This window comes from Desulfonema magnum, from assembly GCF_017377395.1.
GTDB lineage: Bacteria > Desulfobacterota > Desulfobacteria > Desulfobacterales > 4be13 > Desulfonema_C > Desulfonema_C magnum.
In genome coordinates, this window is the sequence record NZ_CP061800.1 from 5,536,465 (window position 1) to 5,594,135 (window position 57,671).

Sequence of the window (57,671 nt, forward strand, 5' to 3'; positions counted from 1 at the left end):
GAGGCTGCGGATGTTCTAAAATTTCATCCAGGGCCTTTTCCGCGGGCAGCGACAGGATTTCTTTTCTTTTTATATGCAGTTCTTGAATGGCTCGTTCTACGGAGAACGGCTGACGGTATTGTATTTCTTCGTTCATATTGTGTTTCTCCCCCGGCAATGCGCTGCCAGGCTGTTCTCTCTCTCCCCGGCAATGAACTGCCGGGCTGTTTTCAGTCGTCCCCAGGGGACTAAAAAGGTACGGCCGGCAAGCACGCCCAAACCCGACGCCTGAAGTTTCTTATTTTTTCCATGTGACAAATATTGCTATTCCCATCAGAACAGCGGCAAAGATCAGCAGCCCGCCTGAAAGAAAATCCAGAAACATGAGATTTCCCACCCCGAAGCAGAAGCAATAGACCGTGGCTGCTCCCAAGACCCAGTGAATGCAGCACCGTTTTATATGAGGATTCCATTCGAGATCAGGATAATTCTCGTGTACAGGCCCCCAGAAGGTCGGAAACGGTTTCACTTTTGCGCAAAAATTTCTCAGGTGTTCTTCGGATGTGGGCTTTGTGAGAAAGCAGACAACAAGCCATGAAACCGTACACACGGCCATCACAATCAGGAACCGGTACTGCCACTCCAAATGAGGGATATCGTCCCAGTATCCCACTGCCTTTCCGAACTTGGGAGACAGCATGGTGCTGCCGATGCCGGACGCGGCAAGGGCGGCAATTTCAGCCCACGCGTTGACCCGCCACCAGAACCATCTCACCACGATCACAATCCCGTAACCCGCGGTAAGCATGGACATATAATACCACGCGTCACTGACAGAATCAAGATTATACGCAATAATTACCGCAAGTATCAGCATGAGAATCGTGCTGATCTGCGAGGCCCGGACATAATGCTTTTCAGAGGCTTCCTTCATAATAAACCGGCGGTAAATATCATTGACCATGTAAGACGCGCCAAAATTGATATGGGTGTCCACCGTTGACATGAACGCGGCCATGAGCGACGCGAGCATAAGTCCTAAAAAACCCGATGGCAGCAGTTTGACGATGAGCATGACATATCCGGCTTCGGGCATTTTTATGTCCGGATACAGCACCAGGGAAGCCAGTGAGACAAAAATCATGGGCCAGTAGTTGAACCCGAATGCGATCACCGCAAACATGATGGTGGAAAAAGACGCATGCCTTTCATCTTTTGCGGAGATAATCCGCTGGGTGATGGCCGGCGGCGGATTTCCCCACCATTTCAGACTGATAAACACAATGAAAGTCACGAAAAAAGGGCTTCCCGTACTCGGGAAAAAGGAGAGACGCTCCTCAGCCGATGCCGCGCCGTATCTCTCTGTAATCCCGGCAATCAGATTTTCCATTCCGCCGATGTGATTCCAGACAAACACAGCCAGAACAATTGATCCTGCCGAGCCAATGATGAACTGTAAAAAATCAGTCGCGGCAATCCCCCAAAGCCCTGACATGGCAGTATAAATCAGTGTGAAAAGAAGAATTGCAAACAAAAGCAGGTCCGGATCAAATCCGGGAACCACCACCTCGGAAACGGTCCAGACCGCCTTGATGATCCAGCCGAGGGTAATGGCATTTGCAAAAATACCAAAATAAACGCCTTTGAATCCCCTGAGAAAGGCAGCCGGTTTTCCGTCATAACGCAGTTCTATGAGTTCCGCGGTGGTGATAATCTGTGAGCGGCGCAAAAGCGGGGCGAATATGAACGCGCCCAGCGCACCGGCACCGCCAAGCACAAATGACCATGCATACCATACCCCGGGAATGCCGTCTTTTGCCACAAGTCCGGTGATTCCCAGAGGGGTGTCAATGGCAAAAGCGGATGCAACCATGGACATGCCCGCAAGCCACCACGGCAGAACCCGTCCTGAAACAAAATATTCGTCAACGCTTTTTAACGCTCGTTTTGAAAAATAGATGCCCACCGTGATACTGAAGATCAGGTAGGCGATAATGATAATCCAGTCTAATATTGGAAGTTCCATGAACTATTCGAATAAATTTTTTTCTGATTATAACGGATTTAGGGGAGGCCGGGAAAGCCCCGCGGGGGCGGCATGTTTGCATGCTACAAATATACCACCCCCTACGGGGCTTGGCGGGAGCTGCTACAAATATGCCGCCCCTACGGGGCTTGGCGGTGGGGCTGCAAACCTGTTGCTACAAATATGCCGCCCCTACGGGGCTTGGTCGGCCTCCCCTAAATCCGTTATAATCAGATTTTTTTTTAACTCGATGCTCAGGTTCTTTTTGTCATTCCTGCTTTCTCAGGCTTCAGCGTGAGTTCAGACTTCGACAAACTCAGTCGGGCCGTCGGACGGAATGACAGGCTGTCCGGCAGGATCGGATCAAAAAACCTGATTATCGGGTTTAAAATGGTTATTACTCCTCCTTCGGTTAATCAGAAGAGAGTTTTATTGATTTAATTTTCCTACGAATTCTGACTGAATAACATGATTGGATGAAAATTTCAACACCTGCCTTTAAAAAAAACTGATGATTTTGTTTTTCCGGCCAAGGTCAGATTTTCTCCTTGAATCGTTCCTTCAGGGCCGCGTCAAGCATCTCCGGACTCAGAACCCTGTTCATTCCTGCCAAAATACGCAGCGCAGCCAATGCCCGGTCTGTTTTTTTTATTCGCTTTCCCTTGAAATCAGCCTGAACAATTTTTGCCCGCGTAAAAGGGATTTCCACATCAGATGCCTGAATGACAAGTGTTTTATGATCAAGGTTCCCGAACAGATCTTCCCGGCGGGCCACACCTTCGGGGGCAAGCACGATGACGGCCGCAGGGCTGGTGATGCCGGTGTAGTCAATCTTTTCAGGTGAAAGAATGATTTCGCTGACCGAAGGCCCGGTTAACACAGTGACATTGTAGTCATTTTTCTGGGTGACATTCAGACCCGCGCTAAGTCCGGCTATGCCAAGAATCTCACCAGCTGTCAGGATCCGCTGACCCGCGGAACCAAGAAGGATCACTTCCTGACGCCCGGGCTGAGGGGGTCTGAACCGAGCTTCAATGCCTTCAGGTAAATTCACTGGCTCCTGAGAGGCCGCGTGTTCCCGGTAAACGCTGCTATATTCGGGACGGATGTTTTCCGGAACCGGCCCGTTTAAAGGGGACAATTGTTTCAGATTCTCATCAATCTGCTTTGGTGTAAGTTTGTTTTGTTTCAGATATCGTCCCGGGCATATTCCCTGGATATCAATAATGCTGAATCCTTTAAAACGTATGGCCTGTTCCATGAGCGCGGGGAGGTCTTTCTGATACGCTGACGCACGAGCCGCAAATGACGCGCCCGCAGCCACGGCAACTTTCCCCACGTCCACAGGCTTCTCCATCATGCCGAGAAAACCCGATCCCCCGGAGCTATGACACGGCGTGGTTGGCGAGAACTGGCCTCCGGTCATGCCAAAGTTAAAATTGTTAAGGATGAGGAGTGTCAGATTCAGATTTCTCCGACAGGCCGCAAGCAGATGCGCTCCGCCAATGCCCAGCCCTCCGTCACCCATTGTCACGACAATATTCAGCTCAGGCCGTGCCATCTTTAAACCCGCGGCATAGGTCAGCGCTCTTCCGTGAAGTCCGTGCAGCGCGTGGGTGTTAAAAAAGGTGTCAAAAAGCCCGGAGCATCCGATATCACTGACAATGGCAATCTGGTTGCCCTGAAGTCCCATATGTTCAAACGCTTTGTCCAGGGCATGGAGAATTCGCTCATGTGAGCATCCGGGACAGAACACCGGGGGACGATTTTTATTGAGCAAACTTGTCATTCAGCACCTCCTTTATCCGATCCGGCGTGATGAGCCGGCCATCCATCTGACCTAAGAATTCGATGTGCTTATGTTTCAGGATTCGTTCAATTTCTCTGACATACTGGCCCAGGTTCATCTCAGGCACAAGGATGTTCGTGACCTGTTCTGTTTTCTGACGAATGAAATTCTCAGGAACAGGCCAGAGGGTTTTTAAAATCAGGAGGGAAACAGGTTTTCCTTCGGCTTTCAGTGTGTTGCATACTGCCTTTGCTGCCCTTGCGGTAACACCGTAACAAAGAATCATGGTCTCGGCTTTTGGTTCGATAACAGCTTCTGCAAAGGTGAACTTGTCAACGTCAGCTTCGATTTTCTGCTTCATCCGTTCCAGCATGGCAGCAATTTCATTGGGATCAGTTGTGATATAACCCGGTGCTCCGTGGGTGGAGGAGGTTTGGCGGACAATATGGTTTCCGCCGATGGGCAGGAATCCGGGAACATTCTTTCCAGGTAAAGATTTGAAAGGAAGAAAGGGGTCATTGCCGGACGGAGGGGAACGGTCGATCCGCTTCGGCCATCTGAGTGTTTTTAAATCAATGCTTTCTCTGGTGAGTCCGATTTCTTTGTTGGATGCCAGAATGACCGGGCACCGATAGGCCTCAGCCAAATTAAAGGCCTCCGCCGTGAGCGTAAAGCAATCCGCAATATCCACCGGAGCGAGGACAATCAGAGGCATGCCCCCGGAATTTCCCCACCGCATGAACTGAATATCACCGTCCGCACCTCGGGTGGCAGAACCGGTGGAGGGGCCTAATCGCTGTACTTCGGCAATAACCAGCGGTATCTCGGAGCCGATGGCAAAGGAGATTTGTTCGGAACAGAGACTCAGCCCCGGCCCGGATGTGGCGGTCATGGCTTTCAACCCTCCCATGGAAGCGCCGATACAGCAGCCCAGGGCTGAAATCTCATCTTCGGCCTGCAACACGGTTCCGCCGCATGGCGGTAAAATCCTGAGCATTGTGTTAAATATTGTTGTGGCGGGGCTAATGGGATAACCTGCGAAAAAACGGCATCCCGCGTGATACGCCCCCCAGGCCATGGCCTCATTTCCTTCAAGAAGACTAAGTTTCATCTCATGCTCCTTTCGCTTGTTACTTCTGCTGCACAGGGGACAGCGCGCGACATCATCTGCTGTCACCCTGTTCTGATGGGGTGAGTTTCGCTACGCGCCATTCACTTTGTAAAACTCAGAAGGCTTTTATAGTGTAACGGTATAAGACAAATAGGTCAATAGGGCGGAAACAGTATTTTGAGCGGCATGGGCTGATAAGGCGGTTTGTCATAAGGAGTGCAAAAATAGAGCGAAGCGGTTTTTTGCATCCTGCCGGAATTCTTATACGGTGCAAAAAACCGCTTCGCTCTATTTTTGCACTCCGGATAAAAAATTTTCGATCTGCTGGGTATTTGTGCAGGATGATGATGCAAAAAACCGCTTCGCTCTGTTTTTGCACTCCGGATAAAATTTCGATCTGCTATAGGATAATGCAAAAAACCGCTTCGCTCTGTTTTTGCACTCCGGATAAAATTTCGATCTGCTATAGGATAATGCAAAAAACCGCTTCGCTCTGTTTTTGCACTCCGGATAAAATTTCGATCTGCTATAGGATAATGCAAAAAACCGCTTCGCTCTGTTTTTGCACTCCGGATAAAATTTTTGATCTGACTATAGTGAAAAGGGCTTTTTACGGGAATATGATGAGACAGCGACGCAGGGGGAAACGAAGCAATGACACAGGGGGAAACGAAGCAATGACACAGGGAAATTGGGAGAATCAGAGGCCAAGGCTGTCAGATAGCTCCTGTGAGCTGCCTGAATTGCAGATGATGCGGTGCGCTGATTTTCAGCATCCGTTCCGGACGATCATGGGTTCCGGTCAGCGGTGGGATGCGCGTTGTTTTTTTGTTGATACCAATGTTACGAATGCTCACAAAGCGATATTCATACGCCTCTGGTCTGAGGAATTCTGACTGTTGCCAAAACGCCTGTCCGATGGCACGACAATAAGCAATAAAACACTGGGTTCCCTTTAACTGACAGATGATTTCTTCTTCTGAGTCACCTTTGCCTTTTTTCATCTCAATGCAGATAATCCAATTTCTTTTATCGGTGTTGGTTACCTGTATCTTCATGCAGTCACCTCCATAATGGTCATGGTGTCATTGTCGAAAATATTTTACCTTCCTTAACTCTGCACGGGGGAATAATCAGCGTCTTCCCAACTTGTAACCGGCATAAGCCAGTCAGGATAATGGCGGACACATATTAACACCGGAGGCTCTGTGAAAATTGGTCAGAAATCAGATGAATTTTACGGAAACTGGCAAGAAGGGACCACTTTTTCAGATGGCGACTACGGGCACCCAACAAAAAAAGGGATAACAGATATATGATGCGCATCTGTTAATCCCTATTATTGATATTCAAAGTGCCGAGGGACAGAATCGAACTGCCGACACGGGGATTTTCAGTCCCCTGCTCTACCGACTGAGCTACCTCGGCGCAGTCAAAGTGTGAATAAGCTTTTGTCAGAACTTTACTCAGTTGTCAAGCTTTTTTTTTAACGCAATTTAAATTTTGGAAAAAATTAATGTCAGAACCCGCTCAGTAATGATTTAAAAAGATTTAATTTCAGAATATTACAATTTTATCAATTTTTTTTATGGTCAGGGTCAGAATGCTTTTTTTATCCCATGTCGCCAAAAAGATATTGTAACAGGGCTGATGCTGCAATGGTGGCTGTTTCGGCTCTCAAAATACGGGGGCCCAGAGCAGCGGTGACAAACCCGCTGGCGAGTGCGCTTTCGATTTCCCGGGAAGTGAAGCCGCCCTCAGGCCCCAGCATAACAAAAATGGTATGATATTGTTTGTCATGTAACTGCGGAAACGCAAAATTCATGGTTTCATTTTCCCAGAAAACAATTTTTAAATCATATGCCTTTCCAATATGTAACAGTTCTTCAAAGGATAACACAGTATCTATGTCAGGAATATGGCTTCGTTTGCATTGCTTGACAGCCTCTCTTGCAATTTTTTTCCATCGTTCCATACGGCTGGCAAGACGTTTTTTGTCCGGTCTGGAAACCGACCGTTCTGCAATAAAGGGAATCCATTCTGTTATTCCAAGTTCTGTCAGGTGTCTGACAAGATTATCCATTTTTTTGTCTTTTAAAAACGCCTGGGCAACGGTGATTCGGACAGGTGACTCTGTTGCTGACGAAAGAAAACGAATCAGGGATACTTCAACTTTATTGGGAAACAGAGCTGTTATTTTAGCTTCATACTCCCCCCCTCACCGTCAAAAAGCAATATCTCATTCCCCGGTTTCAGGCGTAACACGTTTTTGATATGTTTTGCATCAGAACCGGTTATAATTGGTGAAGGGTTGGCAAGTTCTGATTTATCAATAAAAAAATGCCTCATAATATCTTTCACATATAACTAAAAATATCATTTGTAAATCTTTAATTTATATGATGCAAAATTTTTAGCAGATCAGAAATTTTCGATCTGCTGTATATATTAAGGATGACAAACGGTTGAATTATCCCCCTCCCAAAAAAGCAAATCTTGACACATTGCACACCTTATGATAGTTTTTCCAAATTAAGGGGCTTTGTCTGATAACAAATTAATAATATTGTGATTTTGGTTTTTTCAGACAGACTTCCCGCTATAATATCGAATGATCAGAAAGTTACTTCTGATCAAAAAATTGCCCGGATGAATCAGAAAACTGTCTTTTTGCAGGCAAGACAATTTTCTATACCAGAAAAAATTTCAGATCAGCGTATCTGAGTACTAAATTATCATCAGCAAATCAAAAAAGACCGAACCGGCATTGCGACCTCATGTAGCCTCGTTCTTCTATCTTTGGCTTGGGAACGCGCTTGTGTGCAAAGTTCCGGCTCTGTATGCTTCAGGAATTTTGCGAACCCCGGATTTTATGAAGGAAGCTGAAGTGTTTCGGCTTCTGACCATGTTAAAAACAAATTGTTTTTTTGAATATTATGTAAAAAAATGGGGGATTTGATATGAGAAATAAAAATGAACCCAGTCAGATAACAAAAGAGATATCGCCTCTGACAGAGGATGAAGACAGAATCAGACTTACAGACACCGATGACAAGTCTCTCACGAGTGATGAAAAATCTGTTAATTTGAATACAGAAATAAGCGTGTCAGAAAACCTTGAGGAAATTATTTTGCTTGATAATATTATCGCTGAAGATCTTATGGATGATGAAAAGGTTGTTGATCTGGATGCTGAAAACATAGGCGTTCCCCCCCCAGTCCCTGAAGAGACTATTCTGCTTGATGATATTATCGCTGAAGACCTCATGGATGATGATGAGATCATTGATTTGGATGTCGAAGATATAAGTGCTTTGCCGAACCATGAAGAAGCTCTCTTACTTCAGGATGTTATTCCTAAGACAACAGAAGATGAGGATGCGGACGAGGATGAGGAAATTATTGATTTGGATGTGGGAGCTATCATCACTCGGCCTGGTGTCCAAGAACCAACTGCGTCTGAAGATATGGTCGCTAAGATCCTGCCTGAAAAAGAGGAATACCTCACTGAACCGGATACTGAAAGCATGAATGAGGAAATGATCTTGTTTCAGGATGTCCTAACTCAAATGCCCCCGGAAGATGAGGAAGCTGAGGAGATTGTTGATCTGGATGAGGAGACCGTCATTGCCCCTCCGGACATGGAAGAGATCATCATGCTTCAGGAGGCCCCGGAAGATGAGGAAGCTGAGAAGGTTATTGATCTGGATGAGGAGACCGTCATTGCCCCTCCGGACATGGAAGAGATCATCATGCTTCAGGAGGCCCCGGAAGATGAGGAAGCTGAGAAGGTTATTGATCTGGATGAGGAGACCGTCATTGCCCCGCCGGACATGGAAGAGACCGTCATGCTTCAGGATTCCCTGTCCGATATAGCTGAAGCGGGGGAAACTGCCGACTTTGACGAGGAAACCATCATGGCTCCGCCGGACATGGAGGAGACCGTCATGCTTCAGGAGGCCTCGTCTGACAGTTCAGACCCGGGCGGGTTTGCCGATTTTGACGAGGAGACCATCATGGCTCCGCCGGACATGGAGGAGACCGTCATGCTTCAGGAGGCCTCGTCTGACAGTTCAGACCCGGGCGGGTTTGCCGATTTTGACGAGGAAACCATCATGGCTCCGCCGGACATGGAGGAGACCGTCATGCTTCAGGAGGCCTCGTCTGACAGTTCAGACCCGGGCGGGTTTGCCGATTTTGACGAGGAAACCATCATGGCTCCGCCGGACATGGAGGAGACCGTCATGCTTCAGGAGGCCTCGTCTGACAGTTCAGACCCGGGCGGGTTTGCCGACTTTGACGAGGAAACCATCATGGCTCCGCCGGACATGGAGGAGACCGTCATGCTTCAGGGTTCCCTGTCCGACATAGCCGAACCGGGAGAAACTGCCGACTTTGACGAGGAAACCATCATGGCTCCGCCGGACATGGAGGAGACCGTCATGCTTCAGGGTTCCCTGTCCGACATAGCCGAACCGGGAGAAACTGCCGACTTTGACGAGGAAACCATCATGGCTCCGCCGGACATGGAGGAGACCGTCATGCTTCAGGAGGTCTCGTCTGACAGTTCAGACCCGGGCGGGTTTGCCGACTTTGACGAGGAGACCATCATGGCTCCGCCGGACATGGAGGAGACCGTCATGCTTCAGGAGGTCTCGTCTGACAGTTCAGACCCGGGCGGGTTTGCCGACTTTGACGAGGAGACCATCATGGCTCCGCCGGACATGGAGGAGACCGTCATGCTTCAGGGTTCCCTGTCCGACATGCCCGAATCGGAAGAATTTATTGATCTGGACGAGGAGACCATCATTGCCCCTTCCGATCTCAGAGAAGATGATGATATTATTGATCTTGTTGATGTTGTTGATAGCGATTCCATTTTAAAAGCTGAAGAAAGTCATAAGCCTGATATGGCTTCACTGAGAGACAATACTAAAACATATGGATTTGACGACACCAATGAAGCATTCCCTTTGTCAGAGAATAAAGAAACCTCTGATTTTGACGATGATGAGCCGTCAGCTTTACTGGCAGATGATGACATTGAGGACACTGACGATGATGCGCCGTCAGCTTTACTGACAGATGATGACATTGAGGACACTGACGATGATGCGCCGTCAGCTTTTCTGGCAGATGATGACATTGAAGACACTGACAAGGCTTCTCCTCCGGATATTGAAGGCATTTTTGATGATCTTTCCAATAAAACAAGATCAGCTTCATCAGAACATCATGCTGGTATAAAAGAATTTCCCTCTTTGGATATTGAAGACGTATTTGATTTGTCTTCCGATAAAACATTAACTTCACCAAATCACGACGCTGATATAAAAGAGCCTCCGTCTCTGGATATTGAAGATATCTTTGATTTGTCTTCTGATAATAAAACATCAGTTTCACCGGAAGAGGATAAAAAGGAAAAAGTTCCTGAAATTGTTGGTGACGAAGAACTCATGGAATTTACTGATTTTTTAGACGATGAATCAGATAGTTATGAGCAACCGGGAAAAGATTTGCTTGATCTCTCGGAGTCGGATGCGGATCAGAAAACAAACAGTTTGGAAAAATTATTTGGTCCCGATTCTCAGAAAGAAAAGCCTTTGAACAAATTTGATAATATTTTTTCGAAACCTGTTTCCGACAAAAATGGAAAACAAGGATTCGTCCCCTTGGAAGACGAATTATCCCAGATTCCTTCCGAACAGTTGGAGGCGGTTTTGGAGCATGTAATAAAAAAGGTGTTTTCAGAAAAAGTGTTTTCAGAAAAAATTGAAGCAAAACTTATTGATGTGATTGAAAAAGCAGTTGCAAAAGAAATTGAACAGTTAAAAGATGACTGGTTCATCGAAGATGTGGTGGATGACGAATAATTAATTTGAGGAGTGTAATATTATATGAGCAGTACCGATTTGCTTGACAAGGCTTATGAACCATACGACGTGGAAAAACGCTGGTATGATTTTTGGGAAAAAGAGGGCTTGTTTGCAGCAACTGAAAAAAGCGAACAAAAAGGCTATTCCATTGTAATCCCGCCGCCGAATGTGACAGGTGTTCTCCACATGGGGCACGCGCTGAACAACACGCTACAGGATATCCTCTGCCGTTACAGAAGACTGCGGGGGGATAATGTCCTTTGGATGCCAGGAACGGACCATGCGGGTATTGCCACTCAGAATGTTGTGGAAAAAAAGCTTGCAAGCGAGGGAAATGACCGTCATCAGCTGGGCAGAGAAAAGTTCATTGAAACGGTTTGGAAATGGCGCAAAGAATATGGCGGCCAGATTATCCATCAGCTCAAACGACTGGGGGCCTCATGCGACTGGAACCGGGAACGGTTTACCATGGATGAGGGATTGTCAAGAGCTGTGCGCAAGGTTTTTGTGCAACTCTACAATGAAGGGCTTATTTACCGGGGGAATTACATTATCAACTGGTGTCACCGCTGTCACACAGCCCTTGCCGACCTTGAGGTGGAACATGAGGAGATTGACGGAAATCTTTATCATATCCGATATCCTTTTGCGGACGGGTCAGGCGAAATTATTGTTGCAACAACCCGGCCCGAAACCATGCTGGGAGACACAGCCGTGGCAATCAACCCGGATGATGAGCGTTACAGCAACATCGGAGCCACGGAAGTCATTCTTCCCCTGATGAACAAAAAAATTCCCATTATCAAAGATAAATATGTGGATATGTCCTTCGGAACAGGCGGATTAAAAGTTACCCCTGCCCATGATCCCAATGACTTTGAAATCGGAACGCGTCATAACCTGCCTGCTGTGAAAGTGATAGGGGATGACGGCCTTATGACAGATGAAGCCGGGGAATTCAAAGGGCTTGACCGGTTCGAATGCCGGGAGATTGTGGTGGATAAACTCAGAAAAGAGGGGCTTCTTGAGAAAATTGAGCCACACAAGCACAATGTGGGACACTGCTACCGATGCAAAACCATTATTGAGCCGAACCTGTCAAAACAGTGGTTTGTAAGCGCGAAACCGCTTGCGGAAAAGGCCATGGACGCGGTCAGAAACAATGAGACCAAAATTATTCCGGAAACATGGAATAAAACATATTTTGAATGGATGAACAATATCAGGGACTGGTGTATTTCACGACAGATATGGTGGGGGCATCAGATTCCGGCATGGACGTGTGAAACGTGTCAGAAAGTGATTGTTGCCACAAATACGCCTGAAACCTGTCCGGATTGCGGCGGGAAAAATCTGATTCAGGAAACAGACGTGCTGGACACCTGGTTCAGCTCTGCCCTGTGGCCTTTTTCCACCATGGGATGGCCTGATGAGACACCGCTTTTAAAGACATTTTACCCCACATCCGTACTTATCACAGGCTTTGATATCCTGTTTTTCTGGGTGGCCCGCATGATGATGATGGGGATCCATTTCATGGGAGACATACCGTTTAAAGATGTTTATGTGCATGCGCTGGTCCGTGACGAACACGGTAAAAAGATGAGCAAATCAACGGGAAATGTGATTGACCCCCTTTCTGTGATAGAAGAATACGGAACAGACGCATTCCGTTTCACCCTGGCCGCTTTTGCTGCCCAGGGCAGGGATATCAAAATGTCTGAAAAACGGGTTGAAGGCTATCGCCATTTTGTAAACAAACTCTGGAATGCGGCCCGTTTTGCCCTGATGCACATTCCCAATTCGAATTTCGAATTTCAGGTTTCAAGTTTTAAGCCCCTCTCCCTTCCTGACAGGTGGATTCTCTCCAGACTCGGCAAGGCCACAGAGACCGTGGCAGAAAACCTTGACACTTACAAGTTCAACGATGCGGCCGGAGCTGTTTATCAGTTTGTATGGCATGAGTTCTGCGACTGGTACTTGGAGGCGATAAAACCTGTATTGTACGGTAATGAGGGCCAGGAGAAAAAGGACGCGACCACCCGTGTCTTATGGCGGGTTCTGCGGGACACGCTTGTTCTGCTTCATCCGTTTATGCCTTTTGTGACTGAGGAAATTTGGCATAAACTGCCTGGCACAGAAGGCTCTGTCATGAAAGCTGTATTTCCTTCGGATACCCCGGATGCCGCGGATGTCGCTTATAACGCGGAGGCTGAATCAGAGATGGAGCTTGTCATCGGAATCATCACCGGAATCCGAAATATAAGAGGTGAAATGAATATTTCACCATCTTTGGCCCTGGAAGTTTTGGTCCAGTCACAGGATAAAAAAATAAGGGAAACCATTCAGCAGCATCAGGATATCATAACTCACCTTGCCCGGCTCAGTTCTTTTTCTGTTGAACAGCCCGGAGAAAGACCAAAGGCATCGGCAACGGCCATTACAGAAGGAGCCACAATTTTTCTTCCGCTTGAGGGAATCATTGATTTTGCCAAAGAGACTGAACGTCTTGAAAAAGAAATTGACAAGGTCACAAAAGAACTTACCGGCGCTTCGAAAAAACTGAGTAACGAAGATTTTCTTGCCAAAGCTCCTGAATCAGTGGTGGAAAAGGTCAGGGAAAAACACGAAACTCTTGCTGAAAAGCGGCAAAAACTCCAATTAAATCTGGATAAAATAAAAGAAATTAAAAAGTGAAAAATGAGAAGTGAGAATTTCAGTTCGTAGTTCCGCCTTTAGGCGGTGTCACACCGCCTAAAGGCGGAACTACGAACTGGTATGTTCATTCTTGGAAATCGCCTAAATTCTCACTTCTCATTTCTCACTTCCTGAATTTTTATCATGTATTCCGTACAACACATCATTGAGACAGCTTTAAAAGAGGATATCGGTCCGGGAGATATTACCACAAACAATCTCATTGGTCCGGATGCCGAGGGCAGAGGGATAATTATTGCAAAAGATTCCCTTGTTCTCGCGGGGCTTGGTGTGGCAAAACAGGTGTTTGAGTATGTTGATTCGGAAATTTGTTTTGATCCCGGGCATAAGGACGGAGATATTTTAAAACATGGTGATATTGTAATGGAAATTGAGGGCCGACTCCGTTCTCTGCTTGCCGCGGAACGGACTGCCCTGAATTTTCTTCAGCATCTTTCAGGTATTGCCACGCATGTACGCTCATATGTGAATGTGCTTGAAGGTAAAAATGTGCGCCTTGTGGATACACGGAAGACAACACCCGGATGGCTCATTTTGGAGAAATACGCTGTCCGCATGGGCGGGGCACATAACCACCGTATGGGACTGTATGACGGAGTGGTGATAAAAAATAATCATATCACTGTGTGCGGAGGAATTAAGAAGGCCATAGAACGTATCCGAAAGAATACGTCCCATTTTGTGAAAACAGAGGTGGAAGTCTCAGATATGGAAGGTGTAAGGGAAGCCATGGAAGCAAAGGCTGATGTGGTCATGCTTACTCATATGGATATAGGCCAGATAAAGAAGGCTGTGTCGCTTATTTCCGGAAAAATTGTGGTTGAAGTCTCCGGGGAAATTACAAAACACGATCTTATTCCGTTGGCGGATACGGGCGTGGATATTATCTCGCTGGAGTCCCTTACCCAACTGGCCACGTGTGTGAATATAACAATGGAAATTAACGAAGTATTTTAGTGTTTATCATTTTTGAGATAATCTGTCTGTGAGATTACAGGAACTGGGTTTAACAGGGATTTTTAATCTTTATTAAATTAACTCCCTGTAATACATGACCGCAATGATTCTGACGGGTGAAAGACCTCCGAGGTTTTGAAAGACCTCCGAGGTCTTCACCTTTCAAAATTTATTTGGTCGTGTAGTAGTTTCACAGAGTTCAGTAAAAGGATATGAAAATTTATGGAAAGAACTTTGTCTATTATTAAACCCGACGGCGTCAGCCGGGGGCTTATGGGTGAAATTGTCAAACGGTTTGAAAACAATAACATCAGAATCATTGCCATGAAGCTGGTCCGCATGACAAAATCTCAGGCCGAAGGCTTTTACGCAGTGCATAAAGAACGGCCGTTTTTTGGCAGCCTGACCGATTTTATGTCATCAGGTCCGGCCCTTGTCATGGTCCTTGAAGGCGAAAATGTGATCGCCAAAAACCGTGAGTTAATGGGTGCCACAAATTACAAGGACGCGGCAGAGGGAACCATCCGAAGGGATTTTGCCAATGATATTGAAAAAAATGTGGTACATGGCTCGGACGCGCCGGAAACGGCAGCCGTTGAAATCAGTTACTTTTTTAATCAGTTTGAGATCGTGGGCTGATGCCTGACAGCGTTAATCTTGATAACATTTCCATTGTGCTGCATCAGCCCCGGTTTCCGGAAAATATCGGCGCGGCAGCCAGGGCCATGCGAAATATGGGAATCCGTGAGTTGGTGGTCGTTAATCCTGAAAATTTTGATGTTGTCAAAATTTTCAGGATGGCGACCCATTCCGCGGCAGATATTGTCAAGCGGATTGAGGTATATGAAACCCTCAGAGAAGCGACATCTTCTTATCATTATGTGGTGGGAACCACTGCCCGGCTGGGTGGACAGCGACAATTGATCAAAAGTCCTTCGACACTGGCTCAGAAACTTATTCCGATCTCCAAAGAAAACCGTATCGCCATTGTCTTCGGCCCCGAAGACCGGGGCCTTACCAATGAGGACCTTCACTACTGCCATGAACTCGTAAATATCCCCACGGCTGAATTTTCTTCCCTGAATCTTGCCCAGGCTGTTATGGTTATGTGTTATGAAATTTTTACTGTCAGCAGGGAATCCAAAAAAAAATTTGCCCCCCGTCTTGCAGCCCGCCACGAACTTGACGGCATGTATGACCAGCTAAAAGACATACTTGTCAGAATCAGCTACATCAACCCTGAAAATCCTGATTATTGGATGAATAACCTGCGCCGTTTTTTTACTCGCATGGAACTCCGGGCAAAGGAAGTAAGTATTATTCGGGGAATATGCAGACAAATTAACTGGTATGGAAAAAAACGCTATGAAGACGGGCTGCGGGAGAAAAAAGATCAGATGTGAGGAAGTTGGGTGTAATGCAGATACTTTTATTTCTGATCTCGAAAAGAGTTCCAAGGGTTTCTTGGTCTCAGATTTTACGGAAGTCATTGAGGATGGGGTTTTTGCAACAGATGAAGTTAAGAAAATTTTATCAATAATCAAAAGCGGTGAATATGTCACAGAAAACCGCTTTTGAAAAGATAACTAAATGGACCTTCTGTAAAATTTCTGGCAAATTCATTTATAATGACATATAACTCACTAAAGTTTCCATATCCGAAAACTTGTTTTTATAAGTATCCGACCAAAAGTTTTTTATACATTTTTTTTCTGTGAACAGCGGAGAAACTCGGCTTTTTTCTTCAGGGGCGGCGGATTATTCCGGGGAAAAACCCGGGTTTCTTTCCCGTACAAATATCAAAAACTTATGGTTAGGTACTTATATGGCAACTTGTTTCCATATATAGACACCTTGAAAGTTTCCATATTTGGAAACTTCGCATGGTCAGGGCAGAAAAAAGGAAAAGTTTCTAAATATGGACACTCCAAAAGTTTCCACATTTGGAAACAAGTTTCCATATACAGACACCCATACTACCGGACAAAAAATTATAACCTATTGAAATTATTAAATTGGGTATAAATGTTCGATTCGTTTAACTATCTGATTTTGAATAATTTAACAAAGATTACGAATTTTTCGTCCGGTAGTATGACAGACACCTTAAAGTTTCTAAATATAGACACTTTGTATGGTCAGGGCAGGAAAAAGGAAAAGGTTTCCAGATACAGACACCCCGAAAGTTTCTATATTCAGAAACTTGTTTCCATATATGGAAACCTGGTTTCTATATATGGAAACCTCGTTTTCCTGATAATCCAAGGTTAGGTGCTTACAACTTATGGAGGAGAAGGCAAAATGAAAAAGATATTTTTGGCATCCTTCATATTTGCCCAAAAGTACTTTACACTTTTGGTGATTTGAAAAAAAGTCCATTTTTTTTCAATCTACAAATTTTGTAGCTAAATAAAAGTAATATTTACAAATAGATATTGTAAAATCTACAAATTTTGTAGTTTTTTACACACTTCAAACATGATTAGCTAAAATTAACTACAAAATTTGTAGTTTTTTTGTAATAGGTTGTTTATATTATAAAAATAATCAAAATTATCATGAATTAAAAAAAACATAAAAAATTCATTTTAGCTGAAAGTGTAAACTACTAAATGAAGGATGCCATATTTTTTATCGGGTTAACGGCATTGTTGCTAATCGGTTGCAGTGAGGCTAAGATTGATACTTCTACTGATGAATCAATGAAAGCATCCATCGAAAAGGTAAGAAAATCCTTACCTGAAGATAAAAGAGGTACTTTTGATGGTAATGTTCTAAAAGTGGAGCTAAATTTTTTAACCCTCTGAATCAATTTGGCAAATATCGGAACAAGTCCAGTTTTAGAACACCACCCTTTTGATGAAGCATTGAAAATTCTTGCATTCAGTCAAATTAATCTGAAAGACATATTTGCTCAAGGGGCATCAGGTGTCGGCGATACTCAGGCAAAAGTGAAAGAATCATTAAACGGAAAAACCGGGGTTGAGGTAATAGCAGAAGCGGAAAGAGTTAAACAGGAGAGAAAAGAGGAAGAGAAGGTACAGGCTCTCAAAGAAATCAAAGAACTTGAAGAAAAGCGTATCAAATCAGAGAATGCCCGCAAAGAGTTATCCAAATTTCAAGTTCTCCGTTCACGTTTTTATAAAGAGAAACAGAAGTTTATGGGTGAACAGCCTATTATTGAAATTACTGTAAAAAATGGAACGGCACATCCTGTTTCCAGAACTTACTTTAAAGGAATACTCTCTAGTGCGGGCAGGTCTGTTCCTTGGCTACAGGAATCTTTCAATTATGAGATAAGCGGGGGATTGGAAGCAGGAGAAGAAGCGACCTGGAAATTAGCACCAAATATGTTTAGTGCATGGGGCAATGTCAAAGCACCAGAGGATGCAGTACTTACAGTCGAGGTCGAACAGTTGGACGGTGCCGATGGTAACCCATTATTTTCTGTAAAAAACTTCTCTCAAGAAGATGTTAAAAGATTAGAGAAGCTTAAACAAAAGTATGGGAAATAGATGTTATATTAGCACCTAACCCCCGTCATTGAAGCTTGACGGGCTACCAAACAAACGCCCTCCCGCTTAATTCACGTTAGGTGCTAAATATTATTCTGTGATAGCTTTTGAAAAAGTTTATTGTTATTGGGAACGATAGAATATGGAATACAATAGAGCATTTTTGGATACAAATGTATTGGTCAATATATTGGCAGAATCTTATCAAGGGCAATATCTATTCGAGTTATTAAAAAATAATAACTTTCAGATAGTAACATTCCGGAAATGTATATATGAAGTTTACTCAATTTTAAAAGGGACTACAAAGTCGGGTTTAGCTAATAAAAATAACCCGTTAAAGCATATTTTGCCTCCAGAAATAAATGATATTGCTCAAAAATTGTTCAAAAAAGTACCTGATATTGATAAAAAAGGGAACACATATTACTGGTATAATCTTTGTGAGGAATGGCAGGGCTGGAATTTTTTTGAAAATTCAGAAAAACATATTGAAGAATATGTTAAAGACACCGAAAAAAAAGAAGCCATAAAACTATTTGAAATACAAAAACAATTTGTAAAATGGAAGCAGTCTTTATTATCAGCTTTTTGTAAAATCGACGCAATAATTAAAAGTAAAAATATTTATATTTGTGAATATTTTCAAATATATACGTCTGAATGGTATAGAGACAAAGGATTCTTTTATGAACAGGAGCTAAGTAAGAATTCTCTGTTACCTAACGAAGATTTTGAAATAATAATGGCTGCGTTATTTTTAAAATCGAAAGTTTTTATAACTAACGAGACTAAAGACAGCGGTATTATATGGCGTGGTGGTCTTAGCTTTGGGCTGAATTCGCCTTCAATTTCCTTCTGCTGCCCTGAAAGGTTGGAGGATGCTATTCGAGAAAATTTTGCTTGCAGATTTTATAATAAGAAACGCACCTAACCCGGCGTTGCAGCGGACGGGCGGGGCGCATCGGTTATGAGGCGCATCGGCAAACCCCGCCCGCCGCTGAACTCTGCGTTAGTTTTTTTCAGCAAAAAGGAAAAGGAACATGATAAAAATTAAGTGGATGTGCCTTCTTCTGATTTTTACTTTATTTTCTTGCGGAACCAAAGATGTGCCCTTGGAAAAGGCTTTAAGTGAGATTGAAAGTGGCAATGTCCAGGAAATTCGTATAAGAAAGGACGAAATTGTTTTTGTTGATGCAAAGAAGGAAAGGTTTCGGGTGAGGATGAATTTGCCAAATTCCACAGAATCAGAACTTCAGGCGCTTCAGGCTATAAGCTCGTTAATGTATCAGGTTATGAATTCGGTAGAAATTGCAAGTAAAAAAGGTTTTAATATCAGAATATTGGGTGAAACCAACTGAGATAAAGGAACGGAAAATGATAGTTTTCGGAACCCGGGGAAGGACTATTGCCGGGCAAGAGATGATAGAAGGAGTGAAATGCCCGAATTGCGGCAACACCCAACATGCCACATTCGGCATTCTGAGATATTTTCATATCTTCTGGATTCCGACATTTCCGACATCAAGAGTCGCAGGCATTATGTGTCTGAATTGCAAGGGAACATTTACAGACGAAGAGATTCCCGGAGAATTGGGTCGGCAAATAAGATCGTCGGTTTTCAACAGGAAGAACACCCTCCCCATGTTCGCCGGACTGGCAATAATTGCCTGCCTTATGATATTCGCCATGATTACTTCTGTGATCGACGACAGAAGAGATATCGAGTATCTTGGGAAGCCCGAGAAAAACGATTTTTACATAGTGGATTTTACAAAAATATTCAAAGATGCCGATTCCGAATACAACTACGGCATAATGAGGGTAAAGTCCGTATCGGGAAACATGGTCGAACTGATGGTAAGCAAAATCGGATATATGCTGTCGACCGGTCCCGCCAGAGATATCGATAAAGGTAAGGCAAAGAAGAACAGTTACTATGCGGGAGAAACTATTCATATAGATATCTCCGGTCTCGGAAAGATGAAAGAGGACGGTGCGATATGCTCCGTAGAACGGCGATGAACAAATCCGGAGTAACTTACTGATTGAAAAAACTAACCCGGCGTTGCAGCGGACGGGCGGGGCGCATCGGTAAATGAAGCGCATCGCCAAACCCCGCCCGCCGCTGAACTCTGCGTTATTTCAAATAAGGAGATTATAATGAAATATATTGCGGTAATCATATTAACATCGTTATTGTCGTTTTATTCATATGCAGGGATGTTGGACGACAGAGCAAAATTTAGCGCAGAATTAATTGCTAACAGCTATAAAGCCGACGGTCCTGTTCGTAAGGTGAACAGGAAAGGAGTCAGAACAATAAAATATACTTCCGGAAATAATAAGTTATCAGCTTATCTTTATATTCCGCCGGAAACAGATAAAAAGAAATTGCCGGCGATTGTCTGGGCGCATGGCGGTTTCGGCGGAATCGGTCCGAGTCTGTTTGAGGAACAAAGTCCGTCAAACGATCAGTCAGTAATGCAATTTGTTGATGCAGGTATGGTTGTCATGACTCCTTCATGGCGTGGCGAAAATGACAACCCCGGCAAGTTTGAGCTTTTTTACGGGGAAGTGAATGATTTGCTGAGTGCCGCGGGATATCTGAAAACAATCGACATTGTTGATCAGTCACGTATCTACTTAGGCGGGCATAGCACAGGCGGGACATTAGCACTTCTTGTTGCTGTAGCTCCCAATAATCTGAGAGCAATATTCTCTTTCGGCGGAGCCCCGGATATCTTGTCTGTGGTCAGTAACGGAGAAGGATACGGGAATACTCCTTTCAACTATAAAAACAAGAAGGAATCATACTTAAGATCTGCGATTAATTATGTCTCCGATATCAAGACCAAAACTTTCTATTTTGAGGGACTGTCATCTTATGCAGGATATGCTCTTAAAATGAATGAACTTGCAAGTAATTATGGAGTTCCTTTCAAAGCTTACATCTTTCCAAACGGAGATCACTTTAATATTTTGTATCCTCTTAAACGGCTTATTGTAAAAAAGATAGAAGAAGATAAGGGGGAGAAGACAAACATCAGTTTTGATTTCAATAACTAAATGTTAGGTCAGACTTGGTGCCCTGCGGCATAATTTGCCACGGCTTTATCTCAGTTGGGCGGTTAAATGGAGCAAAGGGAGAGTGAGATAATCCGTTTTGTTAAAAAATAACCTAGCGTTGCAGCGGACGGGCGGGGCGCATCGGTAAATGAAACGCATCGGAAAACCCCGCCCGCCGCTGAACTCTGCGTTATATTTTCTACTAATAAAAGGAGCAGGAATTATGAAACAATTGATTTTATCTTTCATTTTAATTTTAACGTGTTGTATAGGAAAATATCCCTGCGCTTATGGAGAATCCATTGAATTAACGGCAGGTGCATTTAAAGGTGCTGAGCCTTTTTATACGAGTCAGGAACGTAATGGAAAGATAAAAATATCCGGTATGAATGTTGAAATAATAAATGCTTTTGTCCGAAAGGCCCCTGAATTTCAAATTAAGTTACAATCACAAATGTTGCCCGTACCAAGGCTTTTTAAATATTTGCAAGATAATACAGTTCAGGTTGTTTTCGGAGTGGCGAAAAATACCGAAAGAGAGAAAATATATCAATATTCCGATATTCCTCTTTATCCGGTGAAATTCAGTTTTATAGTACGGGCAGACGATAAAGAAGTCCATCATATCAGCACTTTTGAAGAAATGAAACGGTCAGGGGGTACTGTACTTGGTGTAAGGGGAAGCAATGCAATAAATCTGTTCGAAAAAAAGACAAATCATCTCAGTATTCCGACAGAAGTGGTTCCGACGATTGAGCAGAATTTCAAAAAAATGTTTGCTGGCAGGGGAAGGTACTTTGTTTTTAATAACTATTCACTGATTGACGGTGCAAAGCAATTCGGTTTTTATGACAGAATAATAATGATTCCCCTCGTACTCAAAGAGGGATATCACTGGCTTGTATTTTCGAAAGCGGTTCCCCAGGAAGTTGTGCAGAAAGCAAATGCGGTTTTGCACGAACTTCAGGAAAGCGGAGAACTTAGAAAAATTTATGAGAGATATGGAAATTTGCAATAAGGAAAGTGCAGAATTCTGTCAGGACAGGATTTACGCAGTTGCTTTTCAGGAATCTGATTTTTATTGTGCAGAGCGGTATTCTCACCGATAAAAAAAACAATTGTGAAATCCTTTAAAAAATGAAAAATATAACCCGGCGCTCAAGCGGATTTGCGGGGTTCCGGTCGCTGCGCTCCCTCCACCCCGCAAACCGCTTAGCTTGTCGTTATGCCCTTTTGTTTATGATAATTTTCTAAAAAAAGGAGAAATCAACGATGAAAAATTTAAAAGTGCGCAAAACAGCGGTTGTGGTTTTTTTTCTCTCATTTCTGATATCCGTGCCCTGTTTCCCGGAAGAGATGACACCGGAAAAATCAGAACATCCGGATGTAATCCGTATAGCTTTGGAAGAATACCCGCCTTTGCAGTCACCGACGCTTAAATATTTCGGTTCTGATTGCCGCATACTTACAGAATCTTTTGAATCGGTAGGAATAAAAGTCATATACGGCTGGTTCCCGTGGAAGCGTTGTCTGTACTATGTCAAGAACGGAGAATGGGATGCAGCGGCGAATGGATCGTCCACACCTGAGAGAGAGAAATTTTTCTGGTTTTCAGAACCGGTCAGCATTTCAAAAACTGTGTTTTTTCATCGTAAGGATTATTCATTTGACTGGAACGTGCTTGACGATCTGAAAGGACACCGCATAGGTGTAATACTGGGGCATGTCTATGGAGAGGCATTTGAAAATATCAGAGATGAACTGACAATCGATGTGGCGGGTATAGTTCCTCACAACAACTTAAAGAAATTATATGCAAAACGGATTGATATCACACCTGTTGATCTGACAACCTGTGTCTTTATGATGAAAACCGACAGCAAACTTCAGAAAATCGCAGACAGCATAACCTGGCATCCCAAACCGATTCAGAGTGCCGAGTGGTGCCTCATGTTTTCCAAAAAAGTAGAAAAGAACAAACATATGCTGAAACTGTTCAACAGGGGATTGAAGATATTGAAAGATGACGGCAGATGTGACCGGTATCATGAAGAAGCACTGAATGGTGAGTACGGAACAAAATAGGCTTTTTAATAAAAGGCATAACCAGTCGCTGCACCGGACGCAAGGGGCTACGGGTTCCTGAATGAAGTTGTTCAGTAAATCCGCCCCTTGCCGCCGGTGAGCTTTGTCGTTATATTTTTTACTAAGGAGGGTTAGCAATATGAAGAAACAGATTCTTCAACAAATGGTTTATGCTTTTACAGCTTTGTTTTTGGCAGCCTCTTTCGGCAACGCCTATGGAGAGGATTTCTATTCTTTAGTCAGCAAACTCAAACTGGGGGATAAACTTTTTGCAGTTGTTCCTCACAGAGTAGATGGCGGATATACTGTAATGACCGGTACTGTGGAAAGAAACAGAGACAGTGGACGTAAAATTGTCGTTTGGATAGGTTCTAAAATTAAACATCCCCGTCAGGGAGTTCCTGAACAATGGATCACTTCCCCTCACGATGTAGACTATGAATATGTCTATGCGTCTGAAGCAGAAGCATGGAAGGCAGCAGCTAAGTTTAACAACAAAGGGAAATAACATAGTCATACAGTCTATTGTTTGTCGATTTGTGAGATATTCAGAACAGAAAAATGAAGCAGACAGGCTGTATGAAAAATATAACCCAATGTTGAAGCGGACGGCGGGGGCTGGTTCTCGGTCGAAAGGGTCTGCCAAATCCCCCGCCGCCGCTGAACCTGAGCGTTATATTAAGCCTCACGGCAGGGAAGAAAGGGGTCAGGTTACAATGTCGGATCACAAAGTGATCGGTTTTTCGCATATTTCGGAGGAGGAGAGGTGATCTGCGACGGCGACGCGTGTATCATAGCGGGTTCTGAGGCGAAGATGAAAGATTACGTCTCCCGCATGAACCTGAAAGGCAGCCCGGCAATAAAGAGGACCCGCTTCGGAGAGATAAAAAAGGGTCTCGGACTCGGAGCGGCATACTGCTTCGACGAGGAGTCATACGGCCGTTTTTATCCGTCTGCGCAAAAGGCGGGGATAAAAGCCGGGCCGGAGGATTTTTCAGGGGAGACGCCGACGGGCCTTCATTTCGTGAGGGTCGGAAAAATGTCAGTGTCGGGGAACTGAAAGGGAGGAACGTGCGATGAGACTTCCCGAAGACCTTGAAAGAAAACATGTCATATCGGAACTGAGGAGGGAGGGAATTTTCCCGGGAGGGGACGGGCCGCTGCCGGTGCCGGCATCTCCGGCGGAAATCCGTCCGGACGTCGGCGAACTTTGTCCGCCGGGATTTTCGGCGCATCCCGTGTCTCCGTTTCCGGGACACGGCGTTTTGCATACGGACGGGAATGCGGCGGAACCGCCTCCGGAGCGTCCGGCATGGGAGGTTGCGGACATCTTCCGCCTTCACGGGGAGGAACACCGTGAGAGACACACCCTCACGCCGCGGCAGCGGAAGGTGATGTCCGACATTGAAAACTGCCGAACGGGCGAGTTCGGATTTCATGCGGAGGTGTGCGGGGAATGCGGCCACACGGAGATATCGTACAACTCCTGTCACAACCGTCACTGCCCGAAATGCCAGGGCATTGCGAAACGCAGATGGGTGAACGCCCGCGTCGGACAGCTTCTTCCCATACCTTATTATCACGTCGTGTTCACCCTTCCGAACATGATATTTCCGCTGTGCCATTATAATCAGGCGCTTATATACGATCTCCTTATCACCTGTGCGGCGGAGACGCTGAAAGCGTTCGGAAAGGATCCGAAATGGCTCGGAGCGGAGATCGGATTTTACGGAATACTTCACACATGGGGTCAGACCTTATGCACGCACCTTCACATTCACTTTGTCGTGACCGGCGGAGGCCTGAACGAACACGGAGAATGGGTGAGTCCGAAATGCGGAGGAAAATTCCTGTTCCCGGTGTGCGCCCTTTCGAAGGTGTTCCGGGAAAAGTTTGTCGGCGGACTGAAAAAGGCGTATTATGACGGAGAACTGACCGTGCCGGATGAGAGGGCGGAACTGAGGAAGCCGGAGGGATTTGAGAAATGGCTGAACAGCCTCGTCGCCCGGAGATGGGTCGTGTATGCGAAAGCGCCGTTCGCCGGGCCGGAGGAGGTGGTGAGATACATCGGAAGATACACGCACCGTGTTGCGATAAGCAGCCACCGTATCATATCCGTTGAAAACGGACAGGTCACGTTCTCATACAAAGATTACAAAGACGGAGGACGGAAAAGGGAGATGACCCTGACGGCGGACGAGTTCATCCGCCGCTTTCTTCTTCATGTGCTGCCGTCCGGGTTTCACCGGATCCGCCATTACGGAATCCTCGCCAACGGGAGGGCCGCAAAAAACACGGAGATGATCCGTGAGATGCTGAGATCGGAAGATGGCACCGGCGACGGGACACCCGCACCGGAGCCGGGAGATGAGTTCACGAAAACCTGCCCCGTCTGCGGCGGCGGGAAAATGATCTGCGTTCTCATCGTTCATCCGTATTACAGAATCAGCCGCACGCATCTTCTCCCGCCGCATCTCACAGGCGGGGAGGCGTATGAGGACACATCATAATACAAATGACGTAAGAATGTATAATATAGTATGTCACATCTTACCGAAATAAAATATCATGTTCCGTGTTCGGAAACGGAAGTCACGGGGCGGAGGTGTGTCCTGAGAACGGAACCGGCATAAAAAAAGGGGAGATCATGTCATCCGGAAGACATAATTTTCAGCAAAACCGAAATAAAAACAGAGACGGGGGAGGGGGAAAGAACATATCCGGAAGACGGAAAAAGGTGCTTTCACCCATAGCCGGTCATTAACACCGGCTTAATATAACCAGCCGTTGATGCGGCACAAATCGGACAAAAAAAATCGCAGGGCGATTTTTTTTGTCCGATTTGTGCCGCATAACTAAATGTTAGGCTAACATAAATTAGCAAAGAGGAAAGAGTCAATGTTTAATAAGGCATCAAAAGAAAATATTTTTTGGCCTGGAATTTATGATAAAGTTACAGCTCGCGAAGCGGCAAAACAGGGATGGACGGCTGCTCTTTTCAGCGGCGGGATAACTCTTCTTATGATAGTCTTCGGTGGTGCAGAGATAATGAATTTATTAGATGTAGCCTTAATTTGCCTTATTGGATATGGGTGTTTAAAAATGTCACGCACTGCTGCTATTGCAGGATTGGTATATACTATTTCTAATGGCATTTACAAGTACAGTGTGCATAAGACCTTGGGATTAATGCCGCTATTTGCAATCTTTTATATAAACTCTGTACGAGGCACTTTTTATTTTTCTAATGATGATGCAAAAAAAGACCGAAAATGTTCAACAGTTGCTCGAATGTGAAAATTGCAGATCGACCTATAATCCTAACGACTTTCGCGACGATGCTCCCGAATGGTTATGTTCAAATTGCGGGAAGACATTACCAAAATCTGGCAATTAATAGCCGAGCAAAGCTTTTGCAACGCAAAAGCCGCGTCTGCTGAAAAGCGACATCAGGCCGGCAAAGACAAATATGAAGAAAGGTGAAAAGAATGATTCTACAGGATGTTATAGATGATATCCATGCTCTTTACGAGGATCTGCGAGTCTATGAGCGGAAATACGGCATTCTATCGGAAACATTTTACGAATTGTATGAAGGCGGCACCGAACCTGAGAATGACGACTGGGTGCTGGACTGGTCGGACTGGGCGGGAGCCTACAAACTTCTGATACGCAGGCAGGAACAGTATCGTGAGACTGTTCGGGAACTGAAAAAACGCCCCTCGTCCCTTATCAGTCTGATCGCCGGAGGATCACGCCATGAACCCGTTCACATCGCTTCGTGAGTATGAGAGGTTTGTTTACACTGTCCGCCAGCTTTTTCCGTCTGTGAGAAGTTCCAGCCTCGTGGTCATTCAGAGAGGAAGGCGTACGGCGATCCTGCGGGGAGAGCTCGTTTTTGAGAGCGGCTGGCGTCTGACGGTTCGGGAGCGGCTGTCCTCCGACAATGACACCGTGGAAATCGAATCTTACGGATATGAGATATGGCGGGGATCGGACAAAACAGCGTGGTATGATTCCCAGCCCCATCGGAATGATCATGCATTACAGATTTCTCATCCTCATCACAAACATGTTCCGCCGGATATCAAACACAATCGGATCCCCGCCCCTCAGCCAGTGCTGAAGCATGAGTTTTTATTCAGCAGTTATTTGGGAGCAAAAAACAATAAAATTTGCTCGTGATAATAAATTCATATACTGAATTACTTTCAGAGATTTTTAATGATGACTATACAGCAAAAAAATGTTATATATGCACACACCTCTCCCTCAGATGTCACGTCTTTATATATTTTCGATGCAGGACTAAGCCAGACGAAGCTGAAAGTTTTTGTTCAGTCGCCTGAACACTGTTTCCTCATCCGGCCACGGGCCGGAAACTGTTTCACGAATAAATCTGATAAAACCTTTCAGGCCATGATTTTTAACTGTTTTTATAAGGCATTCGGAATACTGGGCAAGAATGGTGAACAGATGACCGGTTTTCATCAGATAATGATATCCTTTCATGGCACTCCAGTTGTAAGAAAAACAGTGTTCATAATTATACCCGTGACGTTTTTCAACAAGTATGCCGGTTTCAATACCCCATCGGTGACGTGCTCCCATATTACAGCGTTCGTGAACATTGCCGTAGTTAAGCGGTTCGCTGGAAATCCAGGCATGACGGGAGGTCATGATCTCAGTCTCCGCATTTTTATTAACCTTTTCCCATGTCTCCTCACATACGACAACATGGATCACAATTTTGCGCCTGTATTTCTCTCCGTACCGGTATTCCAGTCCGTTCACCCATTCAAAATGCTGTTTACGATTCCCCCATTTCCTGTTTGCCCTGTTGCCTTTCTCAAGTCCTCTGAGCGAGTTGAATTCCTCCCACACACTGCGCAGACAATTGTCTTTCAGGACAATCATGAACTGCCATTTGTTCTCTGCGCACAACTCCGCCACAGGGCCGTTGGCATAAAGACCGTCAAGCAGCAATATTACCGGAAGACGGGGAAATTTCTTTTTCAGACGCCTCATCAGTCTGTGAAAAGCCTTCAGCTCACAGTCCTGTTTGTTGTTATCCGTATCTCCTTCCGGATAACTCAGAAATTCACTCATAAGGGGAATTGTCATTCCGTTATGAAATGCAAGGCAGGCTTCCAGCACATAGACATAATACTGCCTCCGCTCACTTTTCCCGATCTTGCGTTCCAGACATTCCTCACTCCATATCTCACTTCTTACAAACTTCTGTGTCCCGTCAACAGCCACAGGATAACAATTGCCGATCAGATAACGACGGAACTTTTTATTCCTGACAAACCGGCGGACCAGTTCAATATAAGCTTCTTCAATCTCGGCAACTTCAATTGCGGAAAGAAGACGCATCAGTGTGTCATTATGCGGCAGATCAGCAAGTTCAGGAAAATACAGCCGAAGATTTTCCATAAACATCGGACGGGTCATCTCCCGATTTGCCTCACGCCGGGAACTCATCTGGAATACAAAGGTAAGTATTCCGTAAATCAGAATGACCGTCATCTTATGTTTGCACTTTTTCGGATTTCTCGGGTCCTGAATCTTCCTCAGGCGTTTCAGAAGGACCGGAAGATGAGCTTTTATAATTTTCATTTGCTCTGTAAGCGCCTCTTCACGTTCCGCTTTTTCTTCCGCCACTGTCTTACAGGCACATTTGCAGTTCGGAAGGGAGTCCCGGGATGCAGGTTTCAGACCTTCTGTTTTCTGATGCTCGCGCAGTTGCTTTTCAACCTTTTTTTTCTCCGCTCTCTGATTTGTCAGTTCAGCGGTGTCAGGACGGCCGGATGCTGTCTGTTTTTCAGGCATGATTTTTCCTTTCTGATGCAATATAAATATCTGATGCAATATACATGCCAATATAATACAAAAAATAAATTTTGTCTTCCCCAAAAAACAGCGCGACAAAAAAAATTAAGGTTTTAATTAAAGCTTTGTGTATCAACGAATTAAATTTCATGCTTCAGAACTGCCCCTCAGCTAAGTTTCACAGATCCGAATCTTCCTGTGCTTATTGAGGAAATGGAAAGTCTTGTCAGAAATGAGAAGCCAGCCTAACCCGGCGTTTGAGCGGACGGAAAAAACGCCCGCCGCTCAACTTGGTCGTTAGTGCGCCAAGCAAAGCTTGGTGCTTCTTGCGGGGTGAAAGTCCCCGTCAGGTAAGGTCTGGCCAGCCACCTGTACCGAGTGTTGCGTCCGGTCAGGACAGACATACCGTCGAACGACCCGGACGAAGCGTACACAGGGAATCATGCAGGCCACAGGGGGAACGGCGCTCCCCTGAAGCATGGTACAGCATCGTAAAGAGTAAAAATGCAGACGGCGACGTTTTTAACGCAACGGAAGCCGACACTATGGAATCGTCAGTTCCTTTGCGAAGCCTGCTTCAGCGTTGAACAGGTGAGATTCCGGAGGGTCTGCCGGTGTCATCAGGGCGTGGCATGTATGAAGAGAAGCACACAGGAACTTGGGAGACCCTGTCAGTTCCTGATGACAAGGGGTGAGGAGCCCCGTCTTGAACTGGAGAATAGGGAAAGGCATCAGGTAGGCGTGTCCGACACAGAAAACGGAGGCTCGCTGATGACTTGCAGGGAGTCATATCCGCTCATAGTACTCTGAGACGGTAACGCCGTTCACACGGGGAAGGGGCGGACAGGATTACGCAGTCCGCAAAGGAAACATTGCCGGACGATGTCGGGACGGAGGTAAGACAATGCCAACCTCACTGCGGGGTATGGCAGAAAAAGCTGCGCTGCGTAAGGAACACCGGTTTCAGAACCTGACAAACGAACTCACACCAAAATATCTGAAATGGTGCCGGCAGCGGCTGAATAAAAAGTCCGCACCGGGAGCTGACCCATAACAGTCAGAGAATACCGTAAAAATCCGGATGAAAATATAGCAAATTTGCGGGGTCCGCTTAAAAGGGGAGGCTACCGGGCAAAAAGTGATAAGACAGATTCAGTTTTTATTGTTCAACGCATTGCGGAGCGCCTGAGCAAGTAATTCTGAGGAACCTTGCGCGGTAATTCCGCACGCAGACGTCTGTGAGGGGGCGGTCGGGTAACTGGCTGTCCTACCTTGATTGTGCTAACCATATTAACATACTGATATTATTTATATAAAGTAATGTGATGCATAAAATTAACAGTTTTTCATTTAAAACAAAAATTTTTTCGCTTGTTATTACAATTATTTTTTGTATTATTGCAATCCAAATGTTATGTGAATACAAAGATATTTTAGCACACAAAAAGAAGCTGATTTCTCAGGCAGCACAAAGCAGTGAAAAACTTCTACATGAAATTGACAGACTCAGTCAGGAAAACCTTAATATTGCCCTGACCATAGCCAATATCAGGGATGTCAGACAGGCTTTATCAGAACAGAGCAGAGAAAATCTCTATAAACATGTCAGGGATATTCATGTACACCTTAATAAAAACAATCCTCATAAACTTTGTATTCATTTCAGCGTACCTCCCGCAAAGTCTTTTTTAAGAATATGGAATCCTGGAAAATTTGATGATGATCTTTCCGGATTCAGGCAAACCATAACGGATGTTTTTAAATATAAAAAACCTTTAAAAGGTCTGGAAGCAGGGCGTCTGGGACCTGTTGTAAGAGGCATTGCACCGATATTTGAAAACAGTTCGTCGCTGATTGCCTGTGTTGAAGTCTTTTGCAGTATCGGGGAACTCGCAAAAAATATATCAGAAGAATATGGCGATCAGAATGCCGTATACAGTATCGAGTCTGTCAAAGCCACACTCAGTAAAAAAAATTTCCGTAAGTTAGGCAGGTTTAATGAAATCATCCCTCCGCCTGATTCAATCCGTTCGGAAATCAGTCAGGAAATTTTGGAGCGGGCCTTTATAAAACCGCTTATATATGAAACAGGCAATACCCTGATAGCAAGCTCGTTTATCAGGGATTATAATCAGAATAAAATTGGTGTCTATCTTAATTTTATTGACATAACTTATTTGAAAAATATGATAAAAATTTCAATTAAGCGTATGCTCATTGAAGCCGGTATTTTTTTTATCTGTTCCGTAATTATAACGTTTTTGGTTCTCAGATCTGTTATAGAACCGATAAACCGCATTATTGACGGATTAAATGATACGGCAAGGCAGGTTTTGATATATGCCGAAAAGGTTGAAATTGCAAGTATAAACACTTCCCGGGTTGCTGTTAATCAGGCTGGATCTGTTGAAAATATGACAGTTTTTTTTTCAAAAACTGATCAGATAATCAGGCAGAATACAGAAAACGCACAACACGCAGGTCATATTATGGAAGAAACAGCAAAATCCATGTCAGATGCAGGTTGTTCTTTTGAAGATATTAACAGTTTTATGAACGAGATATATGAACTGAGCCGGGAAAGTTCGGGAGTAGTAAAAAATATTGACGAAATAGCCTTTCAGACAAATATACTTGCCTTGAATGCAGCAGTTGAGGCAGCAAGAGCCGGAGAGACAGGATCGGGATTTTCTGTTGTTGCCCGGGAAGTGCTTAATTTGTCTGTAAAAACAACCTCGGCAGCACAGAATACGGCGCAGCTTATTGAATCCACATTGCAAAAGGCTGAAAGCGGCAAAAAGCTGATTAAAACTGCCAGAGAATCTTTTTCAGCTGCCGAATCAAATAGTTATAAAATCGGAAATATCGTTGCAGAAATTATAAACACATCAAATGATCATGTTTCAGAAATTGAAAATATTATAAATATAGTAAGGAAAATAGACAGTATAACTCAGGAAAATGCTCATCACTCAAAAACACTTGCTTCCGCGTCAAAAGAAATGAATGTATCTGCTGGAAAAATGAAAAAATTTGCAACAGAACTTTATTTCTTGGTACAGAGCGGTAAGAATTTTATCGAAAAATAAGGAAAAACGAATGTACAGGTTGACAAGATGCACATAACCCGGCGCTGACCGTGCCAAGATAAATCCGGATCGTTGGGAGCGGGCGAAAGTCCGGATTTTGCTGTCCTGTCTGATTGCAAAAATCCACAAACCGGAAGTTGACATAAGGAAACCTTACACCGAAATCGGAGGTGATAACACATATTCCGGAAAATTTTATGATGAAAACTGCGTGGAAAGCTTTGTTGCAAAACACAAATTGCCATGCAATTCCACCACAGCTTTTCTCACTCCGGCTTTCCGTAATATTGACAGACTTCTGACCACTGATCTGGTAATGGTCGGAAAACCGCGCCAGATTTATGTCAATACTCTTGAATTGCTTGATAATGTCTTTCAAAAAGAAATATTGCCTGAAGATTTGGCAAAAGAGATTCTGAGATTCCTGTTTATTATCAAAAATGAAAATGAGGAAAGAATGAACAGGCTGATTGCCGATCATCTTCTAAGCTCATCAGTCGTAAGTTCTCTCAACATACTGAAATCATTCATAGCTGGAAAACAGGCGCAAAACATCAGTATTAAATTATTTCAGAGCGTTATGGAAATATCTTTCAGAATTTCCGGAGAACTTATGACTCACGAGTTCTAAGGATTGAATATACTTATGCTTGAATTTTTAAAGAAATTTGAACGATCTGTAATTATCACTCTTATTGTCATGATGGTTGTTGTTGTTGTTTTGTCGATTTTTGAACTTGGTTGGATTATTATTCATGATATCATCAGTCAGCCAATATTAATACTTGATATTAATGAATTATTAGAAATTTTCGGCTTTTTTCTGCTGGTTCTGATCGGTGTTGAGTTGTTGGAAACTATTAAAGCATATATGACTGAGGGGATTGTGCATGTGGAGCTTGTACTTGAGGTGGCATTGATTGCAATTGCAAGAAAGGTAATAATATTAAATATTGCAAAATATGACAGTAACAAACTTCTGAGCCTTGCGGCTTTAATTGCGGCGGTGTCTGCTGCCTTTTTTTTGGTAAAACGGTTTAGATGTGCAGTTCCAACTCCAAAGGAATAATAGGTAACATGCTATAAATATTGACCTCTATGGTGTGCAAAAGGAAAGAATGAGATTCAGTGTCCTGATAAATCGGAGGACCGAACGGGATTCATCACTAGCTTTGCAGGACTACCATTTTTTGAAAGCTGTCATATCATTATAACATTATTTTATCGATATTTTTTATTAATTTCAAATAGTAATATTTACTTCAAAAAGTGTACGGTAGTGAATATCAGAATAGAAATATATGGAATATCCAATTCAACAATTGTCCTTTGCTGATCCGGAACTTGCAGAAACGGTTGCAAAAGGCCTGAAGCAAAAAGTACCGCCTGTTTCTTTACAAGACACCACGATGCTGGTGGATGAGATCATATGGGGATTGTCGCAGGAAATCACTTTTGGCAATGCCATTGCCGCAGGCTATGTTGACCTTATCGGAGAGACAAGTTCATATCAGATTCAGGAATACCGCCGCCTGATACATGAGGCTGGACAGAACGGTCCCACGCTGGGGCGGATCATGGCAACCTATCTTGTGCCGGTGTTAAAACACGGGCATAACGGATTCCTTGAACACTTTCTGCATACATTGGATGTCATGCAGACAAAAGGCACTTATACGCTGACAAGTCCCCTGGAATCCCTGTCCTCATTATTAAATTCAGGGGACACTGAATCCGCGTCCGGTTATCTGAATCTTCTTTGCGATACGTTTTCTCAGGATATGTCTTATAACCAGAGTCTTCACCTTACGCAGACGCTGCCCAGAGCCATACTTTCTTTTTCTTCTTCAAAACGGAGCTGGCAGACTGGCCAGTTCAGGCGTGTGATAAAGACAGATTTTCGTCTGGCAGATCCGTTTATCGAGGGCATGAAAAAAGGACTGCATCTGCTTTCAGAACAAGGGCTGAGTCATTTTGTGTCACTGGGACTGGAAAAATTTTCACATCACAAGGATCTCGGCATAAAATTTCTTTCATTGGAATCAAAACTGGGTATTGACGCTTATACAGAGATGGTTGTCACTGTTTCTGTTTCCCAAGTCCGGCCACGGCTGAACCGTTATCTTCGTGCAAGAACAGGAATTCCGATTTCCATCTGCCCGCTTTCGGCTCTCAGGGGGCGGTTGTCGCTCGGAAAAAACAACGGACAGCAGACAGCGGACAGCAGCGTTTCTGTTTTCTCAGATGGAAAATTTATATATCTGCCCGATGAAATCAGCACCTTTCCGACAAAAGCGGAAAACATCGCTCTTTATAAATGTCTTACAAAACTCGAATCTGCTTATTATGAATTTGGCACATTTGACTTTGATCTGGAAAAACTGGAAACTGGAAACTGGAAACTGGAAACTGGAATTTCAAATCCCCAATTCCCAATCCCCAAATCACAGACTTCGCATCTGAATGACTTGGAATGTTTCTTCAGTTGTTTCCCCATAAAATCTCTGGCATCTGATTTGTTTACTGTTTTTGAACATGGCCGCCTCAGAATGATGCTGACTCATTTTTATCCGGGGATTGTAAGGCAATTTTTTCCTTTGCTTCAGGAGAAAGCATTACGGATTTACAAGGAAAATAAGCCTGTTGAATTGCTTTTTTTATTGTATGGCCGGATTGCCCTCGGGGTTTCAGCAGAACCGTTTTTTGATATCCGTAATATCTTATTAAAGACGCAGGTAAGCGCCATCACGGAGTTGTTTGAAAGGAAAATGGAAGAAGACATCTCGGTTGAAGCATGTGCGGCGCTGGTTTTCCAAACATATCATGACATGGAAAATCTTATCAGAAAAATGTCAGCCTGTGACGCCTGTGACGAATTTTACACGCCTTTAAAAACGCCTTTTGGCCGGAAAGTGAGACCCGATGTTTTTTTCTCAACTTACGGACATTTTGAGCGAATTGCCGAGGCCATAAAGGTCAGGCTTGAGAAAAGAGGGATAAAAACTTACAAATCAGATATCAGAAAGCATCTGATACAAAACAACGGAAATATTTCCAGGGATGATATCAGGGAGATTGTGCTTTATGCGCATAAAAACACCGAATCAGACACAGGGCCGTGTGAGGAGCCGCGCCCGGATTTGTCCTGGCTGAATTTGGCCGAACTTCTGGGTCATTCTGATATCGCTGTAACTCAGGATATTGACGCTTCGGGTCCTGTTTCATGGTATAGGGAATGGGACAGCAATCTGGGGGATTACCTTCATAACCATGTGCGGCTACTTGAACGGCCGGTAACGGCTTCAAAAACAGGGGATGAAAAAAAAGATGATTTTTATGTTTCAACATTAAAATGTTACCAGGGATTGGTAAAACAGATACGCCACGCTTTTGAACTGCTGAAACCGGATGGACTGACCATATTAAGACAATGGCCTGAAGGAGACGCGTTTGATTACCGTGCCCTTTTGGATTTTGCCGTGGATAAAAAAGCAGGCATAACACCTTCTGACCGTCTGTATATCAAGCGTCTGAAACAGCAAAGGGATGTTGCAGTCTTACTTCTTGTGGATCTGTCACGTTCAACCTCAAATCTGGTTTCTGGCTCACAGACAAGCGTTTTGGATGTTGAAAAAGAGGCTATTGTGCTTTTCTGTGAAGCCCTTGAAGTAGTGGGAGATACCTTTGGCATTGCCGGTTTTTCAGGCACGGGCCGTCTGGGAGCGGATTATTTCAGGATCAAAGATTTTGATGAGGACATGAATGATGAGGTGAAACAGCGCATCAGCCTCATGGCCCCTCAGCGAAGCACGCGTATGGGAGTCGCCATCCGTCATGCCGTGTGCCAAATTGAAAAGGTATCTGCAAAAGTCCGCCTGCTCATCATTCTGGGAGACGGCTTTCCCAATGATACGGATTACAAACGGGAATATGCCATTGCAGATACGCGCAGGGCAATATCTGAGGCACGTTCAAAAAGCATTCTCGCCAGGGCCATCACAGTGAATCTTGCCGGAGATTCCAAACTGGATGATCTTTACGGCAGCCTTCATCACAATGTCATATCGGATGTTCGTGAGCTTCCTGACAAGCTTTTGCGGATTTACAGCGCACTGACCAGATGATTGCCCTCTCTTTCAGCACAAAGGAGTGCGAAAATTTTATTTTCGCATGGCATAACACCGTCCTTGTCACAAAAAGCACAAAGGAGTGCGAAAATTTTATTTTCGCATGGCATAACACCGTCCTTGTCACAAAAAGCACAAAGGAGTGCGAAAATTTTATTTTCGCATGGCATAACACCGTCCTTGTCACAAAAAGCACAAAGGAGTGCGAAAATTTTATTTTCGCATGGCATAACACCGTCGCTTTTATTTTGAAAACAAAATTTCCGCACTCCTTATCACAAAATTTGCCATGTTATTAAATATCGTTGCTGGGAATCCGGGCTATCATCCTCTTCTTAATATAAACTCCCCGCTGTGCGCGACCAAATAATTTCCGACAGGTGAGTCGAATGTCAGACCTCCGAGGTTTTGAAACTCTCGGAGGTCTTCCGCAGACTGACCCGTCAGAATCATTGCAGTCAGATAGCCGCAAAGGCAAATTTTATAATTTCCCTATGTAAAAACAAAAAAAACTTGATCATCGAGTATCATATATGCCATTGTTTTCTGCTTCATTAGGCAATGGTAAGTACCTAACCATAAGTTTTTAATATCTTCCCGAAGAAGAAACCCGGCTTTTTTTTCCGGAATGATGCTTCTCCGACAAAGGAAAAAGCCGGGTTTCTCCGCCGCTCACAGAGAAAAAGGTGTATAAAAAATTTTTGATCAGGTACTTATCAAGATGAGCGGCGTGATGTTCAGGGCCGGATTCAAAATGAAATTTAACCCTATTAAATTAAAAACAGGAGTGACGTTCAATTGAAGTTAAGACAAAACAAGATTATTCTCGTTATTTTTTTGACTATGACCTTCTTTACGCTCTGCGGCGCTGCCGGGGCAGATGAACCGGCAAAATTGCTGATTCTCCCTTTCAATATCTATTCTGATAAAGATCTGACCTTTCTTAAAGAAGGAATTTTGAATATGCTGTCAACACGCCTTACCCTCGAAGGCGAAGCAATTCCTTTTAGCAGAGAAGAAACTCTGAAAATCATTAAAGGCGTGGCAGAACCCGGTAATGAGCGAACTGCTGTTTCACTGGGTCTCAAAGCCAATGCAGATTATGTTTTATATGGAAGTCTGACGGTTTTCGGTGACAGCATCAGCACGGATGCCAGGTTTTTTGATCTTCATGAAAAGAAAACAGTCGTCACTTTTTATGAAATTGGAAAAAATAACAGCGATGTAATTTCTCATATCAATCTTTTTGCCTCCAGGATCAATGAAAAAGTTTTTGGCCGCGAAAGCGATTTGCCTCAGCCTGCACAGAAGAAGCCGGCGGATGAAAGCCGGAGACATCCGGAAGCAGTATGGGCTGAGGGAAAAAGGATAAAAACAAATACGGAGCCCCCTTCTGCGGAAGTTCCGGTTCCTTCTGCGGAAACTCCGGCCCCTTCTGTCAAACTTTCTGTCCCTTTTACAAAAGATTCCCTGATATCTGCGGAACCAGGTCCCATATTTGCCGGCGGAATCTGGAAAAGCAAAAATTTTAACTCACAAATAAAAGCCATGAGTATTGGCGATGTAAACGGGGACGGTAAAAATGAAACGATTTTTATCGGAGAAAGAACGGTCTTCATATACCGATATACCAACAGCGGGTTGAAAAAAATCGGGGAAATAGGGGATGGTTCTTTTTACAGCTTTCTTGGTGTGGATGTTGCAGATATTAACAAAAATGGAAAAGCAGAAATCTTCGTTACAAGTATCCACAGTGATAACGGATATCTTCAGTCCTTTGTACTCGAATGGGACGGAACGAAATTTGCAAAGATCGTGGATAATGCAAGGTGGCACTACAGAGTTTTAAATATTCCTGATAAGGGCAAGATACTGATGGGACAAAAGCGCGGTGCCAGAGGTGTCTTTGCCTCGGCAATATATGAACTGAAATGGGCTGGCGACGAATATATTTCTGTAAATCGCCAGCTTCTTCCAAAAGGGATGAATGTCTATAATTTTACATATGGAGATGTGTTAAATAACGGCCAGGAAAAAGTGGTCGCTTTTTCAAAAAGAGACTATTTGCGAATACTCGACAGAAACGGGAATGAAGAATGGAAAAGCACCGAGCGTTTCGGAGGCGGATTAACTTATATTGAATTTCCATCGGAAGCCGCGTCCCGCATTGGCAGTTTGGAGGAAACAGATATCCTTTATCTGTCCCAGCGCATCCATATTGCTGATGTGGATAACGACGGAAAAAATGAGGTTATCGTAGGACAGAACAGAGATAAAGCCCGTCGAATTTTTTCTCGGCTCAGAATGTTTGAAAGCGGGCATATCGAATGCCTTGTCTGGAAAGACCTCGGACTTTATCCCAAGTGGAGGATCAGGGATATCTCCGGTCATATCAGCGACTACCTCATCGCAGACATAAATAACGACGGAAAAGATGAGCTTGTATTTTCTGTTGTCACAAAAACTGGCTCTTTTATCGGAAAACCAAAGAGTTTTATTGCGTTGCAAGAAATTCCGGGAAGCTATTAAGAATTGAGAATTGAGAATTGAGAATTAAAAATTGACTGATGATAACGGATTTAGGGGAAGGCCGACCAAGCCCTGTAAGGGCGGCATATTTGTAGCATATTTTTATTTCCCACAATCACAAAAATCCATTTTTTTCTTGACACGCAGTTACGCTAACTTGTAGTAATTTTATTATATAGGGCAAGAGTGAATTCGAGTTAAAGATGCTGGGGAAGCGACATTCAGAGGTTTTGGGTGATATATGATTTCCCGGGGTGTACACAAGACGGGCAATATATCACCCGGACACCTGTTGCGGATAACAGCTTGCTATCTCTTCAATACCCTCTGTTTCCACGGCACTGTTATGAATTCAGTATCCGCGGATGGACGTTCTCTCTCGGTTTTGCTTCCTCGAATCATTATATCTCGACAATCAAATTTTTTTTCTGTCATTCCTGCGGAAGCAGAAATCCGCCGCTCCCGGAAGCACTGCGCACAGTGCGGAAACTTTTCGATCTACTGAGTATATGGAAAAAAGTGCGAAAAATTACAGCTTACGGCGAAATCCCTTTAACAGACTCCGCTTACGGAAAAAACTGTGACGGTTTTCAGACCCCGGCGAGACAGCTTAACAGCAGGCCGTCTAAATCAACTATTTTTATTTGCCTATTTTCCGCCCTTTGACAGGCTCATGGGGTGTCTCCGGCTCAGGTTTCCGCTTTTTGTCCCCGCTCCCTTCGACAGGCTCAGGGAGCGGGGACAAAAAGCGGAAACACGGGAACAAAACCGGGTAAAAACAGTGGCAAAAAGTGACATTTTCAGACGGTTTAGCTTAACAGATTCCGCTATCATACAACTGATTGCAAAATCTGCTGATATCAGCTTCGTCAATGATTTTCGCTGGTCTTTCCTAAATCCGTTATCATCAGAAATTTAAAAAACCCGTGTTATTCTGCTGTCTCTGACGAGTACCGGTTTTCCGAACATGACGGCGGCAATGCACGGGCGAATGAAATATTGGAGAAGAACAAATGAATATTCGGACATCTGATATATTAGTTTGTGGAAAATCAATAAAAGAGTGTTTAGCTGACATAGAAGCATTTCACGGGTTTACAGCTCCCGGCCTTGTGCTGGGAACTTTCATGGTGGACTGGGCTCGGGAACTGGTCGGAAGCGATGTGGAGGCAGATGCGATTGTGGAAACACGTCATTGCCTTCCGGATGCCATACAGATTTTCACACCTTGCAGTTTCGGCAACGGCTGGATGAAAGTGCTGGACTGGGGCAAGTTTGCTTTAAGTCTGTATGATAAAAAAACGCTCGAAGGATATCGGGTCTGGCTTGACTTGGAAAAAGCACGTCAGTTTCCCAATATTTATAATTGGTATATGCATCTGGTTCCCAAAAAAGAACTCCCTTTGGAAGTTCTGACCGGAACCATGATTGAGGCAAAAAGAGAGGTTTTATCTTCTTGTGCAATTCGCGTGACACAGTTTTACGAATCTCCGAAAAAAGGAAAAATTGAGATATGTTCGGGATGCGGGGAAGCCTATCCCGCTGTACAAGGCTCTCAGTGTCTGACATGCCAGGGAAAAGGATATTATGAGAAGTGTCAGGTCTCGGGTGTAGGGTCTTAGCAAAAAATTATAAAAGTTCCGTCATTTGTTTTGACCGACAGACCATGACCGCTTATTAGCGGGCAATTATGAACGGTCGCACGAACAGATGCGGATGTCTGCGATGAGTTCGGGCGTTGTAAAATGTAATAAGTGTAAAGCGAAGCTGGAACTGGACTAGTTTTTTTCAGACAGCCCTCAGCCGGAGCGCCCTTGGTTTCCTAATATTTGAGACAGGCTATCATCATTTCCCTTGCACCGCATCGCCGGCAAACGGTCAGGGCCGCGTCCGCTGTCAGGTTTTGATTACCGGCACTTTTTTTAAGAGCGACATCCTCGCAAGTGCGTCGCTTATCCCAAGAAATTGACACCCACATCTGAAATATTACGGACGGGGTTGCAAGCCCATATGCATCAGGCTAAGATCGTAACTCATTGTTTTTATTAACCCGTGATCTGCCGGACGGGGTTTGCAACCCCGTCCGAAATATTTTCCGACCCCCGAAAACAAACGTTTCGGACGGGGTTGCAAACTCCGTCCGGCAGTCTTAGCCTGATGCATATGGGTTGCAAGCCCCGTCCGCAACCCCCAATGAGTCCCGCAACATTCGCTTCTTTGCGTTTTGCTCATCCTGTGACTGCTGCTGAAAAACCCCTTAGTATGTTCATTTCTGGAAATCGCCTCAGCCTGATGCATATGCGGCAAATCACATTTCCGACGGAATCTGTCCGCGGCAGGTCCGAAAATAGCATACTATCTATTTGATTTAATGTAAAATTTTTTCTCATCCAATGTTTTTCTCAAATGACCGCAAAAATCTATTTTTTTCTTGACAAATGGTTACAATGTGGCTAAATTATAGCTGTATGAAACAAGGCGGGAAATGCTGTTTTTGCGTTAACTGCCTGTAATCCATGAGTATTTTTTTTCTTGACAAATGGTTACAATATAGCTAAATCATAGTTGCTCGGAGCAGGGATAATGGTCGCTTTTTAATTCATCAGAAAGCAGGCCGCTTATCCAGGCATTCCGGAAGGGTAAAATTAGAAATTGATCTGACCCGCTTTTTTTCTCAGACTTTGTTAATGGCATATCCAATGATAAGGTACGTCCTAATTGCCGCACCATAAGCATTACACAATTAGAGTGAATCTGCCGTAAATTTCATCCGCTATTGATAAACCTCCAGAAGATAAGCAAAAGCTGGTGATAAACATGGCTGTGTCGCGTGAGGAGAAATATGTTGCCTCAGCACAGGTGTGTCATAATATTATCTTTGCGAAACAACAAATGATTATTTCAGAAACAACGATGAGTTAATGCCTGTTGCGAAAGAAAAGCCTAAAAAATCATGTTCGTTTCAACCATCGCCGCAGATCACCGCAATGAAAGTTTTCTGATAACCGAGGCCAGCCGCATACTTTAGTAAATCATCCCTGAATGAGTGATTTACCTCCTGACCGAACATCCGAAACCTTCGGCTGAAATTGCCATGAAGACGGCAGACATTATTCACAGCATGTACGTTTCGATTTCAAAGATATCCCTTCTCGCCAAACAGATGGAATGCGATGAGACAGTCATATTGATTCCATTCTGTCTGTCAGAAAGAATAAAGAACATCAAGGCAATAAAATTTTGAGAAGACCGACAGAACACGTTAAACAATTAAAAAAAATGTATTCCATTGAAGATGGAAGATTGCAGGGAGAATCCGGTTGGGAAAAACTCCAATACCGTTCGGCACGATTTTTGCATACATTTGTAACTAACTGAATTCATATATCCGGGAAACTGAAATCCCGAAATGTCCGCCGGGCGTTTTTCGGAAACAATTTCTCCAAAATGCGGAAATGCCGGGCATTTCCGTCCGGCTATGCAAAAATCATGCCGAACGATATTGGAAAAACTCCCTTTTTTCTGGTTCATCTTATTTCTGTCATACAAATGTGCAAGAAGAAGTTGTGAGTATTGTTATTCTTTTGATCAGGTCGGTGATGAGAATACAATGGAAATGGATGAAAATACATTTTCAAGATTATCAAAGTGGATTCCGGAAATCCGGAAAGTGAATAATGTCAAAGTGAACGTTGTCAACTTTCTCGGGGGGAGCCATTATTGAGAACGGACAGGATTAAGAAAATTACGGATTCTGTCTATAAAAATACCGATGGAATGCAGGGTATTGTTTATATGAAAGTGTTAAGTGTCAGGTGTTAAGTGTTAGGAAAATTTTAAAACTTTCATCGTTTGTTGTGGCCGACAGGTCATACCCGTTTATACGAATGGTGATTTGGCAGATTCTGTAAAATTTCCCGACGGAACGATTGGCCGTGTATCAGAAATTATTCATTAAAAACCGGAACAAGATTTGAGGCAAATCCTTTAAGCAAAATACAATGAGACATATTTTATGATAATATTGGAGAACCGGATATTCCCGATGAATGCAGGGCCTGTGAATTTAAAACGACCTGTCAGGAGGATGTCCGAATGATAAGTTGTTACTTATCAATACCAGAGCAGGAAAGTCCGTTGTATGTGATATACACAAAAAAATTATTCCAAGATTAAGATATCTGGATAAATTAAAAAACGACTCGGGTACGAGACAACTATAAAATAACTATGTGAAAACCATTTGATAGGCGTAGCCAAAGATATTTGGCTACGGAAATACCTTAGAGGTGTTAAAATGAGATACGCAGAGACAGGATATAATTTAGAAATTGATTTAGCGACAGGAAACATTGAACGGGTGGAAACAGACCCGAAATTAATGGAGCTTCATCTGGGCGGTCTCGGTACCAGCGTCAAGATGCACTGGGACAGGGTTCCTCCTGAAACTAAACCGTTTGATCCTGAGAATCTACTGATATTCAGCACCGGTCTTTTCAACGGCACACCCGCTTACAGCTCGAACCGTACCGTTGTCAGCTTCATTTCTCCTCAGACCGGATTACTGGCATATCCGATGATGGGGGGGTTTTGGTCCGCGGAACTGAAATATGCTGGTTATGATAAAGTGATTTTCCGCAACAAATCCCCTAAATGGGTTTATCTATGGGTACATAATGACACGGTAGAACTACGTGATGCCTCTCATCTGGAGGGCAGAGGTGCTGTTGAAACTCAGGACCTTATCCGCGAAGAGTTGGGAGAGCCGAAAGCCGAGGTGGCCGCTATCGGTCCGGCCGGTGAACACAAAGTCTTTGTGGCTTCCATTGAGCAGTCCAGGTCAAGTGCCAGCCGAGGCGGGGGCGGCGCTGTGATGGGAGACAAAAAGATCAAGGCAGTAGCTGTTCGCGGAACAAAAGATGTTTATCTTGCCCGCGGGGCCGAATTTATGGAGCATATGAAGGAAGTGACGGAGTATATAAACTTCCGAAATGAAAATCCGCTTCCCGGGGTGATGACCATTTTATCCGGGATCGGGTCCCCGCAGGAGATGAAGCATACGGATGAAAAGTGGCATACTGAAAGTTTTGCCTGGGGAAATGCCCGGGTTCGCAGAAAAGACTTTTGGACAAAGGAAGTGGAGGAGAAATGGACAAAAACTCATTTAGGTACGGTAAAACGCCTGATCAGCTGTTTTAACTGTCCGCAACAATGCGGGGGATTAGTTTCCTATGAGGGCGTTCCCAGATACATGATGAAATGTTTCTCGAAACTTACCTATCTGATGGCGGCTTATGTGGATGACTTGGATTTTGGTTTTAAAATTGCCCAGCGTGCTTTTGAGTATGGTGTGGATTCTTTTTCAACGCCACAAATCCTGGCCTTTGCTGTTGAGCTTTATGAAGCCGGCATTCTGACGGACAAAGATTTTGAAGGATGTCCGTCCGATAAGGAGGGGCGGTTTATGTGGCTGCTGGACAGACTTGCCCTGCGGGAAGGCATCGGGGATGTTCTGGCCGACGGCACTTATTGGGCTGCCCGAAAAATTGGCAACGGGGCAGAAGAATATGATCATAATACCATTAAAAAACATGAGCAGATGAACATCAAGCTGGGAATGCTGGACCCCCTCTATTACCTCATGTTTGCCACCAACGAGAAAATAAGTATTACTCAAATTGAAGGAAACTGGCCCCAGGCGGCTTTTCCTTCGAGAGAAGACAGAGAAGCCTTTGTAAAGGACTGGCCCCAGATTCCTGATGATAAGTTTAAGCAGTATTTTCTGGACTGGGAACCGCGCGGAGATAACTCAAATCCATACTACCCCACGCCTCAGATGAGTGCTGAGATTGTGGATTGGATGGAGATGCTGCACAATATTGACGACGCGCTGTGTTTGTGCGCGGGTATGGCATCATTTTGCCTGAAGCCTCCTTATCATATACACAATTATCCGAAATTAATCTCAGCAGCGACCGGGATGGATCTGGATGAAGAGGGGCTGAAGAAAATAGTCAACAGGAGCCGGAACTTACACAGAGCATATAACATCAGACTGGGCCTGACCAGAGCTGATGAGAAGCCGCCTGAGGATCATTGGAGAAAAAGATTTCCCGAACTCGAAGAAGAACTCCTGACGACGTATTACAAATATAAGGGATGGAATTATGACGGTGTCCCTACTAAAGAAAGATTACATGAATTAGATCTGGATTATGTTGCCGAAGATCTAGAAAAGAGAGGATTCTTAAAAGATGGCCAAGATTAAGAAGACGATCAAGACAATCAGGGTTGATGCTGATAAATGCAATGGCTGCCGAGGATGTGAGATCATCTGCTCCGCTTATCATGCCGAGCCGAAATACAGCAGCATTAATCCGGCAAAGTCCCGTATTCAGGTGCTTACCCACCGACTGCAAAATATATGGCTTCCGGTATTCGCGGGTGAATATACACCGGCCGAATGCATGGGCAGAGATAAATATGTGATTGACGGAAAGGAATATGAGGAGTGCGCCTTCTGCAGAGCAGCCTGTCCGTCCAGAGACTTATTTAAAGATCCCGATTCCGGTCTCCCTCTCAAATGCGATATGTGCGAAGGCAATGAAAGCGGGCCTTTGTGCGTTGAGTGGTGTCTCAATGATGTCCTGACTTACGAAGAAAGAGAAGAAGAAGTCGAAGAAGAAGTCGAAATGGAGGAAATGGAGATAGGACTGGGATCATTGATAGACAAATACGGACTCGATAAGATAGCCAGTACGGTTGCCCGGATGTCACAGAAGGACTAAAACATCAGGGTGAAAAAGAGGAGTGAGAAATCGTGGAAACAGCAGCCCCTTCAAAAAAGGATATGATAATATGAAAAAAGGAGTGACGGGTTACGAAGAAGCATTGAAAATGACCCTTGAAACGATTTCACCCCTCGGCAGAGACCAGGTTGACCTTCCCGAATGCACAGACAGAATCATTGCGGATGACCTTTATGCGCTGGTGAACTCGCCGTCCATTGATGCCTCGATGAAAGACGGCTATGCGGTCCGGTCGGATGAAATCGAACAGGCAACGCACGAGAATATGGTGCGGTTAAATGTAATCGGAATGGCGGCAGCCGGAGTGCCCACCGACAAAGCGGTAAGCAACGGAACCGCCATCCGAATTCTGACCGGCGCGAAAATCCCGGACGGGGCCAATGCGGTTCTCGCGGAGGAGTTTGTCGTGCGCGAAGGGGATGTTGTTTCGGCCTTTGAAAATGCGGAACCCGGCCGAAATATTCTGCCGAAAGGCGATGATGTCGAAGCCGGCAAGCGGATCGCCACCAAAGGAAGCCGCCTGTCGCCCGGTATGATTGGCATTCTTGCCGCGGCAGGGCATAGCAAGCTGCCGGTCTATCACAGACCCAGGCTTGCCATTGTAGCGACCGGTGATGAACTGATGGTTCCGGGACAGCCGTTTTCCGAGGGGAAACTCTACGCAAGTAATCTGTATATCTTAAATTCATGGTGCCTGCGTTACGGAATGACCCCCACCTTGTCGCTGGTAAGTGACAAGCCGGAGGTTATCACTGAGAAACTGGCTCAGGCCATTGCGACGCATGATGCGGTGATAACAATTGGCGGGGCATGGACCGGAGATCGGGATTTTGTTGCGAACACGCTGAAGGCTCTCGGGTGGAAACAGCTTTTTCACCGGATTCGAATGGGTCCCGGAAAAGGCGTAGGTTTCGGCGTACTGGATCAGAAACCGGTTTTTATGCTTCCCGGAGGACCGCCGTCCAGTCTTATGGCTTTTCTCCAGATCGCACTGCCGGGCCTTTTGAGGCTCGCGGGTCATAACAAGCCGTTCTTGCCCCGGATGATGGTGAAACTGAGTGAGAAACTCATCAGTCGTGACATGAAATGGACTCATTTTGTTTATGGGTCTTTCCGGGCGGAGAACGAGCATACGTTTTTTGATCCCGCGCCCCTCAGGCTGGTGGCCAACCGGTTAAAAGCCATAGCCCATGCCGAAGGTGTGATTGCGATTCCGGAAGGTGTGAAATCCCTGTCCGCGGGTGCTGTCATTCCGGCGCAACTTCTCGTGTAACAGAGGAGTTTGATTATTCCGGCTTCGTTTGGATTGAACGAGGCCATTTGGGTGATCAGACAAAAACCGCGTCACTGTTCGAGCGCGTCGGCCCGAGATTGGCTCGGCAGATGGCTGATGATAAAAAGCCTTTGACGATTTGAAGCGCGACAGGAAACTGTTGCACCGGCGCTTCGGCCATGTCAATGATTCTGAAATATTCTAGGACAGGGTTTCCTTTATTCGGGAACCCTGTAAAAAGTGGCCCGCTTTTTATCTTATTGACAAAAAGTGAGTTCCTATGACAGATGCCGTTGCCCGGATGGCACAGAAGAGCTAAAATACTAAGGCGAAAAAAGAGGATTGATAAAGACAGTGGAAACAGTAGCCCCCTTCAAAGAGGTAATTGATGAGATAAAAGCGGCCGGCGGAGAAATCTTCAGATTATGCTATCAATGCGGAAAATGTGATTCTGTTTGTCCGTGGAACAGGGTCAGAACGTTTAGCATGCGCAAGATAATCCGAGAGGCTACGTTCGGTCTGACTGAGATAGACGGTGAAGATATATGGCGTTGTACGACCTGTGGGAACTGCGTTCAGCATTGTCCCCGGGGAGTAAACCAGATAGAAATCGGGGTATCCTTACACAGAGTTGCTTCCGAATATGAGGTTTTTCCTGCTTCTGTCCGTTCCGCCCGCACCGCGAGAGCAAGTATCATTTCCGAAGGAAATCCCTTGCAGGGAGAACGAAAAAAGCGGGCTGAGTGGGCAGAGGGTCTGCCTGTGAAACAGTTCGCCGAGGGGATGGAAATTTTATATTTTGTCGGTTGCTACTTCAGCTATGACCCGAGAATGAAAAAAGTTGCTGTTGCCACAGCAAATATCCTTAACAAGGCAGGGATTGATTTCGGGATACTGGGATCCCTGGAAAATTGCTGTGGAGAAAGCATCCGAAAGACGGGCAGTGAGGAGTTATTCAAACGTCTGGCCAGGGAAAACATTAAAACGTTTATTGAAAACGGCGTTAAGAAAATCCTTGTGTCTTCCCCGCATTGCTACCACACCTTTAAAAATGAATATCCCGAATTTATGGTGGACTTTGAGGTGATTCATATTACCCAATACTTATCTGAGCTTATCAATGACGGAAGACTTGAGATCACCAAGGCGTATGAAAAGAAAGTGACATATCATGACCCGTGCTATCTGGGCAGACACAATGACATATATGAGGAACCCCGGAACGTTTTAAAGAAAATACCGGGTTTGGAACTGACTGAGATGGCTGATTCGCGCAGGGATGCTCTCTGTTGCGGCGGGGGAGGCGGCAGAATTTGGATGGACACGCCAATGGAAGAAAGATTCTCCGACATCAGATTAGTACAAGCCAATGAGGTCGGGGCACAAGTCCTGGCCACATCCTGCCCATATTGCATCACCAATTTTGAGGAAAGCAGGTTAAACCTGGAATATGATGAAGTCTTGGAGATTAAGGACATCACGGAAATTATTCAGGAAGTGATTTAGGGAACCCAAAAAAGCTGAAAAGGACAAAGAGAAGTGGAAAACGAACGAGTTGAAGGAAGTTTTTTTAACAGTCCCGCAGACCGTAATTTCGGAGATGTTATGGTTGTCGGCGGAGGGGTCAGCGGTATTCAGGCGTCTCTTGATCTTGCCACTGCCGGTTTCAAGGTTTACCTGGTTGAGAAAGCCCCGAGTATTGGCGGCCATATGGCCCAGCTTGACAAGACTTTTCCCACCAATGACTGCTCCATGTGAATACTCTCACCCAAACTGGTCGAGGTCGGCCGGCATCCGAATATAGAGGTATTGACCTACACTGAAGTTGACAGTGTGGAAGGAGAAGCAGGGGATTTCAAGGTAACCCTGACTAAAAAGCCCAGATATATTATTGAGGAGAAATGCACGGGGTGTACCACCTGTGTGGAATACTGCCCGGTTCAGTATCCTGATCAGTTTAATCAGGATATATCGCAGAACAAAGCGGTTCATATTTATTTTGCTCAGGCGATTCCCCTTGTCGCATATATTGATGAAAGCTGTCTTTATCTTAAAGAAAAAAAATGTCTTATTTGCGAAAGTGTATGTCAGGCTGATGCCATAGATTTGAATCAGACCGCGGAGAAGGTGGAAATAAATGTAGGGGCTGTGATTCTGTCTCTTGGCATTGAGCCGTTTGATCCCAGGGTAAGGGAGGAATATCGCTACGGAGAGTTTGAAAATGTGGTAACCAGTATGGACTATGAGCGCCTGTTATGCGCGACCGGGCCTTATGAGGGTGAGATACTGCGGGCTTCTGACAAAAAGCATCCCCATAAAATCGCCTGGATTCAGTGTGTGGGATCCAGACAGGTGATCCCGGGCGGTAACAGCTATTGTTCTGCCGTATGTTGCACATATGCTCAGAAACAGGTGATTCTGACAAAAGATCACGACGCGGACGCGGAGTGTACCATATTCCATAATGATATTCGTTCCTACGGCAAGGATTTTGAACGATATTTTCAAAGAACTGAAGAGCTTCCCGGGATGCGGTTTATCAGAAGCTACACATCCATCGCAAGAGAGAACCCGGAAACCAAGAATGTGGCAGTACGATATTCCACCCCCGACGATGGCGTCAAAGAGGAAGAATTCGATATGGTGGTATTATCCGTGGGACTGAATCCGCCTGCTGATTATGAGAAGCTGGCAGAGATATTCGGAATCGAACTCGAATCACACGGATTTTGTAAAATTAATTCTTCCAATCCTATGGAGACCACCAGGCCCGGTATTTTTGTAAGCGGAACGTTCCAGGGGCCTACGGATATTCCCGAGTCGGTCTTTACGGCCAGTGCCGCGGGAGCCCAATGTGGCGAACTCCTTGACTACAGACGGGGAAATCTGACCAAAGAAAGGATATATCCGCCGGAAAGGGATGTTTCTCAGGAGGAGCCGCGGATAGGGGTGTTTGTGTGTCATTGCGGGGCCAACATCGGGAGGATCGTAGATGTTCCTTCCGCGGTTGAATATGCCCTGACCCTGCCCAATGTTGTCTATGCTCAGGAACAGTTGTTTTCATGCGCGACGAATTCCGCCCAGGAAATAACAGACATGACAAAGGAAAAAGGGCTTAACCGGGTGGTTGTTGCTGCCTGCTCCCCCAGAACCCTTGAACCGTTATTCCGGGACACTGTTCGGGAGGCAGGAATAAATCAGTATTATTACGACATGGCGAACATCAGGGAGCATAACTCCTGGGTCCACTCCAAAGAAAAGGAAGATGCCACACAGAAGGCAAAGGATATCATCCGAATGTCAGTGGCACGAGCCTCCCTTTTGGAGCCGCTACAGGAATATGATCTGCCAGTAAACAAGGCAGCGTTGGTGGTCGGCGGAGGTATTGCAGGTATGACGTGCGCCCTCTCCATCGTCAGCCAGGGACATGAAGTTTACTTGGTGGAAAAAGATGCTGACTTGGGGGGAACAGCAAGGAGAATCCATTACACCCTGGACGGGATGGATGTTCAGGCCCATTTGCATGATCTTATAGAAAAGGTATATCAGCATCCCCTGGTGCATGTATATACCGATGCTAAAATAACGGATGCTGCCGGTTATGTTGGGAATTTTGTAACCAAAGTGGAGTCCGAAAGAGGGATCACAGAGATAGAACACGGGGCCGCGGTCATCGCTATCGGTGCGGATGTATATGAACCCACTGAATACCTTTACGGAGAAGATGACAGAGTTCTGACTCATCTTGAGTTAGAGGATCATATCGTCAGAGAAGAAGAAAAAGTAGTGAAGGCCGAGAGTCTGGTGATGATTCAATGCGTAGGTTGCAGAAACGAGGAGAGAAATTACTGTAGCCGGATATGCTGCGGTGTGTCAATAAAGAACGCATTGAAACTGAAAGAGATAAACCCCGATATGGATATATACATCCTCTTTCGGGATATGAGAACATACGGGTTCAGTGAGGATTATTATCGGGAAGCGGCAGATAAGGGTGTCAGATTCATTCGCTACGAACCCGAGGACGAACCTCAGGTGGAACCTGGTGAGTCAGAGGAGGGGCGGCCTGTTTTAAAGGTGACTGCGACAGATTATATTCTGGGTCAGAAGCTTGAAATAGATGCGGATATAATTGCGTTGGCTGCTGCTGTTATTCCCTCCGCAGGCACGAAGGAGGTCGCGGGCTTATTCAAGGTGACACTGAGTCCGGATGAGTTTTTCAAAGAGGCTCATGCCAAATTAAAACCCGTGGAGTTTGCTGCAGACGGGGTTTATCTTTGCGGAATGGCCCAGTATCCTAAACAGATACCGGAAACCATCAGCCAGGCTTACGGTGCTGCCGGCCGGGTCCTGACGCTTCTCTCCCACGACACGGTCGTCGCCTCGGGTTCTATTTGCGAGGTGGATGAGAAAAAGTGCATGGGGTGCGGGGCATGTCTCTCAGCCTGTACATATGGTGCCATAGAGTTTCGTGAGGTAAAAAAGGATAAAAAGGCTGTGGTCAATCCCGTTCTTTGTAAAGGAGACGGTCTCTGCAATGTAAAGTGTCCCACAGGCGCTATTTCGCTGAAGCACTTTACCGATGAAGAAATCCTGAGCCAGATTGATGCCGCGGCGGCTTAAATCTCAATGCAGATTTCTTTTATCAGCAGTTACGCCTGAAATTTGGCGGTGTCTGATATCACGCTCCGCAGAAGGTGGTATCAGACACCAAAATATTCGGTCAGTCCGTCCTTGCGCTGATGAGCTTTGGCGTTCGTTCATTAAGAGACAGGAGATGGAATATGAAGGCAGAATTTACAGCAATCATTGAAACAGCACCTGAAGGCGGGTATTGGGCCATTTGTCCGGAAATCCCTGGCGCCAACGGACAAGGCGAGACGATTGAGGAAACTAAGAATAATCTTCGGCAGGCTATCGAATTAATCTTGGAAGATCGCAGAGAGGACATCCTTCGCGGGTTGCCTGAGGATGTAATCCAAGATACGGTGATGGTTGGATGAAACGACGGGAACTGGAACAAAGGTTAAGAATTGCGGGTTGTTACCTGAAGCGTGAAGGAAACTCTCATTCACTTTGGATTAATCCGAAACATGGGATTACGGAAACAATTCCTCGGCACACTGAAATCAAAGAACCATTGGCAAAGAAGATTTTGAAGAATTTGAAGGCAGATTGACCGAACCAATCATTCCGACGGACGGGGGCTTCCGCTTCGCTCCGGCCCCTGCAATTCGTCGTTAGTTGCGTTTAATGGCGTTTAATCGAAATCAAGGCAGTATGTTGATATGAAATTTGAATGGGATTCCCATAAAGCCGCAACCAATTTCCGAAAGCATAAGATTTCTTTCAAAGAAGCCTCAGCAGCTTTGAGTTATCCGATGGCCGCAACCGGCATTAATCCTGACCATTTGTCGATATCATACAACAAATGGATGGTGGTTGAAGATAAGGTATATGTATGTATAGACTAACAAAGGAGATAAGAACGAATGAGTGCAGGACTTAAATTTAAACCGAGAATATTAGGTTTTGTATGCCATTGGTGAGCATACGGCGCTGCTGACATGGCTGGAGTTTCCAGACTGCAATATACAACTGAAACCAGGCTTATTCGCGTCATGTGTTCCGGCAGAGTTGACTTGGAATTTGTACTCAGGGCCTTCTTGAACGGAATGGATGGGGTGTTTATTGGCGGGTGTCATCTTGGCGAATGTAATTACATTACCCATGGAAATTACCATGCATTGAACATGGTGCTTCTGTGCAGAAAAATAATGGAACACATCGGACTGAACCCGGAAAGACTAAGGGTCGAATTTATGTCTGCCGGTGACGGAATCCTCTTTGCCGAAGTAATGGGTGATTTTGGCAAAAAGGTGAAGGCGCTGGGACCCCTTGGCAAAGGTGAGGACATAGATCAAGATGAATTAAAGGTTAAAATTAAAGAAGTTATAAAGCTGATTCCCTACATTAAGATCGTGGAAAGGGAGAAACTGGCGTCACATCTTGAGAACAAAGAAGATTATGATGAGCTTTTCACCAGTGATGAAATAGACAGGTTATTCAGCGAAGTCACTTCGTATTATATTGATCCGGAGAAATGCCGGGCCTGCGGCACGTGCCTCAGAAAATGCCCTGCGGATGCTATTATAGGTGCCAAGAAGCAGATTCATGTGATTGACCAGGAGAAGTGTATAAAATGCGGAACCTGCTTTGAAGCCTGCCCGCCTAAATTTGGTGCGGTGACCAAGTATTCCGGCGAGCCTGTTCCGCCGCCGATTCCTGAAGAAGAAAGAACCATAGTCAAAAAGACTAAAAATAACAAAGAATGAGAGAAAACATGCCTTTCCCTCACCTTCTTCCGACCGCGGCAGAGCGGCATTTAATGCCGGCGGAAAACGGCTCTGAGGTCGAAATTAACCGTATTTTTGATTGCATCAGCACGCCGTTGCGAAAACCAGAACAAACTGTCTGTCTGTAAGTTTTCGGACATAAGAACTCCGAGGTTTCCAAAACCTCGGAGTTCTCTGATAGCGGAACTTGCCGTCGAAACGGGGGCAGGCCCTGAGTGTGACCCTCGCCTTTTTCTTGCCAAGGAATCTGAATGAATAGTATTGTGGCGAAAACCGCATCAGGAGTAATAAAACTGTGACTGGATATCACAATTCGGCAATGTTGGTCATAACCAGAAAAGACCCAATAATCAGGAGGATATTTTGAAAATTCTCACAACAGTAAAAAAAGTGGTTGATGTAGAATTGAACATGCATGTGAAGGACGGCGCCATTGTTGAAGACGGGCTGCAGTATGTTATAAACGCCTGGGATGAAAATGCAGTGGAAGCATCTGTCCAGCTGAAAGAAAATAACAAAGCGGAAACGACCTTGGTGAGCGTGGGCGGCGGAGACAACACCGATATTATCCGCAAATGTTATGCCATGGGAATTGAAAACGGGATTCATATTGATGATCCGGCACTGGACAAGGCTGATTCATCCGTTTTTGCCAAAGTGTTGCAAAAGGTTTACGAAAACGGAGCGTATGATCTCGTCATCACCGGAAAACAGGCCCAGGATACAGACAGCGGCCAGACCGGAATCATGCTGGCAGAGTATCTGGGTGTGCCTTGTGTCAGTAATGTCATTGCCATTGAAGTTGCAGACGAACAGCACATTAAAGTTTCCCGGCTGGGGGATGCCGGAACCGAAATTGTTGAACTTGAATTACCTGCTGTGGTCACGGTGAGTGATAGTATCAACGAACCCCGGCTGCCCCAGATGCGCGGCATCATGATGGCCAAGAAAAAGAAAATCAAAAAAATGGATCTGGCAGCACTGGGCACTTCGTATGATGATCTCGGAGGCACTGGTCTGAAATCGGAAGTTATTGAATTTATGGCATCGAAAACACGCGAAGCCGGGCAAAAATTTGAAGGCGATCCGGCTGAAATCACAGCTCAGGTCGTGGGTCTTCTGGCCAATGAAGCAAAGGTGTTTTAAATAACTTCAAAATATTATTTACTATCATAACTGGACACTAACCGGATTCATACAAGGAAAACACATATTATGGCTAAAGTACTCATAGTCGCAGATATCAAACAAGGTGTACTCAAAGGCAGCACAGCCGAACTGTCATCAAAAGCCAAGGCCATTGGCGCGGAAACCGCAGTGGTGGCAATTGGCAGTAATATCGAATCGTTAATTCCAGACCTGGTAAACGCCGGTTCTGATACGCAGTATATCGCGGATGATCCCAGTCTTGAACTATTTTCTGCCGGTCCTTATGCATCGTGTGTCGTTGACGCAGCCAAACAATTTGGTGCCAATCTGATTTGGTTTGGTTTTTCTGAAAGCGGCAAAGCCGCGGCCCCGAGGGTCGCAGCTCAGTTGGATGCAGCATGCGCCACTGAAATTACTGATGTGACACTTGACGGTGATCAGATCGAAGTCGTAAGACCCGCCATTGCAAACAAAGTGATGCAACGCATCAAAGTCAATACCGACCAACTGGTGGCAGTTGTCAGAGCGGGCGCATTTGAGGCCACAGAAGGCATCACAGGAACCGAAAACGTTGTCAAGCTCTCTGCCCCGGAAACTGATCTGAAGGCCGTGATTAAGGAACTCATATCAGATGCAAGCGGTGAAATTGATCTTGCCGATGCTGACGTTGTCGTATCTGTGGGACGGGGTGCCAAAGATCAGGCCGGTGTTGATCTTGTAAAAGAACTGGCCAATGATCTGCAAGCAGGTTTTGGCGCTTCCCGGGCCATGATAGACGGCGGTTTCATGGCACATAACAAGCAGGTGGGGCAGACCGGTAAAATTGTAGCACCGACGCTTTATATGGCCATCGGTATCTCCGGAGCCATTCAGCACCTTGCAGGCATGAACGGCTCAAAAGTGATTCTGGCTGTCAACAAAGACCCCGAAGCTCCCATCTTTAACGTGGCCGACTATGGCATCGTCGGAGATCTCTTCGAAGTAGTTCCGATTCTTCGAGAAGAAATTAAAAAAGTCAGAGCTTAGAAGGAGTGTCACGGACTGGCATCCGGCGGCCCAGAGCATGGGGTGATGAAAATATTGCCAATGCGCTTAAAAGGCTGATCCCGTTTTTGTTCCCTGTATTTTATCATTATCCGATCTTCAATCAGAAAAAATATGTGGAATAAAAACGGGATCACAATTGGCAATCCTGTTTATAACATTTTCATCAGTTCAGGCAGGTGAGAGTTTCAGATATCCGGAACACTGTTTCGGACATGGCAACCGTTTATAATGCTTTCTTGCTCACTGAACATGCGGTATAACTTGTTAAAAAATGATATGCTTCCTAAAATTGGTGTGTTCTAAAACTGGACTTGTTCCAATATTTGCTAAATTGATTCAAATAGTTATAAAGTTTAGCTCCCCTTTTGGAACACTGCCAAACATTTCAGTTATTTGATAATCATATATTCACGGAACTAACAGGGAGGCAATGTGATGCAATTAGAGGATAACACGCTCACAAAACTGAAACAGTTTGAATATCTTTTTCAGCATGGGCATAAAAGTGATCTGATCAGGGAAACACTCAGCAAGCTGGCAGAGATTGAATTATTTGAATTTAAAAAGAATCTTTTGGAAATACAAAACAAAATCAGTCTGTTTGAAAAACAGTACAACATGACTTCGGAAACATTTTCAGAAAAATTTGATGCCGGGGAACTCGGTGATTCTGCTAATTTTATTGAGTGGTTTGCTTATACGGATATGCGGGATGAGCTTTTGAAAAAAATTGAAATTCTTGACAAATCAGATGCCTGACGGATGCCCGGACATATTTGGAAACAGTAAAACTGAAGCTGGTTGCTTTGCCCCAAAATTCGGTCAGCAGAGATAGTTGATGAGCGCACTGTTTTGCCGAATCACGGGTATTTCAGAGCCCGTCTGACCCTGATAAATGGCGATTTTCTTGAAATATCAGAATATTTCATATCTGACGGGAATCAGTGCAGACCTCAGAAGTATCGGTATCAGCGGATGGACAGCTCGCGTATCCGTCTCATAAAACGATGGGATAATGCAGGCCATTTTCCTTTGTTGCCCGGTTATCCGCATCATGTTCACATCGGAAGTGAAGATAATGCAAAACCCTCAGAGCCGCTTAGTATTATCAAACTTATTGGTATTATAGAACAAGAAATTGAATTATAGTAAACGGTCTTTTGCAGATTCCAAATATCAAATTTCAAATAAACTCCGAATTGCGATCTCCGAATCTCAAATAAATCCCGAAGTTCAATCTCCACATTTCAAATAAGTAAAATTGAGATTCGGGATTCGGGATTTGAGATTTGGGATTTGGGATTTGGGATTTGGGATTTGGGATTTGGGATTTATTTGATATTTGAACATTGAAATTTGGAATTTACACACGAGGTATTTATGAACCCCCTTTTTATGTCTGTATTGCTCATTGTGGGGCTGGCGGTTTTTGGCCGCACCATGTATTATAAAATCCTGTTGCTCATGTCGCTTGAACCTGCCGACAGGGTTAATCATATCATAGAACGAGTTAAGAACATAGTGATTCTGGCACTGGGTCAGAAACGTCTGGTGGGAAGAAAAAAAGAGCGGGCATCGGGTATTATGCACGCTCTGATCTTTTGGGGCTTCTGTGTTCTGATAATCCGCAGTCTGACTTTATACGGAGAAGGATTTTCAGAAGGATTTCAGCTGCCTTTTTTGGGCGATGATTTTATTTTGGGGTATCTCTATATCGCCGTAAAAGACATCATGGAAGGTGTTGTTCTGCTGATGGTGATTTATGCCATCTTTCGCCGGGCAGTTCTGAAACCGAAACGGTTGCACAATACATGGGAAGCCTATCTGGTTTTGGGACTGATCGGAATTCTGATGATTTCCGATCTTCTGTATGACGGTGCCCGGTACAACCTGATTGTGCTGCATAATAATCCGGATCATCTTCATTTTTTCAATAACCCGGAGTATGGTTCAGAATTTCTGTGGACACCTGTTTCCGTAGCAGCCGGGGCACTCATATCCGGGATAAGCCCGCAAAACATCATTGCGATAATGATTACCGGGTTCTGGATACATATCATCACCCAGCTGATATTTCTGAATCTTCTGCCTATGGGAAAACACTTCCATGTCATCACCTCACTTCCCAATGTGTTTTTAAAGAGCCTGGGATATCCCCATGAAAAAACCAAAGTTCTGGATCTGGAAGATGAGGCGGCCTGGGAAGATGAATCGCTGGGAATCAATCACATCCATCAGCTCAACTGGAAACAGGGACTGGATCTTTACACCTGTACCGAATGCGGCCGATGTAAAGATGTCTGTCCTGCTTATATCACTGACAAACCCCTGA

51 protein-coding genes, 1 tRNA gene and 2 pseudogenes (2 of these 54 only partly in view) are annotated in these 57,671 nt (G+C 44.8%); 43 read left to right on the forward strand and 11 right to left on the reverse strand.

Translation table 11 applies throughout. The features are described 5' to 3' along the window. From dnm_RS21125 to dnm_RS31675, 8 genes and pseudogenes are all read right to left on the reverse strand, one after another. A protein-coding gene (locus dnm_RS21125) for a DUF6178 family protein (protein ID WP_207678880.1) crosses the window boundary here: on the reverse strand, positions 1-136 show its 5' portion. Its footprint begins 1,661 nt before the window's first position; 136 of the gene's 1,797 nt are visible here — the first part of the coding sequence; the start codon lies at positions 134-136; its stop codon lies off the left edge, out of view. Between the two features lie 141 nt (positions 137-277). Beyond that, positions 278-2,005 (reverse strand): sodium:solute symporter family protein, encoded by a 1,728-nt coding sequence (locus dnm_RS21130; protein WP_207678881.1) that lies wholly within the window; start codon positions 2,003-2,005, stop codon positions 278-280. Between the two features lie 535 nt (positions 2,006-2,540). Next, the gene (locus dnm_RS21135) at positions 2,541-3,794 is read right to left on the reverse strand and encodes a thiamine pyrophosphate-dependent enzyme (protein WP_207678882.1); all 1,254 of its coding nucleotides are present in this window, start codon (positions 3,792-3,794) and stop codon (positions 2,541-2,543) included. Continuing rightward, positions 3,775-4,905 carry a pyruvate flavodoxin/ferredoxin oxidoreductase gene (locus dnm_RS21140; protein WP_207678883.1) on the reverse strand — a complete coding sequence of 377 codons (1,131 nt, stop codon included), beginning with the start codon at positions 4,903-4,905 and terminating at the stop codon, positions 3,775-3,777. The genes dnm_RS21135 and dnm_RS21140 overlap by 20 nt, the downstream gene beginning before the upstream one ends. A 716-nt stretch (positions 4,906-5,621) precedes the next feature. Next, a complete protein-coding gene (locus tag dnm_RS21145) occupies positions 5,622-5,963 on the reverse strand; it encodes a hypothetical protein (protein WP_207678884.1) in 342 nt (113 codons plus the stop codon). A gap of 297 nt (positions 5,964-6,260) precedes the next feature. Then, positions 6,261-6,333 (reverse strand) — tRNA-Phe (locus tag dnm_RS21150). A gap of 184 nt (positions 6,334-6,517) precedes the next feature. Continuing rightward, positions 6,518-7,108: pseudogene (locus dnm_RS21155) on the reverse strand (RsmE family RNA methyltransferase); the annotation flags it as partial. Beyond that, a complete protein-coding gene (locus dnm_RS31675) occupies positions 7,099-7,254 on the reverse strand; it encodes an RNA methyltransferase PUA domain-containing protein (RefSeq protein ID WP_353740327.1) in 156 nt (51 codons plus the stop codon). The gene dnm_RS31675 and the pseudogene dnm_RS21155, both read right to left, overlap by 10 nt. A 611-nt stretch (positions 7,255-7,865) precedes the next feature. Between dnm_RS31675 and dnm_RS21160 the strand changes: the two genes are divergently transcribed. The 20 genes from dnm_RS21160 to dnm_RS21250 all read left to right on the forward strand — a co-directional run bounded on the left by dnm_RS21160 (position 7,866) and on the right by dnm_RS21250 (position 27,310). Further along, complete coding sequence (locus dnm_RS21160) at positions 7,866-10,778, forward strand: hypothetical protein (RefSeq protein ID WP_207678885.1); 2,913 nt, start codon at positions 7,866-7,868, stop codon at positions 10,776-10,778. A gap of 24 nt (positions 10,779-10,802) precedes the next feature. Then, positions 10,803-13,478 carry a valine--tRNA ligase gene (locus tag dnm_RS21165; protein WP_207678886.1) on the forward strand — a complete coding sequence of 892 codons (2,676 nt, stop codon included), beginning with the start codon at positions 10,803-10,805 and terminating at the stop codon, positions 13,476-13,478. A 144-nt stretch (positions 13,479-13,622) separates the two neighbouring features. Continuing rightward, a complete protein-coding gene (nadC, locus tag dnm_RS21170; protein WP_207678887.1) occupies positions 13,623-14,456 on the forward strand; it encodes a carboxylating nicotinate-nucleotide diphosphorylase in 834 nt (277 codons plus the stop codon). A 222-nt stretch (positions 14,457-14,678) separates the two neighbouring features. Continuing rightward, complete coding sequence (gene ndk / locus dnm_RS21175; protein ID WP_207678888.1) at positions 14,679-15,095, forward strand: nucleoside-diphosphate kinase; 417 nt, start codon at positions 14,679-14,681, stop codon at positions 15,093-15,095. Then, on the forward strand, positions 15,095-15,859 hold the full coding sequence (locus dnm_RS21180) for an RNA methyltransferase (protein ID WP_207678889.1): 765 nt from the start codon (positions 15,095-15,097) through the stop codon (positions 15,857-15,859). Before ndk ends, dnm_RS21180 begins: the two co-directional genes overlap by 1 nt. Positions 15,860-17,068: 1,209 nt before the next feature. Further along, complete coding sequence (locus dnm_RS21185; protein WP_207678890.1) at positions 17,069-17,263, forward strand: DUF6694 family lipoprotein; 195 nt, start codon at positions 17,069-17,071, stop codon at positions 17,261-17,263. A 6-nt stretch (positions 17,264-17,269) separates the two neighbouring features. Beyond that, positions 17,270-17,971: a hypothetical protein gene (locus tag dnm_RS21190; RefSeq protein ID WP_207678891.1), complete on the forward strand. Its 702-nt coding sequence runs from the start codon at positions 17,270-17,272 to the stop codon at positions 17,969-17,971. 142 nt (positions 17,972-18,113) lie between these two features. Beyond that, on the forward strand, positions 18,114-18,905 hold the full coding sequence (locus dnm_RS21195; protein WP_207678892.1) for a hypothetical protein: 792 nt from the start codon (positions 18,114-18,116) through the stop codon (positions 18,903-18,905). A gap of 109 nt (positions 18,906-19,014) precedes the next feature. Then, positions 19,015-19,332: a hypothetical protein gene (locus tag dnm_RS21200; protein WP_207678893.1), complete on the forward strand. Its 318-nt coding sequence runs from the start codon at positions 19,015-19,017 to the stop codon at positions 19,330-19,332. A gap of 16 nt (positions 19,333-19,348) precedes the next feature. Beyond that, a complete protein-coding gene (locus tag dnm_RS21205; RefSeq protein ID WP_207678894.1) occupies positions 19,349-19,996 on the forward strand; it encodes a zinc ribbon domain-containing protein in 648 nt (215 codons plus the stop codon). A 138-nt stretch (positions 19,997-20,134) separates the two neighbouring features. Then, positions 20,135-21,040, forward strand: coding sequence for an alpha/beta hydrolase family protein (locus dnm_RS21210; protein ID WP_207678895.1), 906 nt, complete (start codon positions 20,135-20,137; stop codon positions 21,038-21,040). A gap of 223 nt (positions 21,041-21,263) precedes the next feature. Further along, positions 21,264-22,058 carry a substrate-binding periplasmic protein gene (locus tag dnm_RS21215; protein ID WP_207678896.1) on the forward strand — a complete coding sequence of 265 codons (795 nt, stop codon included), beginning with the start codon at positions 21,264-21,266 and terminating at the stop codon, positions 22,056-22,058. A gap of 254 nt (positions 22,059-22,312) precedes the next feature. After that, positions 22,313-23,125 carry a substrate-binding periplasmic protein gene (locus tag dnm_RS21220; RefSeq protein WP_207678897.1) on the forward strand — a complete coding sequence of 271 codons (813 nt, stop codon included), beginning with the start codon at positions 22,313-22,315 and terminating at the stop codon, positions 23,123-23,125. 139 nt (positions 23,126-23,264) lie between these two features. Further along, on the forward strand, positions 23,265-23,633 hold the full coding sequence (locus dnm_RS21225; RefSeq protein ID WP_207678898.1) for a hypothetical protein: 369 nt from the start codon (positions 23,265-23,267) through the stop codon (positions 23,631-23,633). Between the two features lie 306 nt (positions 23,634-23,939). Next, positions 23,940-24,185 (forward strand): hypothetical protein, encoded by a 246-nt coding sequence (locus tag dnm_RS21230; protein ID WP_207678899.1) that lies wholly within the window; start codon positions 23,940-23,942, stop codon positions 24,183-24,185. Between the two features lie 16 nt (positions 24,186-24,201). Then, on the forward strand, positions 24,202-25,635 hold the full coding sequence (locus tag dnm_RS21235; RefSeq protein ID WP_207678900.1) for an IS91 family transposase: 1,434 nt from the start codon (positions 24,202-24,204) through the stop codon (positions 25,633-25,635). A 388-nt stretch (positions 25,636-26,023) separates the two neighbouring features. Beyond that, a complete protein-coding gene (locus tag dnm_RS21240; protein ID WP_207678901.1) occupies positions 26,024-26,422 on the forward strand; it encodes a hypothetical protein in 399 nt (132 codons plus the stop codon). Between the two features lie 51 nt (positions 26,423-26,473). Then, a complete protein-coding gene (locus tag dnm_RS31365; RefSeq protein ID WP_276571817.1) occupies positions 26,474-26,608 on the forward strand; it encodes a hypothetical protein in 135 nt (44 codons plus the stop codon). A 5-nt stretch (positions 26,609-26,613) separates the two neighbouring features. After that, a complete protein-coding gene (locus dnm_RS21245; RefSeq protein ID WP_207678902.1) occupies positions 26,614-26,910 on the forward strand; it encodes a hypothetical protein in 297 nt (98 codons plus the stop codon). Beyond that, the gene (locus dnm_RS21250) at positions 26,885-27,310 is read left to right on the forward strand and encodes a toxin-antitoxin system TumE family protein (RefSeq protein WP_207678903.1); all 426 of its coding nucleotides are present in this window, start codon (positions 26,885-26,887) and stop codon (positions 27,308-27,310) included. The genes dnm_RS21245 and dnm_RS21250 overlap by 26 nt, the downstream gene beginning before the upstream one ends. Positions 27,311-27,433: 123 nt before the next feature. Here the strand turns inward: dnm_RS21250 and dnm_RS21255 are convergent, their stop codons facing one another. Both dnm_RS21255 and dnm_RS21260 read right to left on the reverse strand, forming a co-directional pair. Further along, complete coding sequence (locus dnm_RS21255; RefSeq protein ID WP_207678904.1) at positions 27,434-28,960, reverse strand: transposase family protein; 1,527 nt, start codon at positions 28,958-28,960, stop codon at positions 27,434-27,436. A 543-nt stretch (positions 28,961-29,503) separates the two neighbouring features. Beyond that, positions 29,504-29,692 (reverse strand): hypothetical protein, encoded by a 189-nt coding sequence (locus tag dnm_RS21260; protein ID WP_207678905.1) that lies wholly within the window; start codon positions 29,690-29,692, stop codon positions 29,504-29,506. 172 nt (positions 29,693-29,864) lie between these two features. Between dnm_RS21260 and dnm_RS21265 the strand changes: the two genes are divergently transcribed. The 5 genes from dnm_RS21265 to dnm_RS21285 all read left to right on the forward strand — a co-directional run bounded on the left by dnm_RS21265 (position 29,865) and on the right by dnm_RS21285 (position 36,173). Beyond that, positions 29,865-30,014, forward strand: a complete 150-nt coding sequence (locus dnm_RS21265; RefSeq protein WP_207678906.1) for a hypothetical protein — start codon at positions 29,865-29,867, stop codon at positions 30,012-30,014. Between the two features lie 355 nt (positions 30,015-30,369). Next, positions 30,370-32,049, forward strand: coding sequence for a methyl-accepting chemotaxis protein (locus dnm_RS21270; protein WP_207678907.1), 1,680 nt, complete (start codon positions 30,370-30,372; stop codon positions 32,047-32,049). A 97-nt stretch (positions 32,050-32,146) separates the two neighbouring features. Beyond that, entirely contained in the window at positions 32,147-32,680 is a 534-nt protein-coding gene (locus tag dnm_RS21275; RefSeq protein ID WP_207678908.1) for a hypothetical protein, read from the forward strand. A 15-nt stretch (positions 32,681-32,695) separates the two neighbouring features. Then, positions 32,696-33,118, forward strand: coding sequence for a phosphate-starvation-inducible PsiE family protein (locus dnm_RS21280; protein ID WP_207678909.1), 423 nt, complete (start codon positions 32,696-32,698; stop codon positions 33,116-33,118). Between the two features lie 232 nt (positions 33,119-33,350). Beyond that, complete coding sequence (locus dnm_RS21285; RefSeq protein WP_207678910.1) at positions 33,351-36,173, forward strand: nitric oxide reductase activation protein NorD; 2,823 nt, start codon at positions 33,351-33,353, stop codon at positions 36,171-36,173. Here dnm_RS21285 and dnm_RS21290 read toward each other — a convergent pair. Beyond that, positions 36,152-36,346, reverse strand: coding sequence for a hypothetical protein (locus tag dnm_RS21290; RefSeq protein WP_207678911.1), 195 nt, complete (start codon positions 36,344-36,346; stop codon positions 36,152-36,154). The genes dnm_RS21285 and dnm_RS21290 overlap by 22 nt on opposite strands. Before the next feature lie 628 nt (positions 36,347-36,974). On the opposite strand from dnm_RS21290, the gene dnm_RS21295 reads away from it, so the two are divergent. The 18 genes and pseudogenes from dnm_RS21295 to dnm_RS21370 all read left to right on the forward strand — a co-directional run. After that, the gene (locus dnm_RS21295; RefSeq protein ID WP_207678912.1) at positions 36,975-38,705 is read left to right on the forward strand and encodes an FG-GAP-like repeat-containing protein; all 1,731 of its coding nucleotides are present in this window, start codon (positions 36,975-36,977) and stop codon (positions 38,703-38,705) included. 1,013 nt (positions 38,706-39,718) lie between these two features. Then, positions 39,719-40,327, forward strand: a complete 609-nt coding sequence (locus dnm_RS21300; protein ID WP_207678913.1) for an FmdE family protein — start codon at positions 39,719-39,721, stop codon at positions 40,325-40,327. A 2,675-nt stretch (positions 40,328-43,002) separates the two neighbouring features. Further along, entirely contained in the window at positions 43,003-44,973 is a 1,971-nt protein-coding gene (locus dnm_RS21305; RefSeq protein WP_207678914.1) for an aldehyde ferredoxin oxidoreductase N-terminal domain-containing protein, read from the forward strand. Further along, a complete protein-coding gene (locus dnm_RS21310; RefSeq protein ID WP_207678915.1) occupies positions 44,960-45,493 on the forward strand; it encodes a 4Fe-4S dicluster domain-containing protein in 534 nt (177 codons plus the stop codon). Before dnm_RS21305 ends, dnm_RS21310 begins: the two co-directional genes overlap by 14 nt. Positions 45,494-45,563: 70 nt before the next feature. Then, the gene (locus dnm_RS21315; RefSeq protein ID WP_207678916.1) at positions 45,564-46,787 is read left to right on the forward strand and encodes a molybdopterin molybdotransferase MoeA; all 1,224 of its coding nucleotides are present in this window, start codon (positions 45,564-45,566) and stop codon (positions 46,785-46,787) included. Positions 46,788-47,141: 354 nt separating this feature from the next. Further along, positions 47,142-48,293 (forward strand): (Fe-S)-binding protein, encoded by a 1,152-nt coding sequence (locus tag dnm_RS21320; RefSeq protein ID WP_207678917.1) that lies wholly within the window; start codon positions 47,142-47,144, stop codon positions 48,291-48,293. Between the two features lie 33 nt (positions 48,294-48,326). After that, the gene (locus dnm_RS31860) at positions 48,327-48,545 is read left to right on the forward strand and encodes an FAD-dependent oxidoreductase (RefSeq protein WP_492207994.1); all 219 of its coding nucleotides are present in this window, start codon (positions 48,327-48,329) and stop codon (positions 48,543-48,545) included. A 51-nt stretch (positions 48,546-48,596) separates the two neighbouring features. Next, complete coding sequence (locus dnm_RS21325; protein WP_492207995.1) at positions 48,597-51,410, forward strand: FAD-dependent oxidoreductase; 2,814 nt, start codon at positions 48,597-48,599, stop codon at positions 51,408-51,410. Positions 51,411-51,571: 161 nt separating this feature from the next. Next, entirely contained in the window at positions 51,572-51,790 is a 219-nt protein-coding gene (locus dnm_RS21330) for a type II toxin-antitoxin system HicB family antitoxin (RefSeq protein WP_207678918.1), read from the forward strand. Further along, a complete protein-coding gene (locus dnm_RS21335; protein ID WP_207678919.1) occupies positions 51,787-51,966 on the forward strand; it encodes a type II toxin-antitoxin system HicA family toxin in 180 nt (59 codons plus the stop codon). Before dnm_RS21330 ends, dnm_RS21335 begins: the two co-directional genes overlap by 4 nt. Positions 51,967-52,075: 109 nt before the next feature. Continuing rightward, positions 52,076-52,261: a BrnT family toxin gene (locus dnm_RS21340; protein WP_207678920.1), complete on the forward strand. Its 186-nt coding sequence runs from the start codon at positions 52,076-52,078 to the stop codon at positions 52,259-52,261. Between the two features lie 87 nt (positions 52,262-52,348). Beyond that, positions 52,349-52,669, forward strand: a pseudogene (locus tag dnm_RS31865) (hydrogenase iron-sulfur subunit); the annotation flags it as partial. Then, a complete protein-coding gene (locus tag dnm_RS31870; protein WP_492208006.1) occupies positions 52,646-53,122 on the forward strand; it encodes a DUF362 domain-containing protein in 477 nt (158 codons plus the stop codon). The pseudogene dnm_RS31865 and the gene dnm_RS31870, both read left to right, overlap by 24 nt. Before the next feature lie 384 nt (positions 53,123-53,506). Next, positions 53,507-54,289 (forward strand): electron transfer flavoprotein subunit beta/FixA family protein, encoded by a 783-nt coding sequence (locus dnm_RS21350; RefSeq protein WP_207678922.1) that lies wholly within the window; start codon positions 53,507-53,509, stop codon positions 54,287-54,289. Positions 54,290-54,358: 69 nt separating this feature from the next. Next, on the forward strand, positions 54,359-55,318 hold the full coding sequence (locus dnm_RS21355) for an electron transfer flavoprotein subunit alpha/FixB family protein (RefSeq protein ID WP_207678923.1): 960 nt from the start codon (positions 54,359-54,361) through the stop codon (positions 55,316-55,318). 456 nt (positions 55,319-55,774) lie between these two features. After that, positions 55,775-56,098 (forward strand): hypothetical protein, encoded by a 324-nt coding sequence (locus tag dnm_RS21360; RefSeq protein ID WP_207678924.1) that lies wholly within the window; start codon positions 55,775-55,777, stop codon positions 56,096-56,098. Between the two features lie 42 nt (positions 56,099-56,140). Then, a complete protein-coding gene (locus tag dnm_RS21365; protein ID WP_207678925.1) occupies positions 56,141-56,488 on the forward strand; it encodes a toxin-antitoxin system TumE family protein in 348 nt (115 codons plus the stop codon). A gap of 231 nt (positions 56,489-56,719) precedes the next feature. Further along, positions 56,720-57,671 carry the start of a (Fe-S)-binding protein gene (locus dnm_RS21370; protein ID WP_207678926.1) on the forward strand. 1,160 nt of this gene lie beyond the right edge of the window, so 952 of the gene's 2,112 nt are visible here — the first part of the coding sequence; it begins with the start codon at positions 56,720-56,722; its stop codon lies off the right edge, out of view.

What these genes read in the sequence shown, in the direction of transcription:
- dnm_RS21130 (WP_207678881.1), bottom strand. Translation starts at nt 2,005, where the DNA reads ATGGAACTTCCAATATTAGACTGGATTATCATTATCGCCTACCTGATC.
- dnm_RS21135 (WP_207678882.1), bottom strand. Translation starts at nt 3,794, where the DNA reads ATGACAAGTTTGCTCAATAAAAATCGTCCCCCGGTGTTCTGTCCCGGA.
- dnm_RS21140 (WP_207678883.1), bottom strand. Translation starts at nt 4,905, where the DNA reads ATGAAACTTAGTCTTCTTGAAGGAAATGAGGCCATGGCCTGGGGGGCG.
- dnm_RS21145 (WP_207678884.1), bottom strand. Translation starts at nt 5,963, where the DNA reads ATGAAGATACAGGTAACCAACACCGATAAAAGAAATTGGATTATCTGC.
- dnm_RS31675 (WP_353740327.1), bottom strand. Translation starts at nt 7,254, where the DNA reads ATGAGGCATTTTTTTATTGATAAATCAGAACTTGCCAACCCTTCACCA.
- dnm_RS21160 (WP_207678885.1), top strand. Translation starts at nt 7,866, where the DNA reads ATGAGAAATAAAAATGAACCCAGTCAGATAACAAAAGAGATATCGCCT.
- dnm_RS21165 (WP_207678886.1), top strand. Translation starts at nt 10,803, where the DNA reads ATGAGCAGTACCGATTTGCTTGACAAGGCTTATGAACCATACGACGTG.
- nadC (WP_207678887.1), top strand. Translation starts at nt 13,623, where the DNA reads ATGTATTCCGTACAACACATCATTGAGACAGCTTTAAAAGAGGATATC.
- ndk (WP_207678888.1), top strand. Translation starts at nt 14,679, where the DNA reads ATGGAAAGAACTTTGTCTATTATTAAACCCGACGGCGTCAGCCGGGGG.
- dnm_RS21180 (WP_207678889.1), top strand. Translation starts at nt 15,095, where the DNA reads ATGCCTGACAGCGTTAATCTTGATAACATTTCCATTGTGCTGCATCAG.
- dnm_RS21185 (WP_207678890.1), top strand. Translation starts at nt 17,069, where the DNA reads ATGAAGGATGCCATATTTTTTATCGGGTTAACGGCATTGTTGCTAATC.
- dnm_RS21195 (WP_207678892.1), top strand. Translation starts at nt 18,114, where the DNA reads ATGGAATACAATAGAGCATTTTTGGATACAAATGTATTGGTCAATATA.
- dnm_RS21200 (WP_207678893.1), top strand. Translation starts at nt 19,015, where the DNA reads ATGATAAAAATTAAGTGGATGTGCCTTCTTCTGATTTTTACTTTATTT.
- dnm_RS21205 (WP_207678894.1), top strand. Translation starts at nt 19,349, where the DNA reads ATGATAGTTTTCGGAACCCGGGGAAGGACTATTGCCGGGCAAGAGATG.
- dnm_RS21210 (WP_207678895.1), top strand. Translation starts at nt 20,135, where the DNA reads ATGAAATATATTGCGGTAATCATATTAACATCGTTATTGTCGTTTTAT.
- dnm_RS21215 (WP_207678896.1), top strand. Translation starts at nt 21,264, where the DNA reads ATGAAACAATTGATTTTATCTTTCATTTTAATTTTAACGTGTTGTATA.
- dnm_RS21220 (WP_207678897.1), top strand. Translation starts at nt 22,313, where the DNA reads ATGAAAAATTTAAAAGTGCGCAAAACAGCGGTTGTGGTTTTTTTTCTC.
- dnm_RS21225 (WP_207678898.1), top strand. Translation starts at nt 23,265, where the DNA reads ATGAAGAAACAGATTCTTCAACAAATGGTTTATGCTTTTACAGCTTTG.
- dnm_RS21230 (WP_207678899.1), top strand. Translation starts at nt 23,940, where the DNA reads ATGAAAGATTACGTCTCCCGCATGAACCTGAAAGGCAGCCCGGCAATA.
- dnm_RS21235 (WP_207678900.1), top strand. Translation starts at nt 24,202, where the DNA reads ATGAGACTTCCCGAAGACCTTGAAAGAAAACATGTCATATCGGAACTG.
- dnm_RS21240 (WP_207678901.1), top strand. Translation starts at nt 26,024, where the DNA reads ATGTTTAATAAGGCATCAAAAGAAAATATTTTTTGGCCTGGAATTTAT.
- dnm_RS31365 (WP_276571817.1), top strand. Translation starts at nt 26,474, where the DNA reads ATGGTTATGTTCAAATTGCGGGAAGACATTACCAAAATCTGGCAATTA.
- dnm_RS21245 (WP_207678902.1), top strand. Translation starts at nt 26,614, where the DNA reads ATGATTCTACAGGATGTTATAGATGATATCCATGCTCTTTACGAGGAT.
- dnm_RS21250 (WP_207678903.1), top strand. Translation starts at nt 26,885, where the DNA reads ATGAACCCGTTCACATCGCTTCGTGAGTATGAGAGGTTTGTTTACACT.
- dnm_RS21255 (WP_207678904.1), bottom strand. Translation starts at nt 28,960, where the DNA reads ATGCCTGAAAAACAGACAGCATCCGGCCGTCCTGACACCGCTGAACTG.
- dnm_RS21260 (WP_207678905.1), bottom strand. Translation starts at nt 29,692, where the DNA reads ATGCCTTTCCCTATTCTCCAGTTCAAGACGGGGCTCCTCACCCCTTGT.
- dnm_RS21265 (WP_207678906.1), top strand. Translation starts at nt 29,865, where the DNA reads ATGCCAACCTCACTGCGGGGTATGGCAGAAAAAGCTGCGCTGCGTAAG.
- dnm_RS21270 (WP_207678907.1), top strand. Translation starts at nt 30,370, where the DNA reads ATGTTATGTGAATACAAAGATATTTTAGCACACAAAAAGAAGCTGATT.
- dnm_RS21280 (WP_207678909.1), top strand. Translation starts at nt 32,696, where the DNA reads ATGCTTGAATTTTTAAAGAAATTTGAACGATCTGTAATTATCACTCTT.
- dnm_RS21285 (WP_207678910.1), top strand. Translation starts at nt 33,351, where the DNA reads ATGGAATATCCAATTCAACAATTGTCCTTTGCTGATCCGGAACTTGCA.
- dnm_RS21290 (WP_207678911.1), bottom strand. Translation starts at nt 36,346, where the DNA reads ATGCCATGCGAAAATAAAATTTTCGCACTCCTTTGTGCTTTTTGTGAC.
- dnm_RS21300 (WP_207678913.1), top strand. Translation starts at nt 39,719, where the DNA reads ATGAATATTCGGACATCTGATATATTAGTTTGTGGAAAATCAATAAAA.
- dnm_RS21305 (WP_207678914.1), top strand. Translation starts at nt 43,003, where the DNA reads ATGAGATACGCAGAGACAGGATATAATTTAGAAATTGATTTAGCGACA.
- dnm_RS21310 (WP_207678915.1), top strand. Translation starts at nt 44,960, where the DNA reads ATGGCCAAGATTAAGAAGACGATCAAGACAATCAGGGTTGATGCTGAT.
- dnm_RS21315 (WP_207678916.1), top strand. Translation starts at nt 45,564, where the DNA reads ATGAAAAAAGGAGTGACGGGTTACGAAGAAGCATTGAAAATGACCCTT.
- dnm_RS21330 (WP_207678918.1), top strand. Translation starts at nt 51,572, where the DNA reads ATGAAGGCAGAATTTACAGCAATCATTGAAACAGCACCTGAAGGCGGG.
- dnm_RS21335 (WP_207678919.1), top strand. Translation starts at nt 51,787, where the DNA reads ATGAAACGACGGGAACTGGAACAAAGGTTAAGAATTGCGGGTTGTTAC.
- dnm_RS21340 (WP_207678920.1), top strand. Translation starts at nt 52,076, where the DNA reads ATGAAATTTGAATGGGATTCCCATAAAGCCGCAACCAATTTCCGAAAG.
- dnm_RS31870 (WP_492208006.1), top strand. Translation starts at nt 52,646, where the DNA reads ATGGGTGATTTTGGCAAAAAGGTGAAGGCGCTGGGACCCCTTGGCAAA.
- dnm_RS21355 (WP_207678923.1), top strand. Translation starts at nt 54,359, where the DNA reads ATGGCTAAAGTACTCATAGTCGCAGATATCAAACAAGGTGTACTCAAA.
- dnm_RS21360 (WP_207678924.1), top strand. Translation starts at nt 55,775, where the DNA reads ATGCAATTAGAGGATAACACGCTCACAAAACTGAAACAGTTTGAATAT.